Raw genomic sequence first — 53,572 nt, 5'->3', positions numbered from 1 at the left:
GGTACTGCAGGGGGGACCCTGTGGGAGAGTAGGACGCCGCCGAACAATTCTTCAGAAAAGGCCCGCCCGGGTTACCGGGTGGGCCTTTTCGCGTTTCCGGGACAACGGGCCGGTCAACTGTGACGCAGGTCACGCGACGACGAGAACCTGCACGTCGTAGCGGGCGTCTGGCTGGTGTGAGATCACGCAGGAGAGCACTGGACGAGCTGGACGAGGAACGCCTCCTCCGGCTGGTGGCCAGGGGCGACCGCGGGGCGTTCGAGGAGCTGTACCGCCGGACGTCGCCGTGGCTGGTGGTGCGGTTGCGCCGCCGCTGCTCGGACGAGCAGATCGTCGCCGAGGTCATGCAGGAGACCTATCTGGCGGTGTGGCGCGCAGCCGGCGCGTTCGCCGGGAGTGCGGTCGGCGGGACGGCCGTCGGGTGGCTGTGGACGATCGCGGCGCGTCGGCTGGTCGACGCGTTCCGGCGCCGGGCCCACCACGCCGAGCCGCCGGTCGCCGCCGCCGAGCGGTCGGTGGTGCCCGCCGCCGAGGAGGAGGCGCTCGCCGGGACCGTCGGCGGTGACGTCGGCGACGCGCTGCGGCGGCTGGCGCCGGAACTGCGCGAGGTACTGCAGGCCACGGTGCTCGACGGACTCTCCGTCCGGGAGACGGCCGTGCTGCTCAGACTGCCCGAAGGCACGGTCAAGACCCGCGCCCGCCGGGCCCGGATCGCGATGCGGGAGGCGCTGGGATGAGGGAGGAACACGCGTCGAGGCGGTTGATCGACGACTACGCCCGGGGTGACGTGCCGATGGCGGCGGACACCGTGTGGGCGTTGGAGGCCCATCTGGAGAACTGCGCGTCGTGCCGGAGCCTGTTGGCGGCCTCGGTGGCCGCCGGGGCGCCCGAGGTCGGCGCGCTGCTGGACACCGTCCTGGCGTCCCTGGAGCCGCAGTTGGACGCGGCCGGGGAGCCGTCCGCGCGGCGCCGTCGCCCGCGCTGGGTGTCGGCCTGGCTGACCCCGGTGATGGCGCCCTGGTTGGCGATGACGGCCGCCGTCACCCTGGCGGCGCTGCTGCTGGACGCGGTCGCGCCGGGGACGCCGCTCGGCGGTGCCTCGCCGGTGTCGCTGGTGGCCCCCGTGCTGCCGCTGTTCGGCGTCGCCGCGGCCTGGTCGCGCGTGCTGGACCCGGCGTACGAGCTGACCGCCTCGACCGCCCGGGCGGGCCTGCCGCTGCTGCTCAGGCGGACCACGGCGGTGCTCGCCGTGGTGCTGCCCGGGCTCCTGCTGACGGGGTGGCTGACCGGGACGACGACGGCCGCTCAGTGGCTGCTGCCCTCGCTGGCCTTCACCTCCACCGCCCTGGCCCTGGGCAGCGTGATCGGGGTGACCCGGGCCGCCGCCGGTCTGGGGGCCGCCTGGGGGATCGCCGTGCTGGTGCCCACCGGCCTGACCGGCCACGTCCCGCTCGCCGTGCGGCTCGCCCTGGAGGCGGACCGGATGCCGGCCTGGGCGGTGCTCCTGCTCCTCGCCGTCGGCGCCGTGATCGCCCGGCGGAACGCCTACTCGACGCTGTGAAAGAACCATCGACCTTCGAAAGGGGTCACCGCATGGTGCCCATGACGCGCGCGGCCGAGACCGCGCCGAAGACCTACGGCTGGGAGATCCGGGCCAGTGACCTGCGCGTGCGGGTCGGCCGGAAGAAGCTGGCCGTCGACGGACTCGACCTCTCCCTGGGCCTCGGCACCCACGGCCTGCTGGGGCCCAACGGCGCCGGCAAGACCAGCCTGATCCGGGCGCTGGCGACGGTGCTGCGGCCGGCCGGGGGTGAGCTGGAACTGCTCGGCACCTCCGTCGCCGGGCTGGGCGACCACCGGGCGCTCCGGCGCCGGATCGGTTACCTGCCGCAGGACTTCGGCTACTACAAGCGCTTCACGGTCCGTGAGTTCGTCGAGTACATGGCCTGGTTGAAGGAGGTGCCGAAGGCGGCCGTCCCGGCGGCCGTGCAACGGGCGGTGGAACGGGTCGGTCTGGCGGACCGGGCCGACCACCGGATGAAGACGCTGTCCGGCGGTATGGTCCGGCGGGCCGGCATCGCCCAGGCGATCGTCAACGACCCCGAGGTGCTGCTGCTGGACGAGCCGACGGCCGGACTGGACCCGGCGCAGCGGCTGCGCTTCCGCGAGCTGCTGCAGGAACTGGGCCGGGACACCTGCGTGGTGGTCTCCACCCACCTGGTCGAGGACGTCGCGGCGGCCTGCTCCGACGTGGTGCTGTTCGCCGAGGGGCGGCTGGTCTTCCAGGGCACCCCGGACGACCTGGCCGCCGCGGGCGGCGCCGAGCACCCGGGCGACAGCCCGCTGGAGCGCGGCTACTCGGCCCTGCTCCAGGACTCCGGCCGGACGGGGGGCAACTGGTGAACGGACGGGTGCTGGGCATCGAACTGCGGCGCTCCGTCGCCCCGTGGGCCGGGCTCGCCGTACTGGCGGGCAGCCTCGCGGTGTTCTTCCTGATGGACGGGATCTGGTGGCGGGGCGCCGCCGGGTGGACGGCGCAGTGGACCTCCATGGCCATGTGGACCCGCTCCTTCCTGGTCTTCTGGTGGCCGCTGGCCGTCGGTTTCGGGGCGGTGTACGGGCTGCGCGACTCCCGTTCGCGGATGGGTGAGTTGCTGAGCAGCACGCCGCGCCCGGCCTGGCGGCGGGCGGCGGCGCCGGGCGGTGCGCTGGCGCTGGCGCTGGCGGTGGGTTTCGGCGTGCTGGTCCTGGTGGGCGGGGTCCAGGTGGCGCTCGGCCCGACGACCTATCTGCCGCTGGGCTGGCTGCCGATCTCGCTGGTGGCGATACTCGGCCTGGTCGCGGGCGGGGTGTTCGGCATGGGTGTCGCGCGGGCGCTGCCCTCCGTGCTCACCCCGCCGGCGCTGGCGCTGGGCTTCCTGCTGCTGTCGATGTCCCTCACGCCGAACAGCGACGGATCGCACCCCGCGGGCCACGCCGCCAACCAGCTCACCCAGCTCTCCCTGGCGACCGCGTGGCCGAGGGAACTGCTGCTGACCCTTTCCTGGACTGTCCACCTCGGCCAGGCGCTCTGGCTGCTCGGCCTGTTGGGCACGGGGTTCGCCCTGCTGTCCGCCGTGACCCGACGGGGTCGGGCGCTCGCCGTGCTGCCGGTCGTGGTCGGGCTGGCCCTGGCCCTGCTGGTCCTCCCGGGTGCCCCGCGGGACAGCTATGTGGTCGACCGGGCCGCCGCCGCACCGGTCTGTTCCGGGCCGGTCTGTGTGACCAGGGTGAACAGCGACCGGCTGCCCGAGGTCGCCCTCCGCAGCAAGGAGGCGCTGAAGGTGCTGCACGAGGTCCTGGGCGACGCGGCGCCCAGCGCGGTGCGGGAGGACACCGAGCTGCGGGACATCGGGGCCGAACGGCGGCTGCCCGCCGATGCCGTGCTGGTCGACTTCGACGAGCGGCTGTTCCGCGATGCCACGGGCGAGGCGCTGACCCGCGCGCTGATCGCCCAGGGACTGGCCCCGAACTGCCGCCCGAGCAACGACCGGGAGGGCGGCGGGCGCCCCGACATTCCCGTCCAGAGCATCGCGGTGAGCTGGGCGCTGCACGACGCACGGCTCCAGCCGCTCGCCGACAAGGGCGGCGACGCGTACTCGCTGAGGATCTGGGCGGATGCGGACGCGGCCTGGGAGCAGCTGACGTCGGCGCCGCCGGCCGAGCAGCGGGCGCGGATCGCCGCGCTGCGGGCGACGATGCTCTCCTGCTCGGCGTTCGGCGTGCTTCCGATCGTGAGCGGGGAGGCGGCGCGATGAGGTGGTTGGTGCTGTACGCCCGTTCCCGGCAGGTGCCGCTCTCGGCCGCGGCGGTCGTGCTGATGACGTCGGCACTGTGGGCCCTGACCCGGCCGGACGGCGCGGGGACGGAGCACCAGGCGCAGACGGTCCTGGTCCTCAGCGCGAACGTGGCGGCCTGCTCGATCGGGCTCGGTGGGACGGACGTCGTGCTGGAGCGGACGGCCGGGCTGTGCTGGGCTCCCCGCCGGCTGGCGCACGCGCTGCTGATCGGCGTGTTCGCCGGGGCGGTGGTGCTGGCGGTCCGGGCGGCGGGGGCGGGGCTCGCGCCGGTGGAGGTCATCGTGCGGGACTGCGCGGGGCTGGTGGGGCTGGCCGCGCTCGGGACGGTGCTGTGCGGTGCCGCGTTCGCCTGGACGCTGCCGACGGCCTGGCTCGCGGTGGTCCTGCTCACCCCGGCGCCGAACGGAACGGTGGGAGCGGTGCTCCACTGGCTGACCTTCCCGCCCGGTACGACGGCCTCCACCGGGACGGCGCTGGTGCTGTTGGGGGCCGGCGCGTCGGTCTACGCCGTGGTGGGGCCGCGACGGTAGCGGTCAAGACGATGAAGGTGTGACGAAACCGACGAACCGTTGAGCACCGTCCCGTGGGGGCGGTGCTCAACGGCGTTTCCGGCACCAGGCGGCGGGGCCGGGAGCGCCGAGGGGGTCGGGTTCCCGGCAGACCGCCCGTTCGGTCGGTGCGGGGGTGTGGCGGTGGGTTTGTTGCCCTCTTGTGGTGATCCGGTGCGTATACGGCTTCAGGAGGGCCACGGGGGCGGATCGGCGCCGGGTTGCTGATGTACTGAGTACGCGTCAGTAACGTACGCGGAGGGCAGCCCGGGGGTCCGTGGGGGACGGGTCGTCTGCCCTCGGAGTGCGGTCAGGACTTCCCCGGGAGGGCACAGGGCCCGTATCGGTGCGGTTCGAACGGGTTGTCGGTCGGCGTGGGTGCCGACCGCGGTGGCCGTCGGGTTTGACATGGTCACAGGGCGTGAGAGGAGATGGGGGGAGCGAGATCGCTGGGGGCGGACGGGGTGGTCCCGGGGGGAAAGGGCTCGTTGACACCGCCGGTGCGGCGGGTGCACCTTTCCGGTCCGGTTGCCCCCGGGGCGGGCAGGACGGCCCGCCCCGGGGGCAACGGATCAGTGCGCCTGTCGGATGTCGCTCAACGTTCCGCTGATGTTGAGGAGTTCGTGGCACGTGGGTGCCTGCTTGCCCGAGGCGGGGGTGCCCGGGGCCTCGCAGGTCACGGTCGCCGTCACAGCCTGGTCCGCGGGGACCTGGATGGGAGTCACCCAGTGGTAGTCCTGGTTGCGGAAGGTCTCCAAGGCGATGGTGTTGAGGATCTGCTTGCCCGCCATGATGGTCACCACTCCCTGGTCGCCCTGGGAGTTGGCGATCACGAGGTCGGTCATGTCGAAGACCTTGCCGTGGGGCACCTGGTAGCTGCCGGTGCCGGTCCCGCCGCCCCCGGTCTGCACGTCGATGGTGGCGGAGCTCTGCTGGCCGGTGCCCGGCAGCGCGAGGCCCGGGCCGCCGCCGGTGCCGGAAGTCGGCTGTCCGGAGCCGGGCTTGGTCTGGCCGCCGGGGTTGCCGCCCGGGTTCCCGCCGGGGGCGGCCGTCGCGCCGCCGGGTTCGGGGGCGTTCGGGTTGGGGGTGGCGATCTGCTGGGCGACGGCCTTCTCGGCGGCCTGCTTAGCGGAGCTGCGAACCGCCGGGCGGACCAGGGCGAACCAGGCCAGCAGCAGTGCGATGATCGCCGCCAGCAGGGCCAGCAGCCACTTGGGGAAGATCGGCAGCTGGATGAACTCGCCGTTCAGCAGCGGCCGTTGGACCGTCGCGGCGGCGTCGGGCGCAGGGGTGGCCGGGGCCGCAGGGGTGACGGGGGCAGGGGGAGTGGCGGCCTTGCCGTCCTTGCCCTCGCCGGACTTCCCGTCGCCGGCCTTGCCCCCGGCGGCGGTGGGCTTGCCCTCCGCGGCCTGCTCCGGGCCCACCGAGACCTCGAACGGCCAGGTGGCCTGCTTGCCGAACCAGATCAGCTTGCGCGCCCGTGCCTGCAGCCGCAGTTCGGCGGACTCCCCGGGTTGCAGCCGCAGCCGCTCCGGAGTGGTGGCGAAGCGCAGGTCCTCGCCGGCCTGTGCCGGGGTGACGGCCACCGTGGTGGGGGCGTTGCCGAGGTTGCGCACCGAGGTGCGGTAGCGGCCGCGCAGCCAGCCGCGGCGGCGGCGGGGCGCGAGCGCGGCCTGCAGTTCGTGGAACGGCGTGACGGTGACCGTGGTCTCGGGGACCGTCACCAGTTCGGGGCGCTCGGTCGGCAGGACACGGATGCCGAGCGGGAAGTCACCGGCGCGGGCGGCGGGCGTGCGCGGCGGCGCCAGGCGCACCGTCACGGTCTGGGAGGTCCCGGGGAACAGCGACACCCGGGCCGGCTCCACGGTCGTCCACGCGGCCAGATCGCCGACCACCTCCAGCGTGTACGCCTCAACGATGTCGAGGTCGTTGCGTACCGTCAGGGTGGTGGTGGCCACGCCACCGGGCGCCACCGTCAGCGCGGGCAGGCCGAGTTCGGCGGATGTGGTCATGGCGAGACGGTAGGACCTACGGACCGTCCGCGGAGAGGTCCGTGCGGGCAAGCCGTGGGCACACCACTTGCCCGCACGGACCGACCGACCCTGCCCGGTGCCGTCGCGTCTCACCACGCGACCCGGGCGTCCATCCCGATCAGGCCCACGACCGGCTCCGCCGCAGGCCTCCTGGAGAAACGGAGAGAACGATGACGACGACCGAGGCGCCCCGAGGGGGAGCCGTCACCACCACCCGCCGGGCACCGGCGGCACCGCCGGCCGGGGGCACCACCACCCGGCTCGCCGGGAGCCGGGTGCCCGTCCAAGGACGCGTGCGGCCCACCCAGATACCCGTGGCCGTGTACGCGGAGGACCTCATCCTGCAGACCGGCGTGGTCCAACAGCTGCGCCAGCGGCCCGAGGTGGAACTGCTCAGCGAGGGCGACGCCGGCCGGGCGGAGGTGTCCCTGCTGGTGGTGGACGCCCTGACCGAGGCGGTCGTCGAGCACCTGCGCCGGCTGCGGCTCGCCACCTCGGGCCGGATCGGCCTGGTGGTGGGCCAGTTCGAGGCCGGGGGACTGCAGACCATCGTCGAGAACGGGGTCGCCGCCGTCCTGCGCCGCTCGGAGGCCGACCAGGACCGGCTGGTGCACCTGGTCACCGCCCTGGCCAACGGCGAGGGGGTGATGCCCGGGGACCTGCTCGGCGAACTGCTCGACCGGATCGGGATGCTCCAGCGCACCATGCTCGACGGGCGGGGCCTGACCCTGTCGACCCTCACGGCCCGGGAGGCGGAGATGCTCCGGCTGGTCGCCGAGGGCTTCGACACCAGTGAGATCGCGGCCAAGACCTCCTACTCGGAGCGCACCGTGAAGAACGTGCTGCACGAGATCATCACGCGGCTGGGGCTGCGCAACCGGGCGCACGCCGTGGGGTACGCGATGCGGCGCGGGCTGATCTGACCTCGCGTCGATCCGACGCGGGCGCATCCGTTGCGGGGGCCGATGCGACGCGGAGGAGACGCGAGGAGGGGTGACGCGACGTGGTCGCGACCGGTCGGCGCCGACGGCCGTCCCCAACGCCGGCGACCGACCGGTCCGTGACCACGGGGTCCGTGACCCGGCCGGGCGGGTGAGCCCGCCGGGTCCGCGATCCTGCCAAGTCCTCGATCCTGCCGGGCCCGTGACCGCCGGGTCCGTGGCGGCCTGCCCTTTGCGGACAGCCGTCGTTACCCCCGGCTCGGGTGCCCGGGCCCTGTTCCCGGGAGCCCGAGCCGGTGAGACTGGCGGGGAGACCGCCCCTGCCACCCTGTGAGGTCGAGCGTGACCGGCGCCACCGCCACCCCCCGAACCGTCCGGCGGCCGGCCCGGGCCGCCGTCGCGGTGCTGCTCGCACTGGCCGTCGCCGTGCTGACGCTGGGCTCCGCCCCGGAGCCGGGCGGCCGCTCCGCCCCGACCGCCGCCGACGGCTCGGACGCCGGACGTGTCGTCTACGCCGGCACCAACCACCGCGGCCTCGGCCGGGTGACCGGCGTGACGTCCAGCACCCCGCTGTTCGGGCCCGGCCCGGTCCACTTCGACCAGGACCCCTCGGCCCGCGGCAGCGACCTGGTCTTCACCAGCCTGCGCGACGAACCGCGGCCCCAGGTGTACCTGCGGGACGGGACGGGCGCGGTGCGCCGGCTCACCCGGGGCATGGACACCGCCCACCCCGCGCTCGCCCCGGACGGCAAGGGCGTCGTCTTCGAGAACCTGGAGCCCGTCGCCAACGGCGGCACCCAGCACGTGCTGTGGGCGGTCAACCGGGACGGCACCGGTCTGCGCAAGATCACCGAGGGCGCCGCCAACGAGACCCACCCGACCGTCTCGCCGGACGGCCAGTGGGTCGCGTACTCCTGCGACGGCGAGCCCGGGCACCTCCAGATCTACCGGCGGCCGTTCGCCGGCGGCGCGCCGGTCAAGGTCACCAACGTGACCAACGGCAACGCCCTCGACCCGACCTGGAACCCGGTGAACGACGACGCGCACCGCAACCAGATCGTCTACACCTGGGACCAGGCCGACAAGGGCCGCACCCTGCGGCTCACCACGCCCACCGGCACCGACGACAAGGCGTTCTTCCCCGGCACCGGCGGCAACTGGAAGACCGGCTCCGCCTCCTGGCTCGCCGACGGCACCGGCGTCCTCTTCCTCAGCGCCGACCGGCTCGCCACCATGCCCCCGGCCCCGCAGCCCGACCCCAACCAGCCGCCCGTGGTGAACCTCTACCGGGCCCCGACCTGCGACTGCACCGACCCCATACCGCTGTACACCACCAACCGGCTGATCGCCACGCCGACCTGGATCGGCACCCAGGCCGAGGGCGGCCCGGTGGTCGAGCAGACCAGCGCCACCGCCGCCAACGTCGCCGACGTCCAGGACGTCCAGCCCGACGGCACCGACCCGCGCGACCTCGGCATCAGCGTGCTCACCGAGGACCCGGCCGCCGACGGCAACACCAGCACCGACCCGGCCAACGACCCGCTCTTCCACCCCCGCCCCGGCTACGACCCCTGGTACGAGCGGCAGGGGTACACCCCCGACGGCCGGCAGATCGTGGTCACCCGCTACGAGGACTCCCCGGCCGGACGCATCCAACGGATCTGGCTCGCCGACGCCGACGGCGCCAACCCGCACGTCCTGAACCTCGCCGGACGCGGACCGACCGACCGCGACACCGACCCCTCGTTCTCGCCGGACGGCAAGCTGGTCGTGTTCAGCCGCAGCACCCCGGCCGGCGGCGGGCAGCCCGCCCGCCCGGGCCGGGTCATGGTCGCCGACGTCGCCACCGGCGCGATCGTCGGCACCGTCCGGCCGCCCGCCGACCTGCCCGGGGCCGCCGACGCCTCGGACGGAGAGCCCTTCTGGTCGCCCGACGGCAAGCTGATCGCCTTCTCCCGCAGCGCCGTGGTCAACGGCAACGCCGGGAACCTGCACGTCTGGACCGCGGCCGCCACCGACCTCAACCGGCAGACCGACCTCAGCCGGACGGCCTGCCCGGGCGCCTGCGACGTCATCGACGACAGCCCCGTGTTCTCCCCCGACGGCCGGCGCATCGCCTTCAACCGCAAGGCCGGCGACGGCGGGAACAACCGGCAGGACGCCCTCCTGGTCACCTCGGCCACCGGCACCGGCTGCACGGTGCTGCTGCCCGCCGGACACAAGGACGACAAGGGCGCCTGCACCCGGCCGCCGGCCGACACCACGGACACCGGCCCGTACCAGCCCCGCGACGCCGCCTGGACGGCCGACGGCAAGCAGCTGGTGCTCACCTCCCGCCGGGCCCTGCCGCCGAACTCCCCCGAGGGACTGGGCGTCTACGACTTCGCGAGCGGCAAGCTCAGCCCGCTGGACTGGCGGCTGCCGGGGCGCCAGAAGGAGCCCGCCGTCCAGCAGTCCGTCCATCTGACGCTGAGCGCGCCGCCCCGGGCCGCCGTGGTCCGGGTCGACGGGTCCACGGACGTGCCGGTCACCGTCACCAACAAGGGCCCGGCGCCCTCGCCCGGGACCGTCCTCACCGTCGCGGTGCCGACCGGCGCCCGGCTCGGCAAGCTGACCACACCCGTCGGGACCTGCGACGCGGCCGCGCTGCGCTGCGAACTCGGCACGCTGGCACCGGGGGCGCAGGTCCGGGTGACCGCCACCGTGATCGGCACCCGCAGCGGTGACCAGCCGTTCGGCTGGACCGTCACCGGGACGGTGGTCGACCCGAACCCCGAGGACGACTCCGCCGAGACCGTCCTGCCGGTGCTGGACGCGACGCCGAGCCCCACGCCCAGCCCGACGCCGTCACCGACCGCCTCGCCGACCCCGACCCCGACGCCGAGCACCCCGACGCCGAGCACCCCGGCCCCGAGCACGCCTGCGCCGCCCCCGCCGCCGGCCCCCGAGCCCCAGGCCGGGCCGACCGTGGCGATCGACGCCCAGCCCGACCCCGGCTACGTCGGCGGCCATGTGACCGTCAGCTACACCGTGCGCAACACCGGCCAGGCCCGGGCCACCGGGCTGCGCCTGAGCCTCGGCCTGCCCGCCGGAGTGCCCACCGAGGCACTGCCGCCCGGCTGCCGCGCGGGCAGCTGCGAGCTGGCCGACCTGCGGCCCGACGGCCGTCAGGTGATCCGGGTGGTGCTGTCGCCGGTGGCGGTGCTCGACACCACCGTCACCGCCGAACTGACCACCACCGGCACCGACGCCACGCCGGGACCGCACCGGGCCAGCACCCCGCTGAAGATCCTCCAGCCCCGCATCGTCGCCGTGCCGCCGATCGGCAAGCCCGGCTTCGTGACCTCGGTGCGCGGCATCGACTTCCCGCCCGGCGTACCGGTCCGGTTCACCTGGCAGCCCGGCCTCACCGCCGCCGCGGCCCCCACCTACCCGAAGGCCGACGGCACCTTCGCGGGGCAGCTGCTGATCCTCCCCAAGGACGAGACCGGCCCCCGCACCATCACCGCCGACGGCCCCGGCTTCTCGCCGGTGACCACCCCGTTCCTGGTGGTCAAGGGCAGCATCGGCCCGCCGGGAGAGGTGGAGCGCCGGTGAACCGGGCGGTTGCTTCCGACCCGACCGCCCGCCCGGCTCCGGCCGGGGCCCGCGCGGGAGGTCGGCCGGGTCGACGCCCGGTGCGGTGTGGTTCGGGCCGGTGCTCCGTGGTCGGAGCCGGTGGAGAGGAGACGGGACGGCGATGATCCACGAGGTGGACGAGGGGCTGCGGTTGCTGCTCGCGGAGGCGGGGCTGCCGGAGCGCGGCGTCGAGGTGGTGTTCGACGCGCCCACCCGGGACCTGGCGGCCCGGCGCACCGCGCCGACGGTCAGCGTCTTCCTGTACGGGATCCGTGAGGAGACCGGCCGCCGGCAGAGCGGGACCGTCGCCGAGTACGACGAGGACGGGCTGGTGGTCGGGCACCGTGCCGCGCCGCGCTGGTTCGAACTGGCCTACCTGGTCACCGTCTGGACCAACCGCCCGCAGGACGAACACCGGCTGCTGGCCGAGGTGTTGCAGTGCCTGACCGCCGTGGAAGCGCTGCCCGCCCGGCACCTCACCGGGACGCTCGCGCGACTCGGGATGACCGTCGAACTGGACATCGCCGGGCGCGAGACGGGCCTGCCGTCGGTGTCCGACGTCTGGTCCGCGCTCGGTGGGGAGCTGCGGCCCTCGATCGACCTGCGGGCGATCGCCCCGCTCGCGGGCGGGCTCGCCCCCGCCGGGCCGCCGGTCACCGAAGGGCTGGTGGTGCGCGCCGAGGACCGCAGCAGGGACGGCGCGACCGAGGACCCGGCCCGCCGACTGCGCTACCGCGAGGCCGCGGACACCGGGGTGGACGGCTTCGCCGCGCCCCGCGAGCGCGCGCTGCCGCCCGGCCGCCGGGTCCGCGGCGGTGGCTCGGGCGCGGGCACGGGCCTGGGCGGGAAGCGATGACCCCGGCCCTCCGGACGGCGGTGACCGAGTCGCCCGCGCGCGACCACCTCTGGGACCGGCTGCACCGGGTCGAACAGCGGGTCCGGACCGCCGTACGCGAGCGCCGCGCCGAGGACCCGGACCCGGACGACCCGTACCGCGGCCAGTACCTCGGCCCGGAGGCGGTGGAACGGATCCTGGCCTCCGCCGCCGCGGCCGGCCTGAGTGGTGCCGCGGTCGCCGCCGCGCCCGCCCCGCCGCCCGACTCGCGGCTCGCCCGGCTCGGCGCCGCCTTCGGGCTGCTCCCGGTCGACCTCGACCTCCTGACGGTGGCCCTCGCCCCCGAGCTCGACACCCGCTTCGAGCAGCTGTACGGCTACCTCAACGACGACCTGACCCGGCGCCGGCCGACCGTCGGCCTGGCCCTGGAGCTGTGCGGGCTGCCGGGCGCCGGCGCCGGCCGCCTCCGGTTCGCCGGACGGGCCCCGCTGATCGCCGGCGGTCTGCTGGAGATCACCGAGCCGGAGCGCCCGCTGCTCTCCCGCACCCTGCGGGTGCCGGACCGGGTGACCGCCCACCTGCTCGGCGACGACGCGCCGGACGACGCGCTCGCCGGCCTGGCCCGCCGTGCGGGCGTGAGCACAGGCTCCCGCGCGGCCTTTGACGCGGCCTTCGGCGCGGATCCCGACACGGGCCCCGACGCGGACCGCGGCGCCCGGCTGCGCGCCGCCGCCGCGGCCGGCGGACCGGTGTACCTGCTGGACCGCAGCGGCCACGCCGGTCCGCTGGCCGAAGCCGCCCTGGCGGCCGCCGGCCACCCGCCGCTGGTCGTCGACGCCGCCGCGCTGGCCGCCCGCCCGTCACCCGGCCTGCTGCGGGTGCTGGCCCGCGAGGCCCGGCTCGGCGGCGGCGGGGTGGTGCTCGGGCCGCTGGACCGGCTGGAGCCCGAACGGCCCGAGCGGGCCGCCCTGTTGCGCGAGCTGTGCGCGGAACTCAGCGGTCTTCCGCTGATCGTGCACGGCGCGCAGGTGTGGGACCCGGACTGGGCGCGGCAGAGCCCCGTGGTGGTCACCGTCCCGCCGCCGGACGGATCCGCCGTGGCCGGGCAGTGGGCCCGCGCGCTGGCCGCCGCCGGGACGCCGCTCGACGAAGCGCTGACCGACGGGCTGGCCGAGGCGGTGGCCGCCTACCGGCTGGACCTGGAGAAGCTGGAGCGGGCCGCCGAGGTGGCGGCCCGGACGGCCGCCGCCGAGCGCCGCCCGGTCGGTGCCGAGGACCTGCGGGCCGCCGTACGGGGGCAGAACGCCGCCGGGCTGGCCCGGCTCGCCCGCCGGATCGAGCCCGCGGTCGGCTGGTCCGACCTGGTGCTGCCCGAGCCCACCGCCGCCCGGCTGCGCGAACTCGTGCTCCGGGCCCGGCACCGCGACCAGGTGCTCGGGCAGTGGCGGATGCGGCCGGGCGGCGGCCGCGGCAACGGGGTGATCGCCCTGTTCGCGGGGGAGTCGGGCACCGGCAAGACGATGTCGGCCGAGGTGGTCGCCGCGGAGCTGGGCATGGAGCTGTACGTGGTGGACCTGTCCACCGTGGTCGACAAGTACGTCGGCGAGACCGAGAAGAACCTGGAACGCATCTTCAGCGAGGCCGCGCAGGTCAACGGCGTGCTGCTGTTCGACGAGGCGGACGCGCTGTTCGGCAAGCGCTCGCAGGTCAAGGACGCCCACGACCGGCACGCCAACGTCGAGACGGCGTACCTGCTCCAGCGGATGGAGTCCTTCTCGGGCATCGCGCTGCTGACCACCAACCTGCGGGCCAACCTCGACGAGGCGTTCACCCGGCGGCTGGACGTGATCGCCGAGTTCCCGCTGCCCGACGAGGCGCAGCGGCGGCTGCTCTGGGACCGCTGCCTGGGCCCGCGGCTGCCCCGCGCCGACGACCTCGACCTGGACTTCTGCGCCCGGCAGTTCGAGCTCACCGGCGGGTCCATCCGGGCCTGCGCGGTCTCCGCGGCCTACCTGGCGGCCGGGGCGGGCACACCGCTGGGCATGGCGCAGCTGGTCGGCGCGGTGGTCGGCGAGTACCGCAAGCTCGGGCGGCTGGTGCTGGAGGGCGAGTTCGGGCCGTGGCTCGCGGCCCTCGGGGACGTCGGGCTGGGCTGACACCGGTGGGCCCCGGTCCGCCGGGCGCGGCCGGGACCGGTGGTGCGTGGGCGCCGGGCGCGGCCGACCGGGGCCGGGTGTGCCGGCCGGGGCGTCTGTGGGTACCCGGCGGGCTGCCCGCCGGGGGCAGCCGGTGCTGCCCCCGGTCCGGGACCTGCGGGCATGTCCCCGAACGGGGCTCCGGCCGCAGACTCGGATTCGAATGACTGGGCGAAATCGGCCACTGAAGGAGCGCGTATGCCGTCGTACCTCACCCCGGGCGTGTACGTGGAGGAGGTCCAGTCCGGTGCCCGGCCGATCGAGGGCGTCGGCACGGCCGTCGCCGCCTTCGTCGGCTTCGCCGAGACCGGCCCCTTCCACGAGCCCACGCTGGTCACCAACTGGGACCAGTACGTCCAGCACTTCGGCGGCTTCACCGAGGGCACCTACCTGGCGCACTCGGTGTACGGCTTCTTCGCCAACGGCGGCGGCTCCGCCTATGTGGTGCGGGTCGGCGACCCGGCCCGGCAGGCCGCCGGCACCGCCGCCCCCGCCGCCGTCACCGCGGCGCCGCCGGCCGAGATCGGGGGCTTCCTGGTCTCCGCCCTGCCCGGCGCGGGCGCCGACGTGTCCGTCGAGGTCGCCGACGTCGAGGGCGAGAACGTCCCCGACGACCGGTTCAAGCTGTTGGTGCGCCGGGGCGCCGAGGTCGTGGAGAGCTACGACGTCTCGACCCGGAAGAACACCAAGGGCTACGTCGTCACCCAGCTGCGGGACTCCAAGCTGGTCGCCGTCGCCGAGCAGCCCGGCACCGCTCCCAGCCGCCCCGAGCGCCGCAGCCACGTGCTGGCCGCCGCCCCCGCGCCCGCCCCCGGGCCGGTCGCGGCCCGGGCCGGCCGGCTCGACCCCGCCGAGTACGTCGGCGACGCCGCGGCCCGCACCGGCTTCTCCGGCCTGGAGGCGATCGACGAGATCACCATGGTCGCGGTGCCCGACCTGATGAGCGCCTACCAGCGCGGCGACATCGACGACGAGGGCCTGCGCACCGTGCAGCTCGCCGTCATGTCGCACTGCGAGCAGATGGGCGACCGGATCGCCGTGCTGGACCCGCCGCCGGGCCTGAACGCCCAGCAGATGCGGACCTGGCGGCAGGACGAGGCGGGCTACGACTCCCGCTACGCCGCGCTGTACTACCCGTGGATCAAGGTGTTCGACCCGGCCAGCGGCCGCAACGTGATGGTCCCGCCGAGCGGCCACGCCGCCGGTGTGTGGGCGCGCAGCGACTCCGAGCGTGGGGTGCACAAAGCCCCGGCCAACGAGGTCATCCGCGGCGCCGTCGACCTCGAACTGCGGCTCAGCAAGGGCGAGCAGGACCTGCTCAACCCGATCGGCGTGAACTGCGTGCGGGCCTTCCCCGGGCGCGGCATCCGGATCTGGGGCGCGCGCACCCTCTCCTCCGACCCGGCCTGGCGCTACCTGAACGTGCGCCGGCTGTTCAACTACCTGGAGGAGTCCATCCTCCTGGGGACCCAGTGGGTGGTCTTCGAGCCCAACGACGACCGGCTGTGGTCCAGCATCCGCCGCAACATCACCGCGTTCCTCACCGAGGAGTGGCGGCGCGGGTCGCTGTTCGGCCAGACCGCGGCCGAGGCCTTCTACGTCAAGTGCGACCGCGACAACAACCCGCCGGAGTCGATCGACCTCGGCCAGGTGATCTGTGAGATCGGGGTCTCGCCGGTGAAGCCGGCCGAGTTCGTGGTGTTCCGGCTGGCGCAGTTCTCCGACAGCACGAGCCTCGTCAACGAGTGACCGTCGCACGGTCGGCCCGGCCCGGGCTTCCCGGTCCGGGCCCCGCCCGCGGCCCCGCGCCCGCGGGCACCCCAACGCAACGCATCGGAAGGTGACAACACGCCATGGCTGAAGGCGATCCGCTCTCCACACACATCTTCGGGGTCCAACTCGGCGGCTACAACGTCGAGTCGATCAAGGAGATCAGCAACCTGACGGTCGAACAGGACGTCGTCGAGTACAAGCAGGTGACCCAGCAGGGCAAACTGATCGTCCGCAAGCAGCCCGGCGCCCGGCTCCCCGGCGAGGTGACCATCACCCGCGGCCTGGACAAGAGCGGCGCCTTCACGGACTGGATCAAGGAGACCCTCAACAACGGGGCGATCAACACCGCGCGGCAGAACCTCACCATCGAGGTCAAGGACACCACCGGTGCCACCCTGCGGCGCATCCAGCTCAGCAACGCCTGGGCGAGCCGCTGGGAGGGCCCCACGCTCAGCGCGGGCGAGTCCGCCGCCGCCACCGAGACCGTCACCATCGTGTTCGAGGAGATCCGGGTCGAGTGAGGCGGAAGATCGGCCTTGAGGAACTGCTCGAACAGGCCCCGGCCCAGCAGAACCCCGCGCCGCAGCAACCGGCCCAGGGGCAGCCGGGGCCGACCGGGCCCCGGCGGCAGGCGCCGCACACCGAGTTCGAGTTCGAGCTGCCGCTCGGCTACGTCGACGACGAGGGCACCGTGCACCGCCACGGCGCCATGCGCCTCGCCACCGCCCGCGACGAGCTGATGCCGCAGATCGACCTGCGGGTCAAGGAGAACCCGGCCTACCTGAGCGTGGTGCTGCTCAGCCACGTCATCACCAGGCTGGGCGAGCTCACCGACGTGCACGCCGGGATCGTCGAGCGGATGTACGCCACCGACGTCGCCTTCCTCCAGGACCTGTACCAGCGGATCAACAGCGAAGGCCACACGCGCGCCGCGGTGACCTGCCCGCACTGCGACGGCGCCTTCGAGGTCGACCTCGCCGGTGGGCGCCTGGGGGAATCGTGACGTACGCGACTGCTCGGCTGTACGAGGAGATCGCGTACATCGCCTACCACTTCCACTGGCCGCGCGAGGACCTCCTCGACCTGACCCACCGCGAACGCGGGCAGTGGGTGCGGGAGATCGCGCGGCTCAACACCCGTGTCAGTGAGGGTGGGTGAGCCGGGTGGGACTGCGGGACTGGATCGCGCGGCGGCGCGGCGGGGCCGTTGCGGGCGCCGCTGCCGCCGGCGGCGACGTCTCCGGCGGGGTTGCCGGTGGGGTTGCCGGTGAGGCTTCCGGCGCGGTCGCCGGCGGGCTCGCCGGTGACTCGGACGTGCCCGTGCAGCGGCGCCCGGCGGCCGGGGACGGGGGATGGCGTGCGGTGACGCCGCTGGTCCCCACCCTGGCCGGGGCGGCGCACGGGGTCAGCGACGGGCTGAAGTTCCGCTCCCGGCTGGCCTCCTGGCAGGACCCGTCGCTGAGCGGTCGCCCGCTCGGGCACGCCGTGCTGCCGACCGCGCCGGTGGGCCTCCTGCGGGCGGTCGCGTCCCCGAGTGCTCCGGGCGCCGGCTACGCGGGCGCGGACGCGCTCGTGCTGCGGGCGGTGCCGAGTGCGGGTGGTACGGCGTCGGCGCCGGAGCAGTCGGCTCAGCCCGAGCTGTCGGCGCCGTCGGGGCCGTCGACGCCGTCGCGGGAAGCGGCGGCGCGGCGGCAGGCGGCACCGCCGGTCCAGCGGTCCGTCCGGCTGCGGCGGCTGCCCGTGCGCCCGGGGGCGCGTCCGACGGGTGTGCCGCGTGCGGACCGTCCGGCGGGTCCGGACCGTTCGGCGGGTCCGGCGGGTGCCGACGGGGGCGTGCCGACGTCCGGCTCCTCCGTGCCCGGTGAGACGGGTGCCACCGCGCCGAAGGCCGACGTGCCGAAGGCTGATGCCGTGTCCCCGCAGCGGAGCGGGACGGCGGACCCGGCGCACCGTCCGGTGCGGCCGCGTACCGTCGGCGCACCGCTGACCGTCGCGCGACGGCCGCGGGCGCTGCCCGCGCGCCCGATCGCCGCCGTGCCCGGGCGGGGCCGGACGACGACGGATGCCGTCGGAGCGCCGGCGAGCCGGGGCGCGGACTCCCCGCGTCCTGCGGCGGCGCCGGAAACGGCCGAGAACGCAGCACCGTCCACGAACTTCCGGGCCACCGCGCCCGGTTTCTCCGATGCGCCCGCGCGCCCCGGGCAGGCCGACGGGCCGACCGTCCAGCGTGCCGCCGCGCCGAGCGTTCCCGGACCGGCCCGCCCGGTCCTCGGCGCGCCGCTGACCGCGCTGCCCGCGAGTGCCGCGCCCTTGGCTTCCGGCGGTCCCCGGACCGCCGTGCCTGCCCCGGGCGACACCGCCATGCCCGTCGTCCGGGCCGACGCGGGGCCTGCCGGCGCCGCACCCGCGGTGTCCACGACTCCGTCGAGCGCCGCGCCCGCACCGGGTGGTGCGACGGCCGGGCCCCAGGGCCGTGCCGACGCCGGGCCGTCCGGGACGGGGGCCCGCGCTGCGGGCTCCGCCCGAGCGGGTGGGGCGGCACCTGTCGCCCGCCCCGAGCGCGGGACCGGCGCAGGCGCTTCCGTCCAGCGCGCGCCGTCCTCCGGCGCGTCGTCCGCAGGCACGTCGTCCTCCGGCGCATCGTCTTCCACCACGTCGTCTTCCACCACGTCTTCCGGAAGCGGCACTTCGGCGGGGACGCCGTCCTCGTCCGCCGCCGTGCCGTCCGCGCGGGACTCCGAACGCACCGGGCTGGCCCGGCCCACTCCGGCCCCCGCCCGAGCGCGCAGCGGCCTGGGCGCGCCCCTCGACGCGCTGCCGCCGACGGCTGCGGCGCCGGGCGCCTCCGCCCCGCTGCTCGGCGGCCGGCGGCCGGTCCGGCGGGTCATGGGGCCGATGTCGGGAGTCGGCGGGCCGAGCGTGCAGCGTGCCGCGGAGCGCCCCGGCCCCGACGCTGGAGAGTCAACTCCACTGCCGGTGGTAAGTAATGACGGACTGTCAGCGACGCGGCGCGGCTTCGACGACGACCGGACCCCGGCGGTCGGAAGCGCCCCGGGGGCTGCTCCGCGCGTACCGGGTGGCGGCAGTGTCCCGGTGGTCCAGCTGACGGTTCCCCAGCGGTCGGCAGGTGGTGGACCGGGCATCCAGCGTGCCGTCGAACTGCCCGGCCGCAGGCGCGGGTTGCTCGGTCAGCGACCGATGAACGTCACCCTCGCCGCCGCGTCGGCGGCCTCCTCGGTGAGCGGCACCGCCGCCCGCCCGGCGTCCGCCCCGCCCGTGGTCCCGGTCGCCTGGCCCAAGGCGCAGGCGCTGGTGCCCCGTACGGACGGCGGACCGGCAGCGCTGTCGGCATCGACGGCGGCACCGACCACGGCACCGACGCGTGACCGGGGCGGACGGCGCCCGGCGGCCATCCAGCAGAGCCAGCAGAGCCAGCAGAGCCGGCAGAGCAGGGAGAGCCGGAGCACCGTCGGCCGGTCGGCCCCGCAGGGGAGCCCGGCACGGTCCGACGCGCCGGGGGCCGGCGCGGGAGCGGGCGGTTCCGCCGGTGGCGGAGTGGTGCGCGGGGTCGTCTCCGCCGTACAGCGTGCGCGGTTCCGACGCTCCTCGGACGGCCGGGTGGACGGCGCCCGGACGGTGACCGATCAGCCTGCCGTGCAGCGGAGTGCGGTGCCGCGCGCGGCCCGGCCGGAGTCCCGGCGGTCGCAGGACGGCGGGGGCGGCTCCGGCAGCGCGGCTGCTCAACCTCCTTCGGTCGGACGGACCTTGGCAGGGGGCGCAGGCAGGGCCTTCACCGGGAGTGCGGGTGGGACGGCCGTTCCGTCGGTGCCCGTCGTCCGGCCCGCGCCGCCGGCGGCTCAGCTGATCCAGCGGGCACCGGCCGCGTCCGGGCCGTTGCCGCAGCAGCCGTCCGCGGGGCCCTCGCCGGTCGTGCCACTGGCCGCGCCGGCCGCGCCGTCAGGGCCGTTCGGGCAGGCCACGGGCGTCCCGTCGGTACGACCCGAGCCCGTCCGGCCGGCCGCAGCGGTGGCATCGGCGGCCCCTCCGGTCCAGTCGCTGCAGCGGCTCCCGGTCGTCTCCGGGGTACGCCCGCAGCCCTCCGCGGCGCCCTCAACGGTCATCTCGTCCGGGCCCGCCTACACGGGCGCCGCGACCGGATGGCCCGAGCCCGTCCGGCCGGCGGCAGCGACGGCAGTGTCGGTACCGGCGCCGTCGTCGGCGCCGTCGGTGCAGTCCGTCCAGCGGCTCCCGGTCGTCGCCGGGCCGCCGCCGCAGCTGCCCACCGCGCCCACGCCGGTCGTCCCGTCCGGACCGTCGGGGCCGTTCGGACCGTCCGGACTGTCCACGCCGCCCGTCCGCCCCGCACCGTCCACGCCCGGTACGGCGCGGCTGCTGCAGCGGGTGGCCGAGCAGACGGGCCTGGTCGGGGTGCCGCTGACCGCCGTTCCGGCCCGGACCCCGACCACGGTGCAGGCCGCGCCGCCGAAGAGCCCGCCGTCCGCGTCCGCGTCCGCGTCCACGTCCACGTCCGCGTCCACGTCGGCGGCGAAGGCCACCGACCCCGCCGAGACCCCCGACCGGGCGGCACCCGCCGACCTGGACGAACTGGCCCGGCGCCTGGTCGAACCGGTCGGACGGCTGCTGCGCACGGAGCTGCGCCGGGGCCGGGAACGCGCCGGGAAGCCGTACGACCTGCGCCGCTGACCACAGGGCGGGCAGGCCGGGGCAACAGCACGCAAGGAAGCAAGGAAGCAGGAAACGGGGACCGATGACCGACAACATCTTCGCGAGCAGCGTCTTCTTCAGCCTCACCATCGGCGGCAACGACCTGGGCGAGTTCACCACCTGCTCCGGTCTCGGCGCCCAGGTCGAGATCGAGCAGTACGCGGAGGGCGGCAACAACGGTTTCTCCTGGCAGCTGCCGGGCCGCATCACCTGGACGAACATCACGCTGACCCGCGCGGTCACGGCGGACACCCTCAAGATCGCGCGCTGGCTGAACGAGATCGTCCGCAAGGTGGAGCCGAAGGACGGCGAGATCGTGGCGCTGCGGCCGGACCTCAGCCGGATCGTCGGCTGGCAGGTGCTCGGCATCGTCCCGGTGCGCTGGGAGGGGCCGTCCTTCGACCCGTCGAACTCCCAGGCGGCGGTGGAGACCCTGGAGATCGCCCACGCGGGCCTGCGCCCGTCCTGACCCGCCCGCCCCCGAGACCGGAACTTCCCCCCCCCACCCAAGGAGCACGCAGGATGTCCTCGGCGGTCCCCGCGAGCGTCACCCGGGCCCAACTGACCATCATGGAGCCCCCGTCCACGGTCGGCGCCCAGCCCGGCGGGGCGATCGCGCGGCTGCCGCTGCAGTTCAACCCGGCGACCCTGGTGCTGCGCAAGAGCACCGAGTGGCGGCGCACGCCGTCCCGGATGGCCGGGGAGTCGGCGCTGCCGGAGTTCGTCGGCAGCGGTCCGCGGTCGCTGTCGCTCGACGTGTTCCTGGACGCGACGGCGAGCCACGACAACTCGGTGGAACGGGCGGTGGAGCAGCTGATGAAGGCCTGCGTGCCCACCCCGACCAGCCTGGCCCGCAAGACCCCGGCCAGCCCGTGGATCCGGCTGGACTGGGGCACCCTCAAGACCACCTCCTTCAACGGCGTGCTGAGCGGTCTGTCGGTCACCTACACGCTGTTCGACGTGGACGGCAGTCCGCTGCGCGCGGTGTGCTCGCTCTCCATCGACGAGGCCAGCGTCGACCCGGCCGGGCAGAACCCCACCTCCGGCTCCCCGGAGGCCCGCAGCACCCACCGGGTGGTGGCGGGCGACAGCCTGCCGCTGCTGGCGTGGCGCGCGTACGGGGACGCGACGGCCTGGCGCACCATCGCGGAGGCCAACGACATCGACGATCCGCTGGCGCTGGTCCCCGGGGCCGAGCTGATCGTGCCGGGGATCGACGAGCTGACCCGGGGTGGTCGGTCGTGACGACACCCGAGGCCCGGGGCGGCCGGCCGTTCGCCGCGGATCCCGTCGTGGAGGCGCCGGGGCAGCTGCCGCCGGCGTGGGCGGCCCAGCTGGTGTCCTGCGACATCGAGGAGAGCGTCGGCCTGCCCGACACGGCGGTGCTCAGCTTCCGGGACGCCGACCACACCTTCCTGACCGCGACCGGCATCACCATCGGAACGCCTCTCAAGGTGTCCGTGGTGACCGTCCAAGGGCACACCCAGGTGCGGTTGTTCACCGGCGAGGTGACGGCGCTGGAGCTGGAGGTGGACACCACCGGCTCGTACACCGTGCTGCGGGCCTCGGCGGTGACCCACCGGCTGATGCGCGGGCGCCGGGTGAAGGCCTTCCGGAACATGACGACCGCCGACATCGTCCGCGAGGTCGCCGCCGGCGCGGGCCTGAGCTGCGGGAAGGTCGACTCCTTCCCGGTGGTGCACCAGCAGCTGTCCCAGGCGAACGTCGCGGACTGGGAGTTCCTGCAGTTCCTGGCGCAGGAGAGCGGTGCCCAGGTGCGGGTGGACGACGACGGCAAGCTGGAGTTCGTCCGGCCGCAGCCCGCCTCCGCCGCGCCGGCCCCGAACACGCCCGCGCCGCAGAACCCGCTGGTCCTGGAGTACGGCCGCAACCTGCTGGAGCTGCGCGGGGTGCTGACCGGCGCGGCCGGGGCGGACACCGTGGAGGCGCGCGGCTGGAACGTCACCACCAAGAGCGCCCTGGTCGCCACCGAGCCCGCCCTGACCGCGCCGACCGTGCAGCCGGGGATGAGCCCCTCGGTGGTGGCCTCCGCCTTCCCCGGCCCGACCCGGCTCACCGTCGCCGACACCCCGTACCGCACCCAGGCGGAGACCGCCGCGGTGGCGCGTTCGCTGGCCGCCTCGGTGGCGGCCGGCTTCGGCGAGCTGGAGGCGGTCGCCGAGGGCAACCCGCGGCTGCGGGCGGGCACCCCGGTCGCCCTGGGCAACGTCGGTGCGGCCTTCTCCGGCCGCTACACCGTCACCGGGGCCCGCCACCTGCTGGAGCCCTTCCGCGGCTACCGGACCACGGTGGTGGTCAGCGCGTCGCCGGACCGCTCGCTGGCCGGGCTGGCCACCGGCGGCAACGCGCCGCCGCGCGGGCCGCGGATGCCCGGCCTGGCCGTCGCCGTGGTCACCGACGTGCGCGAGCCGGGCGACGGGAAGCGCGGCTGGGTGCGGCTGAAGTTCCCCTGGCTGGACGACACGTACGTCTCCGACTGGGTGCGCACCGTGCAGTGGGGCGGCCACGGGGGCGGCGGCGTGGTCAGCCCCGAGGTCAACGACGAGGTGCTGGTGGGGTTCGAGCAGGGCGACCTGGACAGCCCCTATGTGCTGGGCGGCCTCTACAACGGCGTGGACCGGCCCTCCCCGCACGACGTGCCGCTGGTGGACGCCACCGCGGGCACGGTCAACCGCCGCTCCGTGGTGTCCCGTTCGGGCCACCGGATGGAGCTGCTGGACGTGCCGGGCGGTCAGTCCGGCGTCCGACTGGCCAGCGGGGACGGAAAGTTGGAGGTCCGGCTGGACCAGCAGCACGGGGAGATCGTGCTGACCGTGCACGGCGGGATGGGCGGGGCGGGCAGCACGGTGCGGCTCAGCCCCTCGGGGATCACCCTGGACGCGGGCACCGGCACGGTGGACGTGCGCGGCGGCTCGGTGACCGTCCGGGGCAGCACGACGGTCACCGTCGAGGGTGGCGCCGAGGCGGTTCTCAAGGGGGCGTTCGTGCGCATCAATTGACGTGACGTCAGAATGCGTGACGTCGGCACTCGGGACCTCGAAGTGTCCGACCTCGAAATGCCCGACGTCGGATTGGAAGACCACTGTGCTCCGGCAGGAGCCATCGGAACGGAGACCGTACATGCCCCCCGCAGCCCGGACCGGCGACCCCACCGACCACGGTGGCGCCCTCACCACCCCGCCGCCGGGTGCCGCCCTCAAGGTCGCGACGGTGCTGATCGGCGGCAGGCCCGCCGCGGTGGCCGGCACCGTGCACGCCTGCGTCCCGCACGTGGAGATGGGCCCGGCCAACCTGGTCGAGCCCCAACTCGGCGGGGTGACCGGGGGAGTGGTGCTGATCGGCGGTCTGCCCGCGGCCCGGATGGGCGACAAGACGACCTGCGGCGCGACCATCGTCGCCGGGGCGTTCAACGTGCTGATCGGAGGCGCGATATGACCAGCAGCTTCATCGGCCGCGGCTGGGCCTTCCCGCTGCGGGTGAACGCCACCGGCGGCATCGGCATGGTGGAGCGGGACCGGGAGATCGCGGAGGCCATCCGGCTGATCCTCGGCACCGCCCCCGGCGAGCGGCCGATGCGCCCGGAGTTCGGCTGCGGCATCCACGAGTACGTCTTCGCCCCGGGCGACAGCACCACCGCCGGGCGGATCGCCCGCGAGGTGCGGATCGCACTGGAGCGCTGGGAGCCGCGGATCACCGTGGACGACGTGGTGATCGCCTTCGACCGGGTCGACGAGGGCACCCTCTACATCGACGTCCACTACACCGTGCGCGCCACCAACGACCGCCGCAACCTGGTCTTCCCCTTCTACACCATCCCGGAACACCCGGACCTCGAACGGGCGGCCGCGATCGAGGAGAACGTGCGCTGATGGCCCTGCCCTCCCCGAACCTGGACGACCGCCGCTTCCAGCAACTGGTCGACGAGGCCAAGCGCTACGTCCAGCAGCGCGCGCCGGAGTGGACCGACCACAACGTCTCCGACCCCGGCGTCACCCTGATCGAGACCTTCGCCTACCTGGTCGACCAGCTGCTCTACCGGCTGAACCGGGTCCCGGAGAAGAACTACGCCGCCTTCCTCGACCTGCTGGGCATCCGGCTCTTCCCGCCCGCCGCCGCCCGCGCCGACGTCGACTTCTGGCTCTCCGCGCCGCAGCCCGAGACCGTCCTGCTGCGCGCGGGCACCGAGGTCTCCACCCTGCGCACCGAGACCGACGACGCCGTGGTCTTCGGCACCGCCGAGGACCTCCCGATCGTCCCCAGCGCCCTGGACCGGCTGGTCACCGTCTCCGCCTCCGGCGAGCAGGCCGACGTCACCGGCCGGCTGGCCGACGGCGTCGACGTGCGCTGCTTCCAGCCGCGCCCCGCCGCCGGGGACGCCATGCTCTTCGCCCTGCCGGCCGTGGTGCCGCGCTGCATCCTGGCCGTCCGGCTGGACAGCCGGGTGGAGGGCGTCGGCGTCGACCCGCGCCAGCCCCCGCTGGCCTGGGAGGTGTGGGACGGCGCGCGCTGGATCGCCTGCGAGACCGGCAGCGACACCACCGGCGGGCTCAACCGGCCCGGCGAGGTCGTGGTGTTCGTGCCCGCCGGGCACACCGCCTCGGTGGTCGCCGGGCGGCGGGCCGGCTGGCTGCGCTGCCGGGTCACCGAGCCGCGGCCCGGCCAGCCGTTCTACTCCGAGTCGCCCACCGTCCGCCGGGCGGAGGTGTTCACCATCGGCGGCACCGCCACCGCCGTGCACGCCCAGACCGTCACCGGCGCCCCGCTCGGCACCTCCGAGGGGGTCGCCGGACAGCGCTTCCGGCTGGCCCGTCCGCCGGTGCTGCTGGACGGCGAGCCCCCGGTGGTCGAGGTCTCGGCCGGCGAGGGCTGGCAGCGCTGGACGGTGGTCGAGCACTTCGGCGACTCCGAACCGACCGACCGGCACGTGGTGCTGGACGCGACCAACGGCGAGTTCCACCTGCCGCCCGCCGTCCGCGAACCCGACGGCAGCCTGCGCGCCTTCGGCGCGGTGCCGCCCAAGGGCGCCCAACTGCGCGTCCCGACCTACCGCACCGGCGGCGGCATCGCGGGCAACGTCGCCCGCAGCACCATCACGGTGCTGCGCAGCTCCGTCCCGTACATCGCCCGGGTGGACAACCGCGAGGCGGCCCGCGGCGGGGTCGACGGCGAGACCGTGGAGAACGCCAAGCTGCGCGCCCCGCACCAGCTGCGACTGCAGGAACGCGCCGTCACCGCGGGGGACTTCGAACTGATCGCCCGCCAGGCCGCGCCCTCCGCCGCCCGGGTCAGCTGCGTGCCGGCCGGCGGCGGGGAGGCCGGGACGGTACGGGTCCTGGTCGTCCCGGACGCCGTCGCCGACGAGGGCGAACGGCTGCGCTTCGAGCAACTCATCCCGGACGAGCAGGTGTTGGCCGCCGTCGCGACCGCCCTGGACGAGCGGCGGCTGATCGGCACCCGGGTCCTGGTGCAGCCCCCTTCCTACCAGGGCGTGACGGTGGTGGCCCGGCTCACCACCCGCGCCGCCGACCCGGACCGGGTCCGCGAGGAGGTGCTCGACGCGCTCTACCGCTACCTCAACCCGCTGCGCGGCGGCGCCGACGGCCGGGGCTGGCCGTTCGGCCGGGCGGTGCAGTACGGGGAGGTGTTCGCCGTGCTCCAGCGGGTGGCCGCGGTCGCGGGCGTCGAGGAGCTGCGGCTGTTCCCGGCCGACCCGATCACCGGGCGCCGGGGAGCGCCCGCCGAACGGGTCGACGTCCCGCCGGACGCCCTGGTCTTCTCCCACCAGCACCAGATCGTGATCACCACCGCCGCCGAGGACGGGACGGCATGAGCAGAGCCGCGGTCCCGGGGCTGCCCAGCCCGCACCCGATCGGCGAACTGCTGCCCGCGCTGTTCGCCGAGGACGACTTCGCCCAGCGCTTCACGGCCGGCCTGGACACCGTCCTCGCGCCGGTCTTCGCCACCCTGGACAACCTGCCCGCCTACTTCCAACCCCGGCTCGCACCAGGCGACTTCGTCGACTGGCTGGCGTCCTGGGTCGCGGTGGACGTCGACCCGGCCTGGCCGGACGAGGTGCGCCGCGCGGTGGTCGGCCGGGCGATGGAACTGCACCGGTGGCGCGGCACCCGGCGCGGCCTCACCGAGCGGCTGCGCCTGGTGCTGGGCGCCGGCGCCGAGATCGTGGACGGCGGCGGCGTCTCCTGGGCCACCGCGCCCGGCGACGCCCCGCTGCCCGCGCACAGCGGCGAGGTGCTGGTGCGGGTCTGGCCGCTGAACGGGGCGGCGCTGGACGAGGACCAGGTGCTGGCCGTCGTCCGGGCGGGCTGCCCGGTCCACCTGACCTGCCGGGTCGAGATCCTGCCCGGGGCACCCGGGCGAGCGGAGGGCTGACGGATGCCGGTGTGTCCCGAGTGCGGTACGGCGAACGCGGAGGGGGACGACTTCTGTGGCAACTGCGGCGCGTACCTGGGGTGGTCGCGCAGCGGCCCGACCTCCCCGCCCGCGTCTCCGCCCGTGTCCTCGCCCACGTCCCCGCCCGCGTCGACCCCTCCGTCGACTTCGCGGTCGACGTCTTCGTCGGCCGCTCCCTCGACTTCTCCCACGACCTCGCGGTCAACGTCCCGGTCGACGCCGACGCCGACGCCGACGCCGGTGCCCGAGCCCACCGCCGCCACGCCCGCGCCCGGCGCGGCTGCGGCACCGGCTCCGGCACCGGCTCCGGCAGCGGCGCCCGCCCCGGCCGAGCCCGACGCGCCCGGGACGGCACGCACCGGGTCCACCTGGCGGAACGTCTCCCGGCGGGTGACCAGCCGCAGCCGACGCACCCAGCCGACCGAGCCGGAGTCCGGGACACCGGCCCCACCCGTCGAGGAGCCGACGGTCCCGCCGGCCACCGGGACCACCCGCTCGACCTCCACCCGCGCCCGCCCGGCCCCCGAAACCCCGGCGGAGCCGCCCCGGACAGCGCCCCCCGCCGCCGATCCGGGTCCGGTTCCGGCCCGCGCGCCCGAGCCCGAACCCGAACCCGAACCGCAGGCCGACCCGGTGGCCGTGCAGCCCGCCAAGCCCGTCGCCCCGCGTCCGGTCGTCCGCGCCACCGCGGCCGAGGAGGCCCAGGACGGCCCGCCGTGCCCCCGCTGCGGCACGCCCAACCTGCCCGAGCGGCGCTTCTGCCGCCGCTGCGCGGCCCCGCTGACCGTCACCGCGGCGCCGCCGAAACTGCCCTGGTGGCGCACCCGTTGGCCGTTCCGCCGCCGGGTGCGGATGGGCGGTTCGGGCAATGCGCTGCGCCGCGTCATCGCGCTGATCGTGGTGCTCGCGCTGGTGGTGGCCGGCATCCTGCTGTACCCGCTCGGCAAGAGCGCCTTCCAGGACGTGCTGGACAAGCTCGGCAGCACCGCGCCGGTCAGTCCCTCGGTGACCACGGCGAGCGCCGCGGTCGAGGGCCACCCCGCGAGCGCGGCCGACGACGGTCTCAGCAACACCTACTGGGGGGCGCCCGCGATCGGGGACTCGATCGACTTCACCTTCCGCAGCCCGTTCCGGCTGGTGGACCTGATCGTCCACACCGGCGCCTCCGCGGACCCGGAGCAGTTCCGGCAGCAGGCCCGCCCGGTCGTGCTGACCCTGGAGGTGACGTCCTCGGACGGGGAGGTGCACCGCAAGCAGCTCACCCTCAACGACCAGCCGGGCCCGCAGACGGTGGCGACCGGGATCAGCGACGTCGTCCAGGTCAAGCTCACCGTCCGCGAGGCCGCGGGCACCGCGCCCGGCCACACCATCGCCCTGGCCGAGGTGGAGTTCTTCAAGCGCACCTGAGACGCCGCCGGCCGGTGCCCGCCCCCCACGCGTGGGGGGCGGGCACCGGCCGTTCGATCGGCGGGCCGGTTCAGCCGGCGGCCGGCTGGTCGTGGGTGGAGCAGTGGATGCCGCCGCCGCCGGAGGCGATGGTGTCGATCGGCAGCGGGACGATCTCGCGGTCCGGGAACTGGTCCTTGAACACCTCCTGGGCGTGCCCGTCGGCCCGCGCGTCACCGAACTTCGGCAGGTAGACGCCCTTGTTGCCGATGTAGAAGTTCATGTACGAGGAGACGAAGGAGTCGCCCCGACCGGTGATCCGGTCCGGGTCGGGCTGGCTGATCTCGACCACCTTGAGCTTCTTGCCGGTGGCGTCGGTGGCCTCCGCCAGGACGGCCCGGGCCTGGTCGGCGGAGCGGGACCAGACGTCCGCGGGGGTGCCGGGGAAGGCCCGGTCCAGGAAGACCACGCCGGGGGCGGCGAACCGGGCCAGGCAGTCGACGTGGGCGTCGGTGATGTCCTTGCCCTTGACGCCGGCCAGCCAGATCACCTTGGTGACGCCCAGGGCCTGCTTGAGCTCCGCCTCGATCTGGTCGCGGTCGCGGCCCGGGTTGCGGTTGGCGTTGACGATCGAGCTCTCGGTGATCAGCAGCGTGCCCTGGCCGTCGCTCTCGAACGAGCCGCCCTCGGCGACCAGTTGGGTCGCGACCCGCTCGACCCCGTACTTGTCCAGGACGGCCCGGGCGATCCGGGCGTCGTTGGCGTGCTCCTGCTTGCCGCCCCAGCCGCTGAAGTTGAAGTCGACGCCCTTGACCTTTCCGCCCTCCTCGACGAACACCGGCACGGTGTCGCGGGCCCACAGGTCGTCCACCGGGACGGACAGCAGCTCGACGTCCTTGCCGCAGGCGTTGCGGGCCGAGTCCTCCTGGCCGGGGCGGACCAGCAGTACCAGCGGCTCGCGGCCGCCGATGGCCCGGGCCACCGAGGCGATGTCCTTCCGTACCGCGCCGAGCTGTTCGCCCCAGACGTTCTCCGAGGCGGGCCAGGCCATGAAGGTCCGCTCGTGCTTCTCCCACTCGCCGCCGAGCCGGCGCCCGCCGGCCGGGGCGGAGCCGGTCGCGGAGGGGGCGGGCGTCGGGGCGGTGCCGCCGGTGGGCTGGTCGGCGGGGGCGGAGGAGGACGGCGCGGCCGGATCCGCCCGGTCGTCGTCGGTGGCCGCGCAGGCGGTCGCGCCGACCGCGATCAGGCCGGCGCCGGCGAGGGTACGCAGCACCGTGCGGCGCGCGAGGGAGGACTGGGACACGGTGGACTCCGGTGGGGCTGAGGGCGGAACGGTCCGGCGCGGCGGGCGGGGCTCCGAGGAGTGCTGCGCATGGCGCCGGTCGGCGGCGGGCACGGGCGCCCGGCATCGCCGGATTGAACTCTCGCATTGACTGAAAAATCAGTCAAGCTTTACGGTGAAGACCGGTGAAGACCACCCAAACCACCCCGAGACGACCGGGGCCGCCCGTACCCGGCCCCGGTCCCGGTCCCGACGACGAAAGGCCGGGTGAGGCGGCGATGCTGCGCAACGGACTGGAACCCTGGCACCTGCTGGTGGTGCTGGCGGTCGTGGTGCTGCTCTTCGGATCCAAGAAGCTGCCCGAGATGGCGCGCGGACTGGGGAAGTCGATGCGCATCCTCAAGGCGGAGACGGCGGCGATGCGGGAGGAGGACCAGGCCACGGCGGAACCGGCGGCCCCGGGCGCACCGGCCGTCGGAGCTCCCGCAGCCGCCCCCGCGGCACCCGCACCACCGCCCGCCGCGAAGGCCGAACCGCCCCGGCGACCGGCCTGACCGGCGCGCGGGCGCGGGGGGGGGGCGCCCCCCCCCCCCCCCCCCCCCGGCGGGGCGGGGGGCCCCCCCCCCCCCCCACGCCCGGAGCGCTCAGCCGTTGCGGCGGTAGTGGTCCAGCGAGACCCGGACCGGCCCGTCCGCGCCCGCCGCCGACAGCACCCGGACGACGGCCAGCTCCCGGCCGTCCGCCGACCGCACGCAGAAGGCCCGCGAGCCCACCGCGCTGAACGGCACCCGCGCGGTGGGGTGGTCGGCGAGCCCCTGGAGGCACTCGGCGGGGCCGAGGCCGGCGTCCCGGCCGAGGAAGGAGTCGGCGCCCTCCGGGATCAGGAACTCGCTGTCGCTGCGCCCCAGGTACCAGCTCACGCTGTCGGTCGGCACCACCGTGCCCGCGGCGAGGTCGAACTCGTAACCGGGATCCGCCGAGGTCAGCTCCGCCGCCCGGTAGTCGGCCGTGTAGGCGGCGGCGGGCCCGGGCGGCGTCGGGCGGCCCGACGGGGCGTCGGCGCCGGCGGGGGCCGACCGGGTGGGGCTCGGTGCGCCGCCGGGCGTCGACGGGGCGACGGGAGTGCCGGGGGTGCCGGGTGCGGGGGAGCCGGACACCGGGGCGTCGGCGGTCGCCGCCTCCACCGGATCGGGGTCGTCGAGCACCAGCACGGCCGCCGCGGCGCCCACGGCCAGGGCGACGACGGCGATCAGCGCGGTCCGCCCGCGGGCCCGCTTCGGCCGCACCCCGGACCGAACCCCGGGCCGTACCTCGGGCCGCGCCTCCACAGGCGGGGGAGCGGCCGCCGCCGCGGGCCCGGTGGCGAGCAGCGTGGGCGTGGGCCCCGGCGACGGCGCGAGCACCGTCGGGAGGGCGTCCAGCCCGGGCCGGGCGGCCTCGGCGGGCGCCTGCGGCAGGTCGGCGTGCCGGGTGATCTGGCTGGTCAGCGGTTGCGGCAGCCAGTCCTCGCCGAACCGGAGGTGCCCGCCGACGGCCGGGTGGCTGCGGGCGGCGGCGATCACCTCGGCGGTGGTCGGCCGGTCCTCCGGCCGCTTGGCCAGGCAGCGGCGGAAGAGTGCGCGCAGGCTCTCCGGCACCCGGTCGAGATCGGGTTCCTCGTGCACCGTCCGGTAGAGCGCCGCGGGGTGCGGGCCGTCGCCGAACGGCGGGGTGCCGCCCGCGACGTGGACGGCGAGCGCGCCGAGGGCGTAGACGTCGGTGGCCGGGGTGGCGGCCTGCCCGACGGCCTGCTCGGGGGCCATGTAGGCGGGCGAGCCGATCCGCAGTCCGGTGCCGGTCAGCGCGACGGCGTCGGCCGCGCGGGCGATGCCGAAGTCGATCACCCGGGGGCCGTCGGCGGCGATCAGCACGTTGGCGGGCTTGAGGTCGCGGTGCACCACCCCGCTGGCGTGGATCGCCTGGAGCGCCTCGGCGATCCCGGCCACCAGCAGCAGCACGGTGCGTTCGGGGAGCGGGCCGTGGCGCTGCACCACCTGCTGGAGCGAGGGGCCGGGCACGTACGTGGTGGCCAGCCAGGGGGTGGGGTCGTCCGGGCCGGCGTCCACCAGCTGGGCGGTGAACAGGCCGTGGATGAGCCGGGCGCTGGCCACCTCCTGGGCGAACCGGGCCCGGAACTCCGGGTCCCCGGCCAGCTCCGGGCGCACCACCTTGAGCGCCACCGGGCGGCCGCCCGGGGTGTAGGCGAGGTAGACCCGGCCCATGCCGCCGGCGCCGAGCCGGGCGTACAGCAGGTGGCCGCCGATCTCGCGCGGGTCGTCCGGGGCCAGCTCCTGGAAGACCGGCTGGAGGGCGAAGGGGGATCGGTCAGCGGACATGCGGGCTGCCTCTCTCGGCGGACAGGGACGGGAAGCGGAGCCGCCGCGCCCTCGGACGGGCGGCCGGCGGCCCGCTGGCGCCGCAGAGTTTAGAGGTTCCGTCAGGATCCATCGAATCCGCCCCCGCCCGGGCCGCGGACGGCGCCCGGGCGGCCGTTCCCCAGCTCGGCCTCGATCGCGCCGTGGAGCAGCCGGCGGGCCTGCTCGACCGGCAGCGAGCCGCTCAGCCAGCGCACGCTGAGGCCCTCGACCAGGGCGGTCAGCCGCTCGGCGGCGGCCGCGTGGGCCGTGGCGGTGCCGAACGGGTCGGCGTGGGCGAGCAGTTCGGCGACGTCGTGCACCCAGCTGTGGGTGTTCCGCGCCAGGTCCTCGCGCAGGTCCGGTTCGAAGACGGCGCTCGCCCGCAGTTCGCCCCAGGCGGTGCTGTTCTCCCGCACCTCGGTGGTGTCCTGGAGTTCCAGCAGCAGGACCTGTTCCAGCTCGGTGCGCGGGTCCCGGTCGCCCGGCGGCGTCCGGGCGGGGGCGGCCTCGTCCTCGGCGGTGTAGTGGTCGGCGCGTTCGCTGATGTACTCCAGCGTCTCGCGCAGGATCCCCGCCCGGTCGGTGAAGTGGTAGTAGATCAGCGCGGTGGACACGCCGGCCTCGGCGGCCAGTTCGCCCATCCGCAGGCCGCGCACGCCGCGTCGGGCGATGACGCGGGTGGCGGCTTCGAGTATGCCTCTCCGGCGGTCCGACATGGGCGCCAACTCTACCGGCCCGGAGCCCGACCTTGACGAAATCCTGATCAATTTGTCAGTTCGGCTCGCGTAATCCTGCTCACAGGGTTGACTGGATTTTCAGTGAGGTACAGGATGCGGGGCAACCCCCACACCTCCCCACCTCTTGCAGGGAGCGTTCATGACCACCCCCACGCCTTCCCGGGCCACCCCCGTGCCCGCACGCCGAAGACTTCTCCAGTTCGGCGCGGCGGCCCTCCCGGCGCTCGCCCTCGGCGCGGCCCTGCCGAGCCCCGCCCGGGCGGCGGCCCCGGACCCGACGGCCCCCGAACCGTCGACGGCCACCGCCGCCGGCACCGCAGCCACCCCCACCACGCTGCGGATGCCGGCCGAGACCGACTGCCACGACCGCACCTTCATGGCCTGGCCCGCGCTGTCCTCGATCTGGGGCAACCAGCTCTCGGCCGTCCGGGACGACATCGCCCGGGTCGCCTGCGCGATCTCCCGCTACGAGCCCGTCGTCGTGGTGGCCCGCCCGGAGCAGGCCGAGGACGCCCGCTACTGGCTCGGCCGCGGCGGCTCCTACGGCATCACCGTGCTGGAGATCGCCGACGACGACCTCTGGATACGGGACTTCGGCCCGACCTTCCTGACCGCCCCGGGCGCGATCGCCGGGGTCGACACCAACTTCAACGGCTGGGGCAAGAGCGGCACGCCGTACTACCAGCCCTACGCCGAGGACGCCGCCGTCGCCGCGGCCCTGCTCGCCGACTACGGCGTCCCGCGGATCCGGGCGTCCTTCGTCGGCGAGGGCGGCGCCCTGGAGACCGACGGCCAGGGCACCCTGCTGGCCACCGTCAGCTCCCTGGTCAACCCGAACCGCAACCCCGGCATGACCCAGGACCAGGTCGAGCAGGCCCTGAGGACCGGCCTCGGCCTGGACAAGGTGATCTGGCTCCCCGGCCTGGCCGGCCAGGACATCACCGACGACCACGTCGACTGCCTGGCCCGCTTCACCGCCCCCGGCCGGGTCCTGCTCGACCGGCCCGGCCCGGGCACCGACCAGGTCTGGATCGACGTCTACCAGCAGGCCAAGCAGGCCCTGGCCGGCGCCGTCGACGCCCAGGGCCGCCCGCTGGTCGTCACCGAACTCCCGGGCCCGGACCGCACGTTGATCCGCGGCCGGGGCAAGGACTTCCTCTCCAGCTACACCAACTTCTACACCGCCAACGGCGCCGTGTTCGTCCCGCAGTTCGGCGACACCGTTGCCGACGGGATGGCCTATGTGATCCTCCAAGCCGCCTTCCCGGACCGCGACGTGGTCCAGCTGAACATCGACACCATCGCGGGCGGCGGAGGCGGCATCCACTGCGCCACCCAGTCCCAGCCCACCGTGCCACCCCTCCTCTGAACCGTCCCGATCCGGACCGTCCCGACCGGGACCCGTTCCGATCCGGACCCGTCCAGACCCCCGGCGGCCCGTGGCCCGACCCCACGGAGACGGGCCGCCGGGCCCAACACCCCACCCGACCACCCGATCCCGAAGAGGTACCCGTGACCGTCACCCACCGCATGCCCGCCGAATGGACCGAGCACGAGGGCTGCCTGATGGCCTGGCCCGTCCGTGAGGAACTGTGGGGGGACACCCTCGCCGAGGTGAAGCGCGAGTACGCCGAGGTGGCCCGCACCATCGCCCGGTTCGAGCCGGTGACGATGGCCGCCCCGCCCGGCCACGGCGAGGAGGCCCGCACCCTGTGCGGCGAGGGTGTCACCGTCGTCGAACTGCCCATGGACGACTCCTGGTTCCGCGACTCCGCGCCGATCTTCGTGCTCGACGGCGAGGGCCGCCGGGCCGGCGTCGACTTCCGCTTCAACGCCTGGGGCCGCAAGCACCACCCCTGGGACGCCGACGACCGGATCAGCGCCCTGCTGCTGGACCACCTCGGCGTCCCCGCGGTCCGCTCCGAGATGATCCTCGAAGGCGGCGCGATCACCGTCGACGGCGAGGGTACCCTGATCACCACCGAGCAGTGCCTGCTGCACCCCAACCGCAACCCCGGGATGAGCCGCGAGGAGATCGAGGCCGAGCTCACGGCGCGGCTCGGCGTCACCAAGGTGATCTGGCTGCCCTACGGCGGCCTGCTGGACACCGAGACCGACGGGCACGTCGACGGCGTCTGCGCCTTCGCCGCCCCCGGCAAGGTCGTGGTCCAGCTCCCGGCCGACCCCGAGCACCCCGACTACGCCCGGATGCGGGCCAACCGCGCCGTGCTGGAGCACTCCACCGACGCCCAGGGCCGCCCGTTCGAGATCGTCGACCTCCCGCAGGCCGCGTTCGTGGAGGTCGACGGCCGCGAGGTCGAGGTCGGCTACCTCAACTACTACCTGGCCAACGGCGCGGTCGTGGTCCCGGTGGCCGACCACCCCGAGGACGAGGGCGCCCTGGCCGTCCTGGCGCAGGCGCACCCGGACCGCAAGGTCGTCGGCGTCCGCTCCCGGGTGATCGCCTGGGGCGGCGGCGGCATCCACTGCATCACCCAGCAGCTCCCGGCCGCCCGCGGCTGACGCACCGCACACCCGAAGCGAACCGCACCGCACGCCGGAAGCGAACCGCACGCCGGAACCGCACCGCACCGAACTTCCGCCCCACGCACCGTACTTCCTCTCCCCGTACCGACCGGAAGCCCACCCTCATGACCCTCACCCCCGCGGGCCGAGCCGCCTCCCCGGGCCGGCTCGCGCTCGCCGCCACAGCCCTGCTGTCCGCCACCGCCCTGGTCGCCGCCTGCTCCGGCCCGCCGCACGGCGGCGCCGCCGACCAGGGGGGCGTCCAGCTCTCCGCCTCCACCCCCACGGCCAAGGGCGACATCGACTCCTTCACCTGGGCCACCTACGCCGAACCGCCCACCCTGGACTACATCCAGGCCTTCGACTACCCGCAGAACACCATCCTGTCCAACGTCTGCGAGAGCCTGATGCGCTGGACGCCCCAGCTCACCCTGGCCCCCGGACTGGCCGAGAAGGCCACCAACCCGGACCCGACCACCTGGGTCTACGACCTGCGCGCCGGTGTGCACTTCCACGACGGCTCGGTGATGACCGCCGACGACGTGGTCTACAGCTTCGGCCGGCAGACCAACCCGGACAACGCCGCGTCCTGGGCCCAGACGTTCCAGAACGTCGACTCCGTCACCGCGACCGGCCCGCTCCAGGTCACCGTCAAGCTCAAGCGCCCCGACTCCCAGTTCCCGCAGTACATGGCGACCGCCGCGGGCGTCGTCGCGGCCAAGGCCGGGGTGGAGGCGGCGGGCAAGGACTACGGCACCGGCGGCAGCCTGGACTGCACCGGACCCTTCAAGCTGGGCACCTGGAACAAGGGCCAGTCGATCGAACTCGACCGCTTCGACGACTACTGGGGCACCAAGGCCAAGTCCAAGAAGGCCGTGTTCCGCTTCCTCACCGACCCCTCCGCCCGCACCAACGCGATGCTCAGCGGCGAGGTCGACGGCGGCTACCTGATCCCCACCGAGAGCTACGACCGGCTGCGGAAGAGCGGCGTCGGCACGCTCTACTTCGGCGAGGGCCTGAGCACCGTCAACCTCAACGTCACCAACCTCCAGGGCGTGCTCGGCGACGTCCGGGTCCGCAAGGCGCTGTCCCTGGCGCTCGACCGCTCCGGCTTCATCAAGACCGGCCTGGCCGGCGCCGGGACGGTCACCGGCGCGCTCACCACCAGGGCCGCCTGGGGCGGGGCCCCGGACGACGTCCGCAAGAGCGCCTTCGAGAACCTCACCCCCACCACCCAGGACCTCGACCAGGCCAAGGCCCTGGTCAAGGAGGCCGGGGCGACCGGCAAGACCGTCACCGTCGCCACCAGCAGCATCGGCCAGGACGTCTCGCTGCTCGCCACCGCCGTGCAGTCCGCGGGCGCGCAGATCGGCCTGAACGTCCAGCTCAAGACCATCGCCCCGAACGCCTTCACGGCACTGTTCACCGACCCCAAGGCCCGCGAGGGCCTGGACCTGTTCCCCGAGACCTACTACAACTCGATCACCGACCCGCTCGACCTGCTGGCCAACTTCAAGACCGGCGCCTACCAGAACTTCGGCGGCTACAGCGACCAGGCCTACGACGGCCTGGTGGACCAGGCCACCGCCGAGTACGACCCGGCCAAGCGCGGCGCGATCGAGGCCAAGCTCCAGCAGACCGCCTCCCAGCAGCTGCTCTGGATCCCGGTCGCCGAGTGGCCCACCGCCCTCTTCCTCAACAAGCGGGTCACCGGCGCCCCGACCACCATCTCCTACATGTACTACCCGTGGGCCGCCGACGTGGGGGCCGCCCGGTGAACTCCCCCGGAGCGATGGGCTTCCTGAGGTTCGCGGCCCGACGCCTGCTGGAGATGGCGGTCACCCTGCTCGGCGCCTCCTTCGTGGTCTTCGGCGCGATGTACCTGGCGCCGGGCAACCCGGCGAGCTTCCTGCTCTCCGGCCGCTCGGCCTCCCCGGAGGCCCTCCAGGCGATCAACGAGCAGTACCACCTGGACGACCCGTTCCTGGTCCGCTACCTCCGGTGGCTGGGCCAGGTCCTCCAGGGCGACTTCGGCCGCTCCATCACCTACCGCACCGACGTCTCCAAGCTGCTCGCCGACCGGATCCCGGCCACCCTGCTGCTGGTCGGCATGGCGCTGGTCGTGGTGGTCGTCCTCGGCCTGGTGCTCGGTCGGCTCGGCGCGGTGCGCGGCGGGGCGACCGACGCCACCATCCTGGTGACCACCACCTTCGCCCTCGGCACCCCCTCCTTCGTCGCGGCGGTCCTGCTCCAGGGCCTGTTCGCGGTCAAGCTGGGCTGGTTCCCGACCAGCGGCGCCGGGGACGGCTTCGGCGACATGGTCTGGCACCTCACCCTCCCGGCGATCGCCCTCGCGCTGTACCTGATCGGCATGCTCGCCCGGGTCACCCGCTCGGCCATGCTGGAGGCCCTGGAGGGCGAGCACGTCACCGTCGCCCGCAGCCGGGGCGTCCCGGAGCGCGAGGTGATCAGCCGCCACGTGTTCCGCAACTCGCTGGGCACCGTGCTGACCACCGGCGGCCTGATCGTCTCCACCCTGCTGGTCTGCACCATCCTGGTGGAGTCCGCGTTCAGCGTCGGCGGACTCGGCCAGCTGCTCGAACTGTCCACCACCACCAAGGACTTCCCGACCGTCCAGGCCATCTCCCTGATCATCGTCGCCCTGTTCATGACGGTGAACCTGGTCGTCGACCTGCTCCACCCGCTGGTCGATCCCCGGGTCACCCTCGGCTCCAGGAGGTCCGGCGCATGAGTACCGGTCTCACCCAGCGGTCGGGCCTCACCCGCCGCCCCGGCCTCGCCCGGATCAAGTCCGCCGGCGGCCCGCTCCACCTGATCTGCCTCGGCTTCGCCGCCCTGGTGGTGCTCGCCGCGCTGCTCGCCCCCTGGCTGGCGCCGTACGACCCGAACGGCGTCGATTTGAGCAACGCCCTCGCCGGGCCCTCGCCCGAGCACCTGCTCGGCGTCGACGCCGCCGGACGCGACACCCTCTCCCGGCTGCTGACCGGCGCCCGCACCTCGCTGCTCGGCCCGCTCGGCGTGGTGGTCTTCTCCACCGTCGCCGGCATCGCGGTCGGCCTGGCGGCCGGCTGGCGCGGCGGCTGGCTGGACTCCGTGCTCTCCCGTAGCACCGAGCTGGTCTTCGCCTTCCCCGGCATGCTGCTCGCCATCCTGATCGTCTCGGTCTACGGGGAGGGCCTGATGGCCCCCGTCGTCGCCCTGGCGATCGCCTACCTGCCGTACGTCTCCCGGCTCACCCGCTCGCTGGTGCTGGCCGAACGGACCCGGCCGTACGTCTCCGCGTACCAGGTCCAGGGCCATTCCGCGGTGCAGATCTGCCTGCGGCACGTCCTGCCCAACATCGCGCCGATCGTGCTGGCCCAGTCCGCCGTCAACTTCGGCTACGCCCTGATGGACCTGGCCGGCCTCTCCTTCCTCGGGCTCGGCGTCCCCGCCCTCACCCCCGACTGGGGCCGGATGGTCTTCGACGGCCAGACCGCGATCCAGCACGGCTACCCGCTCTCCGCGATCCTGCCCTGCGCCCTGATCGTGCTCACCGTGGTCGCCTTCAACGTCGTCGGCGAACGCTGGGCCGACCAGGTCGCCCGGAGGTCCGCGTGAACGGCGAGCCCATGAACCACGGCGAGCCCATGAACCACGGGAAGCGCACGAACAGCGGGGACCGCACGACCGGGGACCCCCGCACCACCGGAAGGACCACGTGAACGCCCTCGACATCCAGGGCCTGCGGCTCCGACTGCCCGGCACCGCCCGCCCCGTCCTGGACGGCGTCGACCTCACCGTCGCCCCCGGCGAGACCGTCGCCCTGGTCGGCGAGTCCGGCTCCGGCAAGACCCTCACCTCCCGCACCGCCCTCGGCCTGCTGCCGCCGGGCGCCACGACCGAGGGCGAGGTGCTGGTCGACGGCCGGGACGTGCTGACCATGGACCCCGACCGGCTGCGCGCCCTGCGCACCGGCCAGGCCGCGATGATCTTCCAGGACCCCCGGGCCGCCATCAACCCGCTGCGCCGGATCGGCGACTTCCTCACCGAGAGCGTGCGCCTGACCGGCGCCATGAGCGCCACCGACGCCGACCGGCGCGCCGCGGAACTCCTCGACGCCGTCGGCCTCCGCCCCGACCTGCTGCGCCACTACCCCGGCCAGCTGTCCGGCGGCATGCTGCAGCGGGTGATGATCGCCGCCGCCCTGATGGGCGACCCGATCCTGCTGCTCGCCGACGAGCCCACCACCGCGCTCGACGTCACCAGCCAGGCCGAGGTGGTCGCCCTGCTCGGCCGGCTGCGCGAACGCTTCGGCACCGGGCTGCTGTTCGTCACCCACGACCTCGGCCTCGCCGCCGCCATCAGCGACCGGGTCTACGTGATGTACGCCGGGCGGATCGCCGAACACGGCCCCGCCGCCGCGCTGTTCGAACGGCCCCGGCACCCGTACACCGCCGCCCTGCTCGCGGCCACCCCCGGGGTGGCCGCACCGGCCGGCCGGCTCGCCGCCATCGACGGCCAACCGCCGGACCTGCGGCAGGAGTTGACGGGCTGCGTGTTCGCCGCGCGCTGCCGGTACGCGACCGAGCTGTGCCGCGAGGAGGTGCCCGTCCAGCGCGGCGAGCACCCGGCGGCCTGCCACCACCCGCTGGACGGCCCGTCGGCCCGCCCGCTCGACCTCCCGCTGGACCGACCACTCGACCGCCCGCTCGACCTCCCGCTGGAAGGGAGCCGCACCGATGACTGAGCCCGTCCTGCGGGTCAGCGGACTGCACCGCACCTTCGGCACCGTACGGGCCGTGGACGACGTCACCTTCGACCTCGCCGCCGGCGGCTCGCTCGGCATCGTCGGCGAGTCCGGCTCCGGCAAGACCACCACCGCCCGGATCGTGGTCGGCCTCGAACAGGCCGACGCCGGCCAGGTGCTGGTGCACGGCCGGGCCCGGACCGGCCGGGCCCGGACCGGCCGGGCCCGGGGGAGGGCCGAACGGCTGGCCCGCGCCCGCGAGGTCCAGATGGTCTTCCAGGACCCGTACCTCTCCCTGGACCCGCGCACCAGCGTCGAGGCCGTGCTGCGCGAGACCCTGCGGCTGCACTTCCCCGACACCGACCACCCGGCCCGGATCCGGGAACTCCTCGACCAGGTCGGCCTGGGCACCCGGGCCGCCGAGGCGCTGCCCCGGCAGCTCTCCGGCGGCCAGCGCCAACGCGTCGCCATCGCCCGGGCACTGGCCGTCCGCCCGGCCGTCCTGGTCCTGGACGAGGCGGTCGCCGCCCTGGACGTCTCGGTCCAGGCCCAGGTGCTCAACCTGCTCGCCGACATCCGCGAACAGACCGGCATCGGCTACCTGTTCATCACCCACGACCTCGGCGTCGTCCGCTGCGTCACCGACCAGGTCGTCGTGATGCGCAACGGACGGATCGTCGAATCAGGCCCCACCGCCGACGTCCTGGACTCCCCCCAGCACCCCTACACCGGGCTGCTGCTGGAGTCCGTCCCCCGGCCCGGCTGGGATCCCGACCGGATCGCCGCCGCGCGCCGCGCACTGTAAGACGGCCCGGGCGCCCGGCAGGTGGTGGGACCTGCGCGGTGCCCGGGCGAACGAGCACCACCGGCGGAGCGCGCCGGGCCGGCGGCGACCCCGCCCGCCCGGCGCCCTCCGCCGCGGAAAGGACGACCGTGCAGCTCACCACCGACGACATCACCACGGCCGCACCGGCCACCACCGCACCGGCCGGCACCGAGCCGGCCGGGCCGCCGACCCCCCGACGCCGCCGCCACTGGCGGTTCACCGCCCTGCTGGCGGTGGTCGTCACCCTCTGCTCGGCGGGCATCGGGCTCTACCTCAACGAGCGCAACACCCGCGAGGAGACCCGGGAACTGGCCGTCCCCTCGGCCCCCGACTGGATCGAACTGGACGTCACCGCCCAGGACGTCGACCCGACCGGCCAGCAGCTGACCCTCTACGTCACCCCCGTCCCGCACGGCCGGATCGCCGCCGCCCCGGACTCCCCGGCCTTCGCCCGCCCGGTCGAGATCACCCTGGGCGGCCTCCCCAAGGCCACCGTCAAGGCCGCCGAGGGCGAGAGCGCGACCGCCCAGGCCGTCCAGGTCGGGATGTACGGGGGCACCAAGACCGACTACCCCTTCGACCGCTACCGCATCGAGGCCAACTTCGGCGCCACCAGCGGCGGCAAGGCCGTCCCCGTCGGCCTGGTCTTCACCGACACCGATCCGTTCTTCGTGGTGCGCCCGGAGGCCAGGGCCTCGGCCACCGGCGGAGTCACCCTGGACGCCAGGATCACCCGCTCCCGCAGCACCTTCATCCTCTCCTGGTTCATGATCGCCGCGATGTGGGCCCTCGCCCTGGCCGTCCTCGGCGCCGCCGAGGTGCTCTTCCGCAAGCGCGAGGGACTGGTCTGGCCCTCCCTCGGCTGGATGGCCGCCAGCCTGTTCGCCCTGATCGGGATGCGCAACGCCGCCCCCGGCGCGCCGCCGATCGGCTCGCTGATGGACTACCTGGCCTTCTTCTGGGCCGAGGGCATCATCGCCGCCAGCCTGGCCTGCACCGCCTGGTCGGGCATCCGCACCGAACACCGGCTGCGCCGGGAGAAGGAGGCGTCCGCCGACGCCTGAGCGGGGGATTCCCCCGGACGGCGGAGCCGCGCCGCGCCGGTTCGCGACCGGCTCCTCAGTAGCCTGCGGAGCCGGAACCGACCCCTACCGGAACGAGGCCCCATGGCTCCCTCCCGGCCGTCCCGCCGTGTGCTCCTGCAGTCCGGTGCCGCGCTCGCCGCGCTGGCCCTGGCCGGCGGCTGCTCCTCCGACTCCTCGGGCTCCGCCGGCTCCTCGGCCGGCGGGACGGAGGGGCAGCCCAGCCCGGGCGGGACGGCCCCGGCCGCGAGCCCGGGCGCCGAGGGGCGGGCGATGCCCGCCGAGTGGAGTCCGCACACCCGCACCTTCATGGCCTGGCCGGCCCTGGAGGAGGTGTGGGGCGACCAACTCCCCGGTGTCCGCCAGGACATCGCCGCCCTGGCCCAGGCGGTCGCCGGGTACGAACAGGTCGTCCTGCTGGCCCGCCCCGACCAGGCCGACCAGGCCCGCCAGGCCTGCGGCTCCTCGGTCGAGGTGCTGGAGCTGGCGGTCGACGACCTGTGGGCCCGGGACACCGGCCCCACCTTCGTCACCGGCCCCCAGGGCCTGGCCGGCGTCGACCTCAACTTCAACGGCTGGGGCGGCAAGCAGACCCACGCCAACGACGGCCAGGTCGCCCGGAACCTCCTCGACCACTACCGGATCACCCGCATCCAGGCGCCGATCACCGGCGAGGGCGGCGCCATCGAGGTGGACGGCGAGGGCACCCTGATGGCCACCGAGAGCTCCTGGGTCAACGACAACCGCAACCCCGGCAAGACCCGGGACCAGATCGAGGCGAGCCTCAAGGAACTGCTCGGCGTCGAGAAGGTGCTCTGGTTCAAGGGCGTCGCCGGGCAGGACATCACCGACTGCCACGTGGACGCCCTCGCCCGCTTCGCCGAACCCGGCACCGTCGTCCTGCACCGCCCGGCCGCCGACACCCCGCCGGACGTCTGGACCACCGCCTCGGCGCAGGCCCTCCAGGTGCTCCAGTCCGCGACCGACGCCAACGGGCGCAAGCTCAAGATCGTCGACCTGCCCGAACCCGACCTCGACCAGATCCAGGGCGCGGGCAAGAACTTCCTCGCCACCTACATCAACTACTACGTCTGCAACGGCGGCGTCATCGTCCCGCGCTTCGGCGACAAGACCGCCGACGACCGCGCGGCCGGCATCCTCGCCGACCTCCACCCCGGCCGCAAGGTCACCCAGGTCGGCATCAACCACATCGCCGCGGGCGGCGGCGGCATCCACTGCGCCACCCAGCAGCAGCCCGCCCTCCCGGGCGCCTCGCCCGCCCCCGCCCCCGCCCGTCCGTCGGCCTCCGCCAGCCCCGCCGCCTCGGCGTGAGGGGCCCGGCCCGGTTGCGCGGCAACCGCTTCGCCCTCGCGCTGCTGATCCTCGCCGTGCTCTGCTCGGCCGGCATCGCGCTGTACCTCAACGAACGCGACACCCGGCAGCAGACCAGGGAGCTGGCCCTGCCGACCACCGGGGACTGGATCGAACTCGACCTCACCGCCCAGGAGATCGACCCCGGTACGGGGGAGCTCACCCTCTACGTGGTGCCCGTCCCGCACGGGGGCCTCGCCGAGGGCCCGGACTCCACCGCGTTCACCCGCCAGGTCGACATCAGCGCGCTGTCGGCGGCCCGCACCGACCTGCGGGCCGCGCCGGGGGAGCCGGCGACGCCGCAGGCCGTCCAGGCGAACCTCTACGAGGGCACCGAGTCGGACTACCCCTTCGACCGGTACCACTTCGCCCTGGGGTTCGCGGCCACGGACGCCGCCGGCGCGGTGCCGGTCGGCCTGGTGTTCGCGGACGCCGACCCGTTCTTCGTCGTCCGGCCGACCAGTACCCCGCTCACCGCCGGCGCGCGGCTGCTGGAGGGGAAGGTCACCAGGGGGCGCAGCACCTTCATCCTGGCCTGGTTCATGATCGCCGCGATGTGGGCGCTCGCGCTGGCCGTGCTGGCCGGGGCGGAGGTGCTCTTCCGCAAGCGCGAGGGCCTGGTCTGGCCCTCGCTCGGCTGGATGGCCGCGACCCTGTTCGCGCTGATCGGGATGCGCAACGCGGCACCGGGCTCGCCGCCGATCGGCTCGCTGATGGACTACCTGGCGTTCTTCTGGGCCGAGGGCATCATCGCCGCGAGCCTGGCGTTCACCGTCGTCGCGGGCACCCGGGTCGAGCACCGCGCGCGGCGGGCGGAGACCGCCGGGTCCGAACCACCGGCCGGGCCCGCCGGGCCGTGAGCGGGTGGACGGCTCAGACGGTGGCGGACAGCGAGTCCAGCAGGGTCCGCAGCACCCGTCCGTCGTCCACCGTTCCGTCCAGCGAGCCGATGGCGGCGAGCCCGTCCACGGCGGCGGCCAGGGCCTCGCCGAGCGGGACCGGGTCCGCGGCGGCGCCGCGTTCCTCGACCAGGCGGCGGAACAGCCGCACGAAGGCGGCCCGCCAGCGCGCGTACTCGGCCTCCAGGGCGGTGCGGACCCGGTCGTCGTCGAGGGCCAGCCAGTGCAGGGCCGCGTGCAGTCGGGCCAGGTCGGGGCTCTCGGGGCGGGTGAGCAGGGCCAGGACCCGCCCGGCGCGCTCGGCGTAGCCGCCGGGCCCGTCGACGGCCCGCTCCAGCGGGGCGATCCACTCGGGCCGGATGTCCACCACCACCGCGACGATCAGCTCGGTGCGGTCCGCGAAGTGGTAGTGGCACATCCCGTGCGAGACCCCGCAGAGCGCGGCCACGTTGCGGGTGGTGAAGCGTCCGGCGCCGTCGCCGGACAGCAGGGTGCGGGCCGCCGCGACCAACCGGGCCCGGGTCTGCTCGCCCTTGGCGGAGGCCCGGGGGCGGGCGCCGGCCGGTTCGCCGCCCGGTCCGTCGTTCGGTCCGTCGGCCGGTCCGCCGTTGGGTGCCGAGCCCGTGCCCGGAGCCCCGGCCGTCTCCCGTGTCGCCATGGCCGCCACTGTAACGACTCCGGGAACACCGCAGGGCGGAACGGCGGCGGATGCTTCCGCGAGGTATTGACCGAGCGCTTGGCCAGTTCTACCTTTCGGGCAACTCGTCCACCCCACATGGACGTTGACTGGGAGGCAGTGATGGAGGAAGGCTCCAGACCGCACACCGTGACCGACCTGAGGCTCGGCCGCCGCCGGTTCCTGACGGCCGCCGGGCTCGCCGCCGCCGGCACCGCGCTGACCGCCGCGACCGGCCGGCCCGCCCACGCGGCGCAGCGCCGCGAAACCCCCACCGGCCGGAGCCTCGCGGCGGGCCTCCGGGTACCGCCGGACACCGTCCCGCACACCCGGACCTGGATGGCCTGGCCGGACAGCACCACCATCTGGCGCGGCAAACTCGGCGGCGCCCAGGCGAACATCGCCCTGATCGCCCGGACCATCGCCCGGTACGAACCGGTCACGATGTGCGCCAACCCGGCCAGCGTCGCCAAGGCGCGCTCGCTATGCGGCTCGGCCGTCACCGTCATCGGGAACGTCCCGGTCGACGACTGCTGGATGCGCGACACCGGACCGGTCTTCCGCACCGACGGCGCGGGCGGCCTCGACACCATCGGCCTCAACTTCAACGGCTGGGGCAACCACCAGAACCCGCACGGCAACGACGCCCTGGTCGCCCAGCGGGTCGCCGCGTACCTCGGCCTGCCGTTCACCGCCGCCGGACTGGTCTCCGAGGGCGGCGCCATCGAGACCGACGGTGCGGGCACCCTGATGGCCACCCGGAGCAGCATCATCAACGCCGACCGCAACCCCGGCCTGTCCCAGACGGCGATCGAGGCCGCGATGTGCGCCGCCTACGGTGCCACCGAGGTGATCTGGTTCCCCGGCATCGCGGGCCAGGACATCACCGACGACCACGTGGACGCCACCTCGCGCTTCCTCGGCGCCGGCACCGCCGTCGTCCAACTGCCGCTGCCGGGCGACACCGACATCTGGTCCCAGGACGAGCGCCAGCAGTACGCGATCCTCGGCGCCGCCACCGGCGCCCAGGGCACCCCGATCACGGTCGGCACCGTCCAGGGCCCCGACTACTACCTGATCCGCTCGACCGACCCCAACTTCGTCGGCTCCTACGTCAACTACTACCTGTGCAACAACGCGGTGATCTCGGCCCAGTTCGGCGACACCCAGGCCGACGCCGCCGCCCGCGACGCCCTCGCCGCGCTGTTCCCCGGCCGCACCGTCGAGCAACTGAACATCGACTACCTCGGGGCGGGCGGCGGCGGCATCCACTGCGTCACCCAGCAGCAGCCTGCCGCGTAGGTCCTGTCCGGCCGAGGCCATGAACCCGACGGGGTCCTGAACCCGCCGGGGCCGGATCCGGTCCGCCGACCGGACCCGGCCCCGAACAGCGGCCGGTCCGGGCGTCCGTCCCCAGGACGCCCGGACCGGCCCGTCCGGTCACCCCACGGCGGGGATGTCGTGGGTGGCGCAGTGGATCCCGCCACCGCCGGCCGCGATGGCGTCGATCTTCACCGGCACGATCTCCCGCCCCGGGAAGTACTGCTTGAGGGTCTGCTGCGCCCGGGTGTCGGCCCGGTCGTCGCCGAACTTGGGCAGGTAGACGCCCTTGGAGCCGACGTAGAAGTTCATGTACGAGGAGACGAAGGCGTCCCCGCGGCCGGTGATCTTGTCCGGGTCGGGCTGCTGCAGCTCGATCACCTGCAGCTTCTTCCCGGTCGCGTCGGTGGCGTTCTTCAGCACGCCGCGGGCCTGGTCGGCCGCGCGGGACCAGACGTCGGCGGGCCCGCCGGGGAAGGCCTGGTCGAGCAGGACGACGCCGGGGGCGACGAAGCGGGTCAGGCAGTCGACGTGGGCGTCGGTGATGTCCTTGCCCTTGACGCCCGCCAGCCAGATCACCTTGGTCACCCCGAGCACGTTCTTCAGCTCGGCCTCGACCTGGTCCCGGCTCATCCCCGGGTTGCGGTTGGCGTTGACCACCGAGCTCTCGGTGACCAGCAGGGTGCCCTGGCCGTCGCTCTCGAAGGAGCCGCCCTCGCCGACCAGCCGGGTCTCGATCCGCTCCACGCCGTACTTGGCGAGTACCGCCCGGGCGACCTTGGAGTCGTTGCCGCGCTGCTGCTTGCCGCCCCAGCCGTTGAAGTTGAAGTCGACGCCCTTGACCTTGCCGCCCTCCTCGACGAACACCGGCAGGGTGTCCCGGGCCCACAGGTCGTCGACGGCGATCGGCACCACCTCGACCGCCGAGCCGCAGGCCTGCTGGGCGGCGTCCTTCTGATCGGGGCGGGCCATCAGCACGACGGGCTCCCGGGCGGCGATGGCCTGGGCCAGACCGGCCACGTCCCTTCGGACGTCCGGGAGTTGGTCGCCCCAGACGTTCTCGGAGGCGGGCCAGGACATCACCGTGCGCAGGTGCTTCTCCCACTCGGCGCCGAAGCGCCGGGCGCCGGGGGTGGCGCCGGGCTGCTGGGTGGGCGGTACGGCGCCGTCCACGTCGTCGGTGGCGTCGCAGGCGGTCAGCCCGAGGGCGAGGGCGCCGACACCGGCGCCGGCGACGGCGAGGGTGCGGATCATGCTGCGGCGGGACAGGGCGTCGGTCATACGGGTACTCCGGTACTGCGGTCGAGGTCGGTGCTGGGCGGACGGGTCGGGTCGGGTCACGGCATCGGCTCGTGCATGGTCGAGCAGTGGATGCCGCCGCCCCCGGTCATCAGCCGGTCGACGTCGAGCTGCACCACCTCGCGGCCGGGGAAGGCCGCGGCGAGCGTCTCCCGCGCGGCGGCGTCCTTGTAGGCGTCGCCGAACTGGGCGGTGATCACGCCGCCGTTGACGAGGTGGAAGTTGAGGTAGGAGTCGACGAACTTGGAGCTGCGCGAGCGGACGGTGTCCGGGCCGTGCACCACCATCACGTGCAGCCGGCGGCCCCGGGCGTCGGTCGCGGCGGAGAGGATCGCGAACTGCTCGCGGGCGTCCCGCGCCCACTCGTCGTTGCGGTCGGCCGGCGGCAGCTGCACCATCACCACGCCGGGCCGGACGAACCGGGAGGTGACGTCCACGTGGTCGTCGGTGATGTCCTGGCCCTTGATCCCGGGCAGCCAGATCATCGTGTCCGCGCCGTAGGCCTCCAGCACGGACTCCTCGATCTCGTCCCGGCTCATGCCGCGGTTGCGGTTCTTGTTGACCAGGCTGCTCTCGGTCGCCATCACGGTGCCGTCGCCGTCGGTCTCGATCGCGCCGCCCTCGCCGACGAAGTCCGCGTAGGTGTGGCGCAGGCCGCGGCGGGCGGCGATCCGCTCGGCCACCCGGGCGTCGTCGTAGTGGACCTGCTTGTTGCCCCAGCCGTTGAAGTTGAGGACGACGGCGTCCAGGCCGCCGTGGCCGTCCCGGCGGAACACCGGCGCGGTGTCGCGCATCCACAGGTCGTCGGTGGGGATGGCGGTGATCACCTCCACGGCCGGGCCGCACCGCTCGCGGGCCTTGTCCGCGGTCCAGTCGTCGGGGGCGCACATGACCACCGGCTCGAACTCGGCGATGGTGCGGGCGATCAGCGCGATGTCCTCCTGGACGCCGCCCAGGCGCAGTCCCCACACGCCCCGGCGGGAGGGCCAGGACATCCAGGTCCGCGCGTGCGGGACGTCGTCCGCGGGCACCCAGGGATAGCTCTCGGCGGAGTGGGCGTCGTGGTAGCTGGTCATGAGGGTCTCCAGTTCGTGCGACGGTGCCGGGGGAGGGTGCGGGAGCCGCCAGGACCCACTCTTCGCGCCGCTACGCACCGGCGCACCACGGGAACGGGCCGGCGGGAGCACCCTGCCTGCGACGCCAGGCTTGCACTGACTGAAAAATCAGTCAAACTCAGCGGCGTGCCATGACTCGGCGGGTGGAATCCCGTACGGAGCGTGACGAATCCGGGCGTACGGTCGGAGCTCCCGGGGCCTTCGGGGAACTGGGGGATCCAGGGGGCGTGCCGGGCCTTCGGACCTTCGGGTTCTCGGGCGCTCAGGACCCGAGCCGGGACACCTCGGCCTCGATCGCGTCCACCATCAGCGTGCGGGCGTGGGCCAGCGGCAGGCTGCCGCTGAGCCAACGGGTGCTCAGCCCCTCCAGCAGCGCCGTCAGCCGCTCGGCCGCGCCGGCCAGCGCGACCGCCGAGGACATCGGCTGCACCAGGCCGAGCAGTTCGGCGACCTCCTGCACCCAGATCCGGGTGGCCCGCGCCAGGTCCTCGCGCAGCGTGTCGTCGAACACCGCGCTCGCCCGCAGCTCGCCCCAGGCGGTGCTGTTCTCCCGCACCTCGACGGAGTCCTGGAGCTCCAGCAGCAGGGTCTGCTCCAGCTCCTCGCGGGCCGTCAGCGGCGGTGCGTCCGCGGCGCGCTCGGTCGTGTAGCGCTCCGCCCGGTCGTTGATGAACTCCAGCGTCTGCCGGAGGATCCCCGTGCGGTCCTTGAAGTGGTAGTAGATCAACGCGGTGGACACACCCGCCTCGGCGGCGAGCTCCTCCACCCGCAGCCCGCGCACCCCGCGCCGCGCGATCACCCGCGCGGCTGCTTCCATGATCGACGTTTTCCGACTGGCCACGGTGCACCACCTTACCCGCGGGGCGGGACAAGATCGCTCTGTGTGCTGAAAGTCCCGTCAGCTGAGACGGGGACCCCGGCGGCCAGGTGACGGCTTTCGGACAAGGTGGAGTCCGGACGCGGAATTCCTGGATCCTCCGCCGAACTTTCACGTGATCATCACCTAGGGTGACTCCGTTCCGCCACCGTCCTCGACACCCCCGTCCTCAACACCACTGGAGAACACCGGACATGATGCTGCGTCGGATATGGAAGCGTGTGACGGACCGGGTCGCCGGGCGGGGGGTCAGGGCCGTCGCGGCGTCGGTCGCCCTGGTCACGGCCGTCGCCCTGGGCGGCACGGTCTCCGGGATGTCCGTGGCGGAGGCCAAGGCCGGCTGGAGCTGGGGCGGCCCGGGCAAGTGGAGCTGCTCCGGGCAGCCCGTGGCCCCCGGGAACGTCATCACCGACCACGACAGCACCGGCTGCAACGGCTACGGCTCCTGGTACCAGCAGCCCGCCAAGGACGGCATCTGGACCTGTTCCGGCTCCCCGGTGGTGGCCGGCTACGTGATCACCGACCACCAGACCACCGGCTGCCGGGGCATGGGCGCCTGGCGCCACAGCCTGGTCCACAACGGCATCTGGACCTGCTCCGGCTCGCCCGTCGTGCCCGGCTACGTCATCAGCAACCACCTGCGGGCCGGCTGCGGCGGCATCGGCGCCTGGCAGCACAGCCTGCCGCACGACGGCATCTGGACCTGCTCGGGCTCCCCGGTGGTGGCCGGCTACGTGATCACCGGGCACATGACCACCGGCTGCGACGGAGCCGGGGCCTGGCGCCACAACACCGCCCGCGCCGGCCTGTGGGGCTGCCCGGGCTCGCCGATCCCGGCCGGCTTCCGCTCCACCAGCTACGCGGCCTGGGCCTGCGACGGCCTCGGCGGCTGGCTGCTCGCCCGCGCCTGACCCATCCACTCGCCGTCCTGGTCCGTCCCGCCGCCGCTCAGCGGTCCGGGCCGGCCAGGACGGCTTGCGCCGCGTTGTGCCCCGGGATGCCGCTGACCCCGCCGCCGCGCACCGCGCCCGCCCCGCACAGCAGCACGTTCGGATGGGCGGTCGCCACGCCCCAACGGGCGGCGACCCCGGCCGGCTCCTCCTCGGTGAAGGGGAAGGCCAGGTCCCGGTGGAAGATGTGGCCGCCCGGCAGCCCGATCTCCCGCTCCAACTGCGGCGGCGTCCTGGCCTCGATGCACGGCCGTCCGTCGGCGTCCACGGCCAGGCAGTCCGCGACGGGCTCGGCCAGCACCGCGTCCAGCTGCGCCAGGCTCGCGGCGAGCGCGCGCTCCTCGGCCGCCCGGTCGTACGGGACGCCGAAGAGCCGGGCGGGCATGTGCAGCCCGAACAGGGTGAGGGTGTGCAGCCCCTGCCGGGCCGCCTCCGGTCCCAGGATGGACGGGTCCGTGAGGGTGTGGCAGTAGATCTCGGAGGGCGGGGCCGAGGGCAGCCTCCCGGCCGCCGCCTCGGCGTACGCGGTCTCCAACTGCCGGTAGCCCTCGGCGATGTGGAAGGTCCCGGCGAAGGCCTCGCGAGGATCCGCGGCCGCGTCCCGCAGGCGCGGCAGCCGGCGCAGCACCATGTTGACCTTCAGCTGGGAGCCCTCCGGCGCCGGTCCTGGCCCTGGCTCCTCGCCCAGTAGCCGGGCCAGCGTGGCCGGGGCGGCGTTCACCAGCACCCGGCGGCCCGCGACCGTCGCCTCGCTCTCGTCCCCGTGCCGGTACGACACCTCGGCGTCGCCGTGGCCGTCGGTGGCGATGGCGGTGACCTCGCAGCCGGTCCGGATCTCCGCACCGGCCGCCAGCGCGGCTTCGGCGAGCGCGTCCGTCACCGCGCCCATGCCGCCGACCGGGACGTCCCAGTCGCCGGTCCCGTTGCCGACGACGTGGTAGAGGAAACAGCGGTTCTGCCGGAGTTCCGGGTCGTGGGCATGGGTGAAGGTGCCGATCAGCGCGTCGGTCAGGACCACGCCGCGCACCAGGTCGTCGGTGAAGCGGCGTTCGACCTCCTCGCCGAGCGGGCGCTCGAACAGGGCGGTCCAGGCGGTGTCGTCGCCGACCCGGCGCCGCAGTTCGGCCCGGGTGGGCAGCGGCTCGGTGAGGGTCGGGAACACCTGCCGGGCCACCTCGGCGGTCATCCCGTAGAAGCGCTGCCAGGCCTGCCACTCCCGGTCGGAACCGGTCAGCGCCCGGAACGAGTCCCGGGTGCGGGCCGGGTCGGCGGCGTCCACCAGTAGCCCGGTGGGCTTCCCGTCCCGGACGGCGGGGGTGTAGGAGGCGATCCGGCGCCGCCTCAGCTCCAGCCGCAGCCCGAGCTCCCGGACCACCTTCCGGGGCAGCAGGCTGACCAGGTAGGAGTAGCGCGACAGCCGGGCGTCCACCCCTGGGAACACCCGGGCGGAGACGGCGGCCCCGCCCACCCGGGGCAGCCGTTCGAGGACCAGCACCCGCCGCCCGGCCCGGGCGAGGTAGGCGGCCGCCACCAGTCCGTTGTGCCCGCCGCCGACGATCACGGCGTCGTACCGGGAGTTCGGGATCGTGGTCATGCGGTCACGCTACGGCAGCGGCCCCGGGTGGGGAACAGGTGCGACACCGCGGACCGGCTGGGCCGTTGGAAGGTCTGTGTTCATACCTGGTTCAGCCACCATCTACCGTTCGACGACGTACAGTTGGTGCTGATCGGTCATGTCCACCTCAGGATGTTGAACTGACAGGAACGGAGTGTTCCCTTGTCCAGCCACCTCAAGAACGGTGTCCGGGTGCTTCCGGCGCTGGCCGCGGCGCTGTGCGGGATCGTCGGCGGCACCACGCTCGGCACCTCCCCGGCCGCGGCGGCCGACCAGCGCCACGCGATCTACGCCATCGCCCACCGGGTCGACACCCTGGACGGCGTGGACGCCGCCCTCAAGCACGGCGCCAACGGCATCGAGATCGACGTCTGCGCCTGGTGGAACCCCAACGAGTGGCGCGCCTACCACGACTGTTCCTCGGCCGGTGAGAACCGGCTCGGCCCCAGCTTCGACGCGATGATCGACCGGATCCTCGCCAACGCCAACGCCGGCCGCCGGCTGTCGCTGGTCTGGCTGGACATCAAGGACCCCAACTACTGCGGCGAGGAGCCCAACCGCACCTGCAGCGTCGCCGGACTCCACGACAAGGCCCAGCGGCTGACCGCCGCCGGCATCCAGGTGCTCTACGGCTTCTTCGAGTACCACCCCGGCAACACCCCGGACGTGGGCGGCCGCGGCTGGAAGAGCCTGGAGGGCAAGCTCGGCAAGCTGGAGGGGATGACCACCACCGGCAGCCGCGACAAGGTCGTCGGCGCCTTCAACAGCTCCGGCGGCGGCATCCCGGTCGGCCACCGGGCGATGGACTACGGCGACACCGACATCACCAACGGCTTCGGCAACTGCACCGAGGCCACCTGGAACACCTGCGCCGAACTGAAGAAGGGAGCGGCCGACCGGGCGTCGGGCCGGCTCGCGGCCACGCTCTCCTGGACCGCCACCTACAACGACCCCTGGTACGTCGACAAGCTCCTGGGCGACGCCAAGGTGGACGGCATCATCGCGGGCTACGGAGCCTTCACCGGCGTCCGGGAGTACGACGACAGCTGGCAGTGCGCCAACGCGATCAACCTCGTCCGCGACTGGGTGAACCACCACAGCGGCACCCACCGGATGGCCGGCAGCGGCGACCGCCTGTTCCGCTGAGCCGCCGGCACCTGAAGCGGTGACAGCCCGCCCCGGGGCCGCGCGGGTGCGGCCCCGGGGTAGCCCCGGGCTGGGCGTTTGTTCCGGGGGAGGAGGAGGGGTACTGTCTACCAGTCGCCGGAGAGGCGGCCCCACTCACACCTCGAAGCCCATTCGGTTGGGTTTCTTCGGCGTTGCCGTCGACAGGGTGTGGGCGTGAATTTCGGGTGACACCGGAAATGCGCTAACGTGGTGGTCGTCGCGAAAAGCGGACCCGGCCAGTTCGGGAAATCGGATGAATGAAACTCCGGAAAACGGAGCGGAAAACATCTGGTAAGCTGGAAACACGAAAGAACGAAGCGCCCGGAGGGCCCGCTGGAAGGCGGTCCGAAGGAAGCGTCC

47 protein-coding genes and 1 pseudogene are annotated in these 53,572 nt (G+C 74.5%); 37 read left to right on the top strand and 11 right to left on the bottom strand.

The window, feature by feature from the left end; all coding sequences use genetic code 11:
* Nucleotides 1-176: 176 nt before the first annotated feature.
* The 5 genes from ABTZ03_RS34215 to ABTZ03_RS34195 are packed head-to-tail and all read left to right on the top strand — an operon-like array spanning nt 177 to nt 4,369.
* Nucleotides 177-737 (top strand): RNA polymerase sigma factor, encoded by a 561-nt coding sequence (locus ABTZ03_RS34215; protein WP_350517049.1) that lies wholly within the window; start codon nt 177-179, stop codon nt 735-737.
* Nucleotides 734-1,561, top strand: a complete 828-nt coding sequence (locus tag ABTZ03_RS34210) for a zf-HC2 domain-containing protein (RefSeq protein ID WP_350517048.1) — start codon at nt 734-736, stop codon at nt 1,559-1,561. The genes ABTZ03_RS34215 and ABTZ03_RS34210 overlap by 4 nt, the downstream gene beginning before the upstream one ends.
* 32 nt (nt 1,562-1,593) lie before the next feature.
* Entirely contained in the window at nt 1,594-2,403 is an 810-nt protein-coding gene (locus ABTZ03_RS34205) for an ATP-binding cassette domain-containing protein (protein WP_400929759.1), read from the top strand.
* Nucleotides 2,400-3,797 carry a hypothetical protein gene (locus tag ABTZ03_RS34200; protein ID WP_350517047.1) on the top strand — a complete coding sequence of 466 codons (1,398 nt, stop codon included), beginning with the start codon at nt 2,400-2,402 and terminating at the stop codon, nt 3,795-3,797. The genes ABTZ03_RS34205 and ABTZ03_RS34200 overlap by 4 nt, the downstream gene beginning before the upstream one ends.
* Nucleotides 3,794-4,369 (top strand): hypothetical protein, encoded by a 576-nt coding sequence (locus tag ABTZ03_RS34195; RefSeq protein ID WP_350517046.1) that lies wholly within the window; start codon nt 3,794-3,796, stop codon nt 4,367-4,369. The genes ABTZ03_RS34200 and ABTZ03_RS34195 overlap by 4 nt, the downstream gene beginning before the upstream one ends.
* A 590-nt stretch (nt 4,370-4,959) precedes the next feature.
* Here ABTZ03_RS34195 and ABTZ03_RS34190 read toward each other — a convergent pair.
* The gene (locus ABTZ03_RS34190) at nt 4,960-6,399 is read right to left on the bottom strand and encodes a COG1470 family protein (RefSeq protein WP_350517045.1); all 1,440 of its coding nucleotides are present in this window, start codon (nt 6,397-6,399) and stop codon (nt 4,960-4,962) included.
* A 191-nt stretch (nt 6,400-6,590) separates the two neighbouring features.
* On the opposite strand from ABTZ03_RS34190, the gene ABTZ03_RS34185 reads away from it, so the two are divergent.
* The 8 genes from ABTZ03_RS34185 to ABTZ03_RS34150 all read left to right on the top strand — a co-directional run bounded on the left by ABTZ03_RS34185 (nt 6,591) and on the right by ABTZ03_RS34150 (nt 16,940).
* Nucleotides 6,591-7,343: a helix-turn-helix transcriptional regulator gene (locus ABTZ03_RS34185; protein ID WP_350517044.1), complete on the top strand. Its 753-nt coding sequence runs from the start codon at nt 6,591-6,593 to the stop codon at nt 7,341-7,343.
* A 360-nt stretch (nt 7,344-7,703) separates the two neighbouring features.
* Nucleotides 7,704-10,958 carry a hypothetical protein gene (locus tag ABTZ03_RS34180; RefSeq protein WP_350517043.1) on the top strand — a complete coding sequence of 1,085 codons (3,255 nt, stop codon included), beginning with the start codon at nt 7,704-7,706 and terminating at the stop codon, nt 10,956-10,958.
* A gap of 142 nt (nt 10,959-11,100) precedes the next feature.
* Nucleotides 11,101-11,835, top strand: a complete 735-nt coding sequence (locus ABTZ03_RS34175) for a Pvc16 family protein (RefSeq protein ID WP_350517042.1) — start codon at nt 11,101-11,103, stop codon at nt 11,833-11,835.
* Nucleotides 11,832-13,970, top strand: coding sequence for an ATP-binding protein (locus ABTZ03_RS34170; protein WP_350517041.1), 2,139 nt, complete (start codon nt 11,832-11,834; stop codon nt 13,968-13,970). The genes ABTZ03_RS34175 and ABTZ03_RS34170 overlap by 4 nt, the downstream gene beginning before the upstream one ends.
* 237 nt (nt 13,971-14,207) lie before the next feature.
* The gene (locus tag ABTZ03_RS34165; RefSeq protein ID WP_350517040.1) at nt 14,208-15,758 is read left to right on the top strand and encodes a phage tail sheath family protein; all 1,551 of its coding nucleotides are present in this window, start codon (nt 14,208-14,210) and stop codon (nt 15,756-15,758) included.
* 104 nt (nt 15,759-15,862) lie between these two features.
* Nucleotides 15,863-16,303, top strand: coding sequence for a phage tail protein (locus tag ABTZ03_RS34160; protein ID WP_350517039.1), 441 nt, complete (start codon nt 15,863-15,865; stop codon nt 16,301-16,303).
* Complete coding sequence (locus ABTZ03_RS34155; protein WP_350517038.1) at nt 16,300-16,785, top strand: hypothetical protein; 486 nt, start codon at nt 16,300-16,302, stop codon at nt 16,783-16,785. Before ABTZ03_RS34160 ends, ABTZ03_RS34155 begins: the two co-directional genes overlap by 4 nt.
* Nucleotides 16,782-16,940 carry a DUF6760 family protein gene (locus ABTZ03_RS34150; RefSeq protein WP_350517037.1) on the top strand — a complete coding sequence of 53 codons (159 nt, stop codon included), beginning with the start codon at nt 16,782-16,784 and terminating at the stop codon, nt 16,938-16,940. Before ABTZ03_RS34155 ends, ABTZ03_RS34150 begins: the two co-directional genes overlap by 4 nt.
* Before the next feature lie 2,029 nt (nt 16,941-18,969).
* Here the strand turns inward: ABTZ03_RS34150 and ABTZ03_RS34145 are convergent.
* A complete protein-coding gene (locus ABTZ03_RS34145; protein WP_350517036.1) occupies nt 18,970-19,248 on the bottom strand; it encodes a hypothetical protein in 279 nt (92 codons plus the stop codon).
* A 760-nt stretch (nt 19,249-20,008) separates the two neighbouring features.
* On the opposite strand from ABTZ03_RS34145, the gene ABTZ03_RS34140 reads away from it, so the two are divergent.
* The 10 genes and pseudogenes from ABTZ03_RS34140 (at nt 20,009) to ABTZ03_RS34095 (ending at nt 28,345) form a co-directional block, all read left to right on the top strand.
* Entirely contained in the window at nt 20,009-20,485 is a 477-nt protein-coding gene (locus tag ABTZ03_RS34140; protein ID WP_350517035.1) for a hypothetical protein, read from the top strand.
* Between the two features lie 64 nt (nt 20,486-20,549).
* Nucleotides 20,550-20,975 carry a phage tail protein gene (locus ABTZ03_RS34135; protein WP_350517034.1) on the top strand — a complete coding sequence of 142 codons (426 nt, stop codon included), beginning with the start codon at nt 20,550-20,552 and terminating at the stop codon, nt 20,973-20,975.
* A gap of 53 nt (nt 20,976-21,028) precedes the next feature.
* The gene (locus tag ABTZ03_RS34130) at nt 21,029-21,751 is read left to right on the top strand and encodes a CIS tube protein (protein ID WP_350517033.1); all 723 of its coding nucleotides are present in this window, start codon (nt 21,029-21,031) and stop codon (nt 21,749-21,751) included.
* Nucleotides 21,748-23,526, top strand: a complete 1,779-nt coding sequence (locus tag ABTZ03_RS34125; protein WP_350517032.1) for a VgrG-related protein — start codon at nt 21,748-21,750, stop codon at nt 23,524-23,526. Before ABTZ03_RS34130 ends, ABTZ03_RS34125 begins: the two co-directional genes overlap by 4 nt.
* Before the next feature lie 121 nt (nt 23,527-23,647).
* A complete protein-coding gene (locus tag ABTZ03_RS34120) occupies nt 23,648-23,962 on the top strand; it encodes a PAAR domain-containing protein (RefSeq protein WP_350517031.1) in 315 nt (104 codons plus the stop codon).
* Nucleotides 23,959-24,396 (top strand): GPW/gp25 family protein, encoded by a 438-nt coding sequence (locus ABTZ03_RS34115; RefSeq protein WP_350517030.1) that lies wholly within the window; start codon nt 23,959-23,961, stop codon nt 24,394-24,396. Before ABTZ03_RS34120 ends, ABTZ03_RS34115 begins: the two co-directional genes overlap by 4 nt.
* Nucleotides 24,396-26,357 (top strand): putative baseplate assembly protein, encoded by a 1,962-nt coding sequence (locus ABTZ03_RS34110; RefSeq protein ID WP_350517029.1) that lies wholly within the window; start codon nt 24,396-24,398, stop codon nt 26,355-26,357. The genes ABTZ03_RS34115 and ABTZ03_RS34110 overlap by 1 nt, the downstream gene beginning before the upstream one ends.
* On the top strand, nt 26,354-26,917 hold the full coding sequence (locus ABTZ03_RS34105) for a phage tail protein (RefSeq protein ID WP_350517028.1): 564 nt from the start codon (nt 26,354-26,356) through the stop codon (nt 26,915-26,917). Before ABTZ03_RS34110 ends, ABTZ03_RS34105 begins: the two co-directional genes overlap by 4 nt.
* A gap of 3 nt (nt 26,918-26,920) precedes the next feature.
* Nucleotides 26,921-26,989 (top strand): annotated as a pseudogene (locus tag ABTZ03_RS34100) (zinc-ribbon domain-containing protein); the annotation flags it as partial.
* A gap of 339 nt (nt 26,990-27,328) precedes the next feature.
* Complete coding sequence (locus ABTZ03_RS34095; RefSeq protein ID WP_350517052.1) at nt 27,329-28,345, top strand: NADase-type glycan-binding domain-containing protein; 1,017 nt, start codon at nt 27,329-27,331, stop codon at nt 28,343-28,345.
* A 70-nt stretch (nt 28,346-28,415) separates the two neighbouring features.
* Here ABTZ03_RS34095 and ABTZ03_RS34090 read toward each other — a convergent pair whose 3' ends face one another.
* Nucleotides 28,416-29,627: an agmatine deiminase family protein gene (locus tag ABTZ03_RS34090; protein WP_350517027.1), complete on the bottom strand. Its 1,212-nt coding sequence runs from the start codon at nt 29,625-29,627 to the stop codon at nt 28,416-28,418.
* 257 nt (nt 29,628-29,884) lie between these two features.
* Between ABTZ03_RS34090 and tatA the strand changes: the two genes are divergently transcribed.
* Nucleotides 29,885-30,160: a Sec-independent protein translocase subunit TatA gene (tatA, locus tag ABTZ03_RS34085; RefSeq protein WP_350517026.1), complete on the top strand. Its 276-nt coding sequence runs from the start codon at nt 29,885-29,887 to the stop codon at nt 30,158-30,160.
* Between the two features lie 90 nt (nt 30,161-30,250).
* Here the strand turns inward: tatA and ABTZ03_RS34080 are convergent, their stop codons facing one another.
* Together ABTZ03_RS34080 and ABTZ03_RS34075 are read right to left on the bottom strand one after the other, a co-directional pair.
* Nucleotides 30,251-31,981 (bottom strand): serine/threonine-protein kinase, encoded by a 1,731-nt coding sequence (locus ABTZ03_RS34080; protein ID WP_350517025.1) that lies wholly within the window; start codon nt 31,979-31,981, stop codon nt 30,251-30,253.
* Nucleotides 31,982-32,082: 101 nt separating this feature from the next.
* On the bottom strand, nt 32,083-32,718 hold the full coding sequence (locus tag ABTZ03_RS34075) for a TetR/AcrR family transcriptional regulator (RefSeq protein ID WP_350517024.1): 636 nt from the start codon (nt 32,716-32,718) through the stop codon (nt 32,083-32,085).
* A gap of 160 nt (nt 32,719-32,878) precedes the next feature.
* Between ABTZ03_RS34075 and ABTZ03_RS34070 the strand changes: the two genes are divergently transcribed.
* The 10 genes from ABTZ03_RS34070 (at nt 32,879) to ABTZ03_RS34025 (ending at nt 44,154) form a co-directional block, all read left to right on the top strand.
* Nucleotides 32,879-34,108, top strand: coding sequence for an agmatine deiminase family protein (locus tag ABTZ03_RS34070; protein WP_350517023.1), 1,230 nt, complete (start codon nt 32,879-32,881; stop codon nt 34,106-34,108).
* Nucleotides 34,109-34,251: 143 nt separating this feature from the next.
* Nucleotides 34,252-35,262 carry an agmatine deiminase family protein gene (locus ABTZ03_RS34065; protein ID WP_350517022.1) on the top strand — a complete coding sequence of 337 codons (1,011 nt, stop codon included), beginning with the start codon at nt 34,252-34,254 and terminating at the stop codon, nt 35,260-35,262.
* A gap of 128 nt (nt 35,263-35,390) precedes the next feature.
* The gene (locus tag ABTZ03_RS34060; protein ID WP_350517021.1) at nt 35,391-37,043 is read left to right on the top strand and encodes an ABC transporter substrate-binding protein; all 1,653 of its coding nucleotides are present in this window, start codon (nt 35,391-35,393) and stop codon (nt 37,041-37,043) included.
* Nucleotides 37,040-38,017, top strand: a complete 978-nt coding sequence (locus ABTZ03_RS34055; RefSeq protein WP_502894675.1) for an ABC transporter permease — start codon at nt 37,040-37,042, stop codon at nt 38,015-38,017. Before ABTZ03_RS34060 ends, ABTZ03_RS34055 begins: the two co-directional genes overlap by 4 nt.
* On the top strand, nt 38,014-38,886 hold the full coding sequence (locus ABTZ03_RS34050) for an ABC transporter permease (protein ID WP_350517020.1): 873 nt from the start codon (nt 38,014-38,016) through the stop codon (nt 38,884-38,886). Before ABTZ03_RS34055 ends, ABTZ03_RS34050 begins: the two co-directional genes overlap by 4 nt.
* A gap of 100 nt (nt 38,887-38,986) precedes the next feature.
* Nucleotides 38,987-40,015: an ABC transporter ATP-binding protein gene (locus ABTZ03_RS34045; RefSeq protein ID WP_350517019.1), complete on the top strand. Its 1,029-nt coding sequence runs from the start codon at nt 38,987-38,989 to the stop codon at nt 40,013-40,015.
* Nucleotides 40,008-40,820 carry an ABC transporter ATP-binding protein gene (locus ABTZ03_RS34040; protein ID WP_350517018.1) on the top strand — a complete coding sequence of 271 codons (813 nt, stop codon included), beginning with the start codon at nt 40,008-40,010 and terminating at the stop codon, nt 40,818-40,820. The genes ABTZ03_RS34045 and ABTZ03_RS34040 overlap by 8 nt, the downstream gene beginning before the upstream one ends.
* A 128-nt stretch (nt 40,821-40,948) precedes the next feature.
* Nucleotides 40,949-41,905 (top strand): DUF8686 domain-containing protein, encoded by a 957-nt coding sequence (locus tag ABTZ03_RS34035; RefSeq protein ID WP_350517017.1) that lies wholly within the window; start codon nt 40,949-40,951, stop codon nt 41,903-41,905.
* A gap of 102 nt (nt 41,906-42,007) precedes the next feature.
* Nucleotides 42,008-43,255 carry an agmatine deiminase family protein gene (locus ABTZ03_RS34030; RefSeq protein ID WP_350517016.1) on the top strand — a complete coding sequence of 416 codons (1,248 nt, stop codon included), beginning with the start codon at nt 42,008-42,010 and terminating at the stop codon, nt 43,253-43,255.
* A 14-nt stretch (nt 43,256-43,269) separates the two neighbouring features.
* Complete coding sequence (locus ABTZ03_RS34025; RefSeq protein WP_350517015.1) at nt 43,270-44,154, top strand: DUF8686 domain-containing protein; 885 nt, start codon at nt 43,270-43,272, stop codon at nt 44,152-44,154.
* 13 nt (nt 44,155-44,167) lie between these two features.
* Here the strand turns inward: ABTZ03_RS34025 and ABTZ03_RS34020 are convergent, their stop codons facing one another.
* Nucleotides 44,168-44,851 carry a TetR/AcrR family transcriptional regulator gene (locus ABTZ03_RS34020; RefSeq protein WP_350517014.1) on the bottom strand — a complete coding sequence of 228 codons (684 nt, stop codon included), beginning with the start codon at nt 44,849-44,851 and terminating at the stop codon, nt 44,168-44,170.
* 168 nt (nt 44,852-45,019) lie between these two features.
* On the opposite strand from ABTZ03_RS34020, the gene ABTZ03_RS34015 reads away from it, so the two are divergent.
* A complete protein-coding gene (locus tag ABTZ03_RS34015; protein ID WP_350517013.1) occupies nt 45,020-46,171 on the top strand; it encodes an agmatine deiminase family protein in 1,152 nt (383 codons plus the stop codon).
* 138 nt (nt 46,172-46,309) lie between these two features.
* On the opposite strand, the gene ABTZ03_RS34010 is transcribed toward ABTZ03_RS34015, so the two are convergent.
* The 3 genes from ABTZ03_RS34010 to ABTZ03_RS34000 form a co-directional block, all read right to left on the bottom strand.
* Nucleotides 46,310-47,470, bottom strand: a complete 1,161-nt coding sequence (locus ABTZ03_RS34010) for an agmatine deiminase family protein (protein WP_350517012.1) — start codon at nt 47,468-47,470, stop codon at nt 46,310-46,312.
* Between the two features lie 56 nt (nt 47,471-47,526).
* Complete coding sequence (locus tag ABTZ03_RS34005) at nt 47,527-48,564, bottom strand: agmatine deiminase family protein (protein WP_350517011.1); 1,038 nt, start codon at nt 48,562-48,564, stop codon at nt 47,527-47,529.
* 301 nt (nt 48,565-48,865) lie between these two features.
* Nucleotides 48,866-49,420, bottom strand: a complete 555-nt coding sequence (locus ABTZ03_RS34000) for a TetR/AcrR family transcriptional regulator (protein ID WP_350517010.1) — start codon at nt 49,418-49,420, stop codon at nt 48,866-48,868.
* Nucleotides 49,421-49,701: 281 nt separating this feature from the next.
* Between ABTZ03_RS34000 and ABTZ03_RS33995 the strand changes: the two genes are divergently transcribed.
* Nucleotides 49,702-50,391, top strand: a complete 690-nt coding sequence (locus tag ABTZ03_RS33995) for a hypothetical protein (RefSeq protein WP_350517009.1) — start codon at nt 49,702-49,704, stop codon at nt 50,389-50,391.
* Nucleotides 50,392-50,428: 37 nt separating this feature from the next.
* On the opposite strand, the gene ABTZ03_RS33990 is transcribed toward ABTZ03_RS33995, so the two are convergent.
* Entirely contained in the window at nt 50,429-52,024 is a 1,596-nt protein-coding gene (locus ABTZ03_RS33990) for a phytoene desaturase family protein (protein WP_502894673.1), read from the bottom strand.
* A 183-nt stretch (nt 52,025-52,207) separates the two neighbouring features.
* Between ABTZ03_RS33990 and ABTZ03_RS33985 the strand changes: the two genes are divergently transcribed.
* Complete coding sequence (locus ABTZ03_RS33985; RefSeq protein ID WP_350517008.1) at nt 52,208-53,191, top strand: PI-PLC domain-containing protein; 984 nt, start codon at nt 52,208-52,210, stop codon at nt 53,189-53,191.
* Between the two features lie 135 nt (nt 53,192-53,326).
* Here the strand turns inward: ABTZ03_RS33985 and ABTZ03_RS33980 are convergent.
* On the bottom strand, nt 53,327-53,572 hold a 246-nt coding region (locus tag ABTZ03_RS33980; RefSeq protein ID WP_350517007.1), incomplete at its 5' end, for a hypothetical protein.

It is taken from the genome of Kitasatospora sp. NPDC096077 (genome assembly GCF_040303245.1).
In the GTDB taxonomy this organism is placed as follows: domain Bacteria; phylum Actinomycetota; class Actinomycetes; order Streptomycetales; family Streptomycetaceae; genus Kitasatospora.
This window is presented reverse-complemented; position numbering and strand designations above follow the sequence as displayed.

Excerpts from the sequence above, each read along its gene's own strand:
- ABTZ03_RS34210 (WP_350517048.1), top strand. The coding sequence starts at position 734 with ATGAGGGAGGAACACGCGTCGAGGCGGTTGATCGACGACTACGCCCGG.
- ABTZ03_RS34205 (WP_400929759.1), top strand. The coding sequence starts at position 1,594 with ATGGTGCCCATGACGCGCGCGGCCGAGACCGCGCCGAAGACCTACGGC.
- ABTZ03_RS34195 (WP_350517046.1), top strand. The coding sequence starts at position 3,794 with ATGAGGTGGTTGGTGCTGTACGCCCGTTCCCGGCAGGTGCCGCTCTCG.
- ABTZ03_RS34190 (WP_350517045.1), bottom strand. The coding sequence starts at position 6,399 with ATGACCACATCCGCCGAACTCGGCCTGCCCGCGCTGACGGTGGCGCCC.
- ABTZ03_RS34185 (WP_350517044.1), top strand. The coding sequence starts at position 6,591 with ATGACGACGACCGAGGCGCCCCGAGGGGGAGCCGTCACCACCACCCGC.
- ABTZ03_RS34175 (WP_350517042.1), top strand. The coding sequence starts at position 11,101 with ATGATCCACGAGGTGGACGAGGGGCTGCGGTTGCTGCTCGCGGAGGCG.
- ABTZ03_RS34170 (WP_350517041.1), top strand. The coding sequence starts at position 11,832 with ATGACCCCGGCCCTCCGGACGGCGGTGACCGAGTCGCCCGCGCGCGAC.
- ABTZ03_RS34165 (WP_350517040.1), top strand. The coding sequence starts at position 14,208 with ATGCCGTCGTACCTCACCCCGGGCGTGTACGTGGAGGAGGTCCAGTCC.
- ABTZ03_RS34160 (WP_350517039.1), top strand. The coding sequence starts at position 15,863 with ATGGCTGAAGGCGATCCGCTCTCCACACACATCTTCGGGGTCCAACTC.
- ABTZ03_RS34135 (WP_350517034.1), top strand. The coding sequence starts at position 20,550 with ATGACCGACAACATCTTCGCGAGCAGCGTCTTCTTCAGCCTCACCATC.
- ABTZ03_RS34130 (WP_350517033.1), top strand. The coding sequence starts at position 21,029 with ATGTCCTCGGCGGTCCCCGCGAGCGTCACCCGGGCCCAACTGACCATC.
- ABTZ03_RS34120 (WP_350517031.1), top strand. The coding sequence starts at position 23,648 with ATGCCCCCCGCAGCCCGGACCGGCGACCCCACCGACCACGGTGGCGCC.
- ABTZ03_RS34115 (WP_350517030.1), top strand. The coding sequence starts at position 23,959 with ATGACCAGCAGCTTCATCGGCCGCGGCTGGGCCTTCCCGCTGCGGGTG.
- ABTZ03_RS34110 (WP_350517029.1), top strand. The coding sequence starts at position 24,396 with ATGGCCCTGCCCTCCCCGAACCTGGACGACCGCCGCTTCCAGCAACTG.
- ABTZ03_RS34105 (WP_350517028.1), top strand. The coding sequence starts at position 26,354 with ATGAGCAGAGCCGCGGTCCCGGGGCTGCCCAGCCCGCACCCGATCGGC.
- tatA (WP_350517026.1), top strand. The coding sequence starts at position 29,885 with ATGCTGCGCAACGGACTGGAACCCTGGCACCTGCTGGTGGTGCTGGCG.
- ABTZ03_RS34080 (WP_350517025.1), bottom strand. The coding sequence starts at position 31,981 with ATGTCCGCTGACCGATCCCCCTTCGCCCTCCAGCCGGTCTTCCAGGAG.
- ABTZ03_RS34075 (WP_350517024.1), bottom strand. The coding sequence starts at position 32,718 with ATGTCGGACCGCCGGAGAGGCATACTCGAAGCCGCCACCCGCGTCATC.
- ABTZ03_RS34070 (WP_350517023.1), top strand. The coding sequence starts at position 32,879 with ATGACCACCCCCACGCCTTCCCGGGCCACCCCCGTGCCCGCACGCCGA.
- ABTZ03_RS34060 (WP_350517021.1), top strand. The coding sequence starts at position 35,391 with ATGACCCTCACCCCCGCGGGCCGAGCCGCCTCCCCGGGCCGGCTCGCG.
- ABTZ03_RS34050 (WP_350517020.1), top strand. The coding sequence starts at position 38,014 with ATGAGTACCGGTCTCACCCAGCGGTCGGGCCTCACCCGCCGCCCCGGC.
- ABTZ03_RS34040 (WP_350517018.1), top strand. The coding sequence starts at position 40,008 with ATGACTGAGCCCGTCCTGCGGGTCAGCGGACTGCACCGCACCTTCGGC.
- ABTZ03_RS34030 (WP_350517016.1), top strand. The coding sequence starts at position 42,008 with ATGGCTCCCTCCCGGCCGTCCCGCCGTGTGCTCCTGCAGTCCGGTGCC.
- ABTZ03_RS34020 (WP_350517014.1), bottom strand. The coding sequence starts at position 44,851 with ATGGCGACACGGGAGACGGCCGGGGCTCCGGGCACGGGCTCGGCACCC.
- ABTZ03_RS34010 (WP_350517012.1), bottom strand. The coding sequence starts at position 47,470 with ATGACCGACGCCCTGTCCCGCCGCAGCATGATCCGCACCCTCGCCGTC.
- ABTZ03_RS34005 (WP_350517011.1), bottom strand. The coding sequence starts at position 48,564 with ATGACCAGCTACCACGACGCCCACTCCGCCGAGAGCTATCCCTGGGTG.
- ABTZ03_RS34000 (WP_350517010.1), bottom strand. The coding sequence starts at position 49,420 with ATGGAAGCAGCCGCGCGGGTGATCGCGCGGCGCGGGGTGCGCGGGCTG.
- ABTZ03_RS33990 (WP_502894673.1), bottom strand. The coding sequence starts at position 52,024 with ATGACCACGATCCCGAACTCCCGGTACGACGCCGTGATCGTCGGCGGC.